Source organism: Citrobacter sp. Cpo089 (assembly GCF_030332695.1).
Lineage (GTDB): Bacteria > Pseudomonadota > Gammaproteobacteria > Enterobacterales > Enterobacteriaceae > Citrobacter > Citrobacter portucalensis.
In genome coordinates this window covers 28,980-78,084 of the sequence record NZ_JAOWHJ010000068.1, presented here as the reverse complement: position 1 = coordinate 78,084, position 49,105 = coordinate 28,980, and the positions used below count along the sequence as shown (strand labels likewise).

The window sequence follows — 49,105 nt, the reverse complement described above, 5'->3', positions numbered from 1 at the left end:
CGGAAGTGGTGGGCTATAAGGGCTGGACCCGGATGCACTGCGATATGGATGCAGGGAAATAATCTGCAATGGGATATGCCCAAACCGCTTAATGTTTAAGGATGAATTATGAATAAGGGAAGAGCGTTAAAAATAATAATCGGAACTATTTCGCTATGTGCTATCGCTGGCTGTACGAAAAAAACACCCTCACAAGTTATTTATCGCTATGATGATAGCCGGTATCTCGAACTAAAAGGTTTCGATTGTGAAGGTGCGCTTTGGTATCATGATACCAGGAGAAATATACATAAAGAATTAGTAAATGGCATTTATTCAACGTATCAGGTATTTTCCGGAGTATATATTCACCCGTCAGATAAGTATATTCTGATACCGCGATGGGAGCCAGATGCTTACAAGATATCTAAAGATTACGGTCAAACGTGGCAGCTCGCAATATATATGGCTTCTTTCCCGGCGCTGGAGAGAAACTCAGACGGTATTATGCGCGACTATCCTGAAGGAAAAGAAATAAAAAGAGTGGTGGTGGTTAATAATCAGGCATTTATTTCCACTGCACAAGGACATTTGTATATGAGCTCATACCCTTTTGACGACCCGCGTCTGGCGCCGGGTGGTCCAGGTATAGACTATCAATACTTTGATGACACCTATTATCTCTACAGACCTGGCAAGCATAAATCCGGTGGCGAGTATGTGGACGGCCATACCAGTCCTGAGTTTCCAGGTGCTGCGTGGGGAACGGTGGTATTTATGAAAGCATCTTTAGCCCATTTAACGGAAGGTTATAAGGCTAACTATCAAAACCTGCCGGACAAAGAGCCGGAGGTGGTGGGCTATAAGGGCTGGACCCGGATGCACTGCGATATGGATACAGGGAAATAATATGAAAGGTGTAATCAGGCTAAACGATCCGCTGGAAAATGGCGGATATGTCAATAAAGCTTCTGGTAGCAAGTTTATGGGAATTCCTGTCGCTTTACAGGGGGATACTGTGGTTTGTATTCTGCACAAAAGTACCTTCCCAATACTTGATTTTGAGCCAACCTGGACAATGGACGGCAAAGGCGTCGTTGTGGATGGCTGTAGGGCCGCATGTGGTTGTGCAATTAAAACCACACTACCAACGGCGGGGACAAGCAAATGAGGAAATGGAAGATACCAAACAAGAATCCCTATGAAGAACCAGAAAAATTCCCGCTTAATATTATGCTGATCATTAGCTGTGCTATCTTTCTGTTTTTTATAACGTACAATATATTCAGCTGGTTGCAGGACAAGAAAGTTCCTGATGATCTGATATGGAATGCAATAGGTATCCCGTCGCTAATAGTATTAGCAATCTGGTGTGTGGTGGTAATCACTTACGGTGTTATATCTTTTCCATGTTACTATGCGGGTTATCTTGAGCAGTATGGTATGAACCAGTGGAAAAACTGGGCAATACGGGCATTGCCTCTTTTAGACTATTCATCCATTCTCCCGGTGCCTGAACTGGCATTAAAAATTCAGAAACTAGAGGGTGAAGCGCCAGAAGGTTCTGCAACGCCGTTACGCATTGATATTGAAGTTGACTCAATGGATGACGCCAGAGTTGATAAAGTACTAAGGCAGTTGATAGAGCCCCTCAAATGTTCTCTTGTCAGGGATTATCGGCCTTTTACTACCTGGCTGTACGTTAAGGAAGCGGATGACACTATCGGCAATAGTTTCAAGGCGGTGCTGGCAAGTCTGAGCATCCCCAAAGGTAAGGTCGGAAAAATCAATATTCTTCACAAATGTCCTGATTATTTTTTAATAAATGAGTGGGTTGATTTAAATATTTCTGAAAATAACCTGGTTATTACCGTTGAATTGCATGATGAAAATAATGCTGATTTTTTTGAAAGTGCTAATGCCTTTATTTTTACCAATACACAACTGCTTAAAGATAAAGACACACCGTTATATTTATTACGCATGATGGACAGTACCCCTTACTATCTTGATGAAATCGTAAGTACATATCTTTCTGCACAGCAAGTTGATGTTAGTAAAATTAAAAAACTATGGTTCAACTCACTGGATAAGCAGTCAAAATTCGTATTGTTTAGTGGGTTAGAAAACGCAAAAACGAGCATTTTGGCCGATAGTCGATATGAACTGGAGGCCGTCACTGGGCAAAGCACAGAGGTTCAGCGCTGGGTTGTATTAGCGTTGGCTGCGGATGCTGCAAAATATGGTCAAGGCCATCAGTTATTCGCCAGTACATCCGCAGATACTATTCAATCCGGCATAATAGCTGCTAAATATCCAGGATGCTGGCCTGCACTTGATAAGCTGGATTTCCATGATTATTGGAGAGTCATAAAATTGTGCGCAATTATTTTATGGTGTATGGGATTTGTAAGTCTCGTACCACTAGAACTGTTCCAAAGTCACCCCTGGTATACGTTTGCACCTTTGGTTATTGGTATTCTGGTTATTTACACGGCGGTTATGATTTTTTCTTTTATACTGAGTCATAATATAGAAGAGGAAATGGATATTTATTACTCTCAGTTTTTATGAGGTAAGCGCCCTGACGGGCGCTCTTGCTTCTTTGACTCTCTTTGTGGCAGGAGCCTTAGTCGGTTCAGGATTTATTTCACCGTCCAACCCTTATAACTGCCGACGTTGTTTTTATCGATCATCGTCACCGGGATCAGCACGGGTTCTTTCGGGGCGGGTTTCCCCTGCAATATGTCATAGCCGATTTCGACCGCTTTGGCAGCCATCACCTGCGGATCTTGTGCCGGAGTCGCCACAAATAGTGAGTTTTCGCGCTTCAGCGCTTCTTCACCGTCCGGGGATCCATCTACGCCGACAATAAAGAATTCGCTACGCTGCGCCTGTTTTGCCGCCAGATCGGCACCGATCGCCGTCGGATCGTTAATGGCGAATACGCCGTCGATCTTCGGATTCGCCGCCAGCAGCGCGGTCATGATCTCCAGCCCGCCTTCGCGACTGCCTTTGGCGTTTTGGTTATGCGACAGCACCTTGATGTCAGGGTGGCGTTTAAACTCAGTCTGGCAGCCTTCCACGCGGTTCTGGACGGCGGAAACCGGCGGCCCGTTGATGATGACGACGTTGCCTTTGCCTTTCAGGCGGTCGGTAATGTATTTACAGGCCATTTCACCTGCCTGGGTGTTATCGGAGGTAATGGTCGCGTCTGCGCCTTCCGCTGCCACGTCAACGGCAACCACCACGATCCCGGCGTCTTTCGCGCGTTTTACCGCCGGGCCGATGCCCTTGGAGTCGGCGGCGTTAAGGATAATCATGTCGACTTTGGCGGCAATAAAGTTGTCGATCTGCGACACCTGTTGCCCCAAATCGTAACCGCTGGAAACCAGCGTTACTTTAACGCTATCACCTGCCAGCTTGCGTGCTTCCAGCTCCGCGCCTTTGGTGATCTGCACGAAGAACGGGTTGGCCAGATCGCCCACCGTAACGCCAATCGATTTCAGTTCTTTTGCCTGCACAAACGGAGCTGCAGCAAGCAGGGCGCCAGCACAGAGCGCGGTCACTAATGGCTTCAAACGCATACTCGTTTCCTCACGTAGGGTATTGTTGTTATACGCCTGATGGCGCTGCGCTTATCAGGCCTACGAATGAGCAGGCCAGTAAGCTTGTCTATGCACTTTGATGGTGTCGGGTACGGTATTTGTCGATTAGCACCGCTATGATGATCACCGCCCCTTTGATCACCAGTTGCCAGAAATAGGAGACGCCCATTAGCGTCATGCCGTTATTGAGCGTGGCGATTATCAACGCCCCCACCAGCGTGCCGGTGATGGTGCCGATCCCGCCAACAAAGCTGGTGCCGCCGAGGATCACCGCCGCGATGGCGTCCAGCTCGTAACCCATACCTAAGTTGCCGTTGGCGCTATACAGCCGCGAGGCGCTCATCACCCCGCCAAGACCTGAGAGCAAACCGCTCATGCCGTAGACGAACAGCAGCACCAGCCACACTTTGATCCCGGTTAAACGTGCGGCCTGCATATTGCCGCCGACCGCGTAGATATGAACGCCGAGCGTGGTGCGGCGCAGAATGAACCAGCACACCACCACCACCGCCAGCGCAATGACCACCAGCCACGGAACCGGGCCGAGATAGTTGTTACCGATCCACTCAAAGCTGATATTGGAGTTAATCACCGTTGTACCGTCGGCCAGCAGATAGGCCGCGCCGCGCAGCGCCGTATAGGTTCCAAGCGTGACGATAAACGGCGGTAGTCCGGCAAAAGCGACCAGCGCGCCGTTAAATAATCCCAGCACCAGGCCGAGCATCAGCGCCGCCGGAATTGACAGCATGGCAAGCTCAGGAATAAGAGAAACGACCATGGCTGCGACGGCGGTGGTGCCGAGAATCGAGCCAACCGAGAGGTCGATCCCGCCGGTCAAAATAATGAAGGTCATGCCAGCCGCCAGCACGATGTTGATCGACGCCTGACGGGTTATATTCAGCAGGTTGCTTTCGGTAAAAAAGTTAGGCGCGATAAAGCCAAATACCGCCACAATCAGGATGAGAATCGGTAAGATGCCGACCGTTTGCATCAGATCGCTCATCAGCATTTTTTTTGCGGAGGCGGATTTCACCACCTGCTGGGGAGGGGTTGGATTATTCATGGGGCACCGCCTGATGGTGGGAGTCGTTCACGCCGGTAGCCAGCGTCATAATATTTTCCTGGGTAATACTTTGTCCGTTCAGCTCGCCGGTAATGCTTCCTTCCCGCATGACGTACACGCGATCGCTCATGCCGACGACTTCCGGCAGTTCGCTGGAGATCATCAGGATCGCTACGCCTTTGCGCGCCATATCGTTCATGATCCGGTAGATCTCGCTTTTGGCGCCAACATCCACGCCGCGCGTGGGTTCATCGAGGATCAAAATACGTGGGCCGATCGCGACCCAGCGTGAAATCAGCAGTTTTTGCTGATTTCCGCCAGACAGCCCGCCCGCGCGTACCTGTGCGTGCGGCACGCGGATGTTGAGCAGCTTGATGGCGTCATCGGAAATAGCCTGCGCCTTTTTGCGATCGAGCATGCCCCAGTTGGCGTCACGCTCCAGCGTTGCCATGGTGATGTTTTCTGCCGCTGCCAGCTCTAAAAATAATCCCTGCTCTTTGCGGTTTTCCGTCAGAAAGCCAATGCCGTGGTCAATCGCCTCTCGCGGGGAGTGGATCACTACCGGTTCACCGTCTACTTCAATCATGCCGCCGATGGCTTTACGCACGCCAAAAATCAGCTGAGCCAGTTCAGAACGCCCGGCGCCGACTAACCCGGCCAGGCCGACGATCTCCCCGGAGCGTACCAGCAAGCTGCACGGCTGGACTTTATGGCCGTCGGTCAGGTGATGAACATTGAGGCGTGCTTTACCTAAGGGAATGTCGCGCTCTTTGTTGAACAGATCGCTTAACGGACGACCCACCATCATGCGCACCAGCTCCGAGGCGTTGAGCTTGTCGCGGGTCAGGCTGCCAACATATTGTCCGTCGCGCAGGACGCTGACGCGGTCCGAGAGTTCGTACACTTCCGCCATGCGGTGGCTGATGTAGATAATCGCCATCCCCTCATCGCGCAGGCGCATGATCAGTTCAAACAGGCGGTGGGTTTCACGTGAGGAGAGGGCGGCGGTGGGTTCATCCATTACCAGAATGCGGCTTTTACGGTGCAGGGCACGGGCAATTTCCACCTGCTGCTGTTCGGCGATGGTCAACGTCATCACGCGGTCGCTGGCCTTAAACTGGGCGCCGAGTCGGTCGATAACTTTCTGCGACTGCATGACCATCTCTTTACGCTGGACCAGACCGCCGCGCGACAGCTCGCTGCCAAGAAAGATATTTTCTGCCACTGTCAGGTTTGGCGCGAGCTGCATCTCCTGATAAATCAGCGTGATGCCTGCGCTAAGCGCGTCTTTTGGCCCGCGAATGTGGAACGGCTGACCGTCAATCAGGATCTCACCGCTGGTGGCGGTATAGGCCCCTGCGAGGATCTTCATCAGGGTACTCTTCCCCGCGCCATTCTCGCCCATCAGGGCATGAATCTCGCCCGGCCAGACCGTTAAATCGACCCCTTTCAGCGCGTAAAATTTGCCAAACGATTTAGCAATGTTGCGCATCTCCAGAACCGGTGTCCTGCTCATGGCGGATCTCCTGTGGGGTGGCCGATATCAGCAGTCCATCACAGGAATGTAAATGCAAAATGTCAGAAGCCGTTCATATTTGTCATATTGCGATTTTTCTTCACGGAGCGTGATATGCCGCAACCGGGACGTCACTTTTTCGCCAGTGCGCGCGGACGATTGCTGTTCTTCAATCTGCTGGTGGTGGCGGTCACGCTGATGGTGAGCGGCGTGGCGGTGCTGGGTTTTCAGCACGCAAGCCAGATTCAGGAGCAGGTGCAGCAGCAAACCGTTGACGACATGACCGGCAGCATGAACCTGGCGCGCGATACGGCGAACGTGGCGACGGCGGCAGTGCGGCTGTCGCAGGTGGTCGGGGCGCTGGAATACAAAGGGGAAGCGGAGCGGCTGCAGGAGACGCAAAAGGCGCTGAAGCAGTCGCTGGAACAACTGGCTACCGCGCCGCTGGCGCAGCAAGAGCCGGTGCTAGTCGAGCGTATTATCCAGCGCAGTAATGAACTACAAAGCAGCGTAGAAGGGATGTTGCAGCGCGGGCAGCGGCGACACCTGGAGCGTAACGCGTTGCTCAGTTCGCTGTATCAAAATCAAAGCTATTTACGTCATCTGCAAAAGTTGACCGGCGCGCAGGATGATGCGCTGCTGGGGCAGATGGACCGCTTAATTGTTGCCGCCATCGACACGCCCACGCCGCGTTCGGTGGTGAAACAACTGGATGCGGTGATGCCTGCGCTTCCCTTGCGCCATGCTAGTCCGCTGATTAGCGGTATCCTCAACGACTTCAACCAGGAGCTGCATAAGCTGGAGCCGCTCTCTTCCGCGCTGGAGCAGAGCGATTTGGCCATCAACTGGTATATGTTTCATATCAAAGCGCTGGTGGCGATCCTCAACAGCGATATCAATCAGTATGCCTCGCAGGTGGCGCTGATCTCAGAGCAGCGGGTGGCGCAAAGCCATCAGGAACTGCAATCCGGCGCGTTGTTTATTTTAGTGTTTGCGCTGCTGGCGGTGGTGATCACCGGTTTTGCCGGATGGTATATCTACCGTAATCTCGGCTCCAACCTGACGGCCATTTCACGGGCGATGACCCGGCTGGCGCACGGTGAATCAGACGTCAGCGTCCCGGCCCTGCAGCGGCGTGATGAGTTAGGCGAGCTGGCCCGCGCCTTTAGCGTCTTTGCCCGGAATACGGCGTCGCTGGAGCACACCACCCGATTGCTAAAAGAAAAAACCAGTCAGATGGAAATCGATCGCACCGAGCGTCAGGGGCTGGAAGAAGCGCTGTTGCACAGCCAAAAGCTGAAGGCGGTGGGGCAACTGACGGGTGGATTAGCACATGATTTCAATAACCTGCTGGCGGTTATTATTGGCAGTCTGGATCTGGTGAATCCGGAGTCGCCCGATGCGCCACGGGTCAATCGGGCGCTAAAAGCCGCCGAGCGCGGGGCGCTGCTTACCCAGCGACTGCTGGCCTTTTCGCGCAAACAGTCGTTGCACCCTCATGCGGTGGAGCTGAAAACGCTGCTGGAAAATCTGGGCGAACTGATGCGCCACTCTCTTCCGGCCACGTTGACGCTGGAGATTGAAGCCCAGTCTCCCGCCTGGCCCGCGTGGATTGACGTCAGCCAACTGGAAAACGCCATTATCAATCTGGTGATGAACGCCCGTGACGCCATGGACGGGCAGGCGGGCACGATTAAAATCCGTACCTGGAATCAGCGGGTCACGCGCAGCGATGGGCGCAAGCAGGATATGGTGATGCTGGAGGTTGCCGACCAGGGAAGCGGGATGTCACAGGAGGTGAAAGCCCAGGTCTTCGAGCCGTTTTTCACCACCAAACAGACCGGAAGCGGCAGCGGACTGGGGCTGTCGATGGTCTACGGTTTTGTGCGCCAGTCCGGTGGCCGGGTGGAGATTGAAAGCGCTCCCGGGCAGGGAACGACGGTCAGGCTACAACTGCCTCGCGCCGTTGTGCCAGTGCAGGCTCAGGCAGAACCGGTGGCGGTACATGCGGCGAACAGCAGTGAAAAACTGGTGTTGGTGCTCGAGGATGAGGACGATGTACGCCAGACGTTGTGCGAGCAATTACACCTGCTGGGCTACCTGACGTTAGAGGCCGCAAACGGGGAACAGGCGATGCATATGCTGGCGGCTTCATCCGAGATTGATATTTTTATCAGCGACTTAATGCTGCCAGGTGGTTTAAGCGGCGTGGATGTGGTTAACCATGCTCAGGCACATTATCCGCAGTTGTCCATCCTGCTGATAAGCGGTCAGGATTTACGTCCGGCGCATAACCCGGCGTTGCCGGATGTGGCGCTATTGCGTAAGCCTTTTACTCGGGGAGAGCTGGCGCAGGCGCTGCGGCATTCGCGTAATTGAGATTCCTCCGCTACCCGCGCAAATACGCTTTGATTACCGTGGAGCGAGTTTCTTGATGAGGCTGGTTTTATGCAACGCTCCGCGACATTCCTTCTTTTTAGTTTGCTAATGCTGACCACCGTATCGGCACAGGCGGATATTATCGATGACGCCATTGGTAATATTCAGCAGGCGATTAACGACGCATACAAACCGGACAACGGGCGGGATTATGATGACTCCCGTGATGAAAGCTGGCAGCGCCAGATGAGTGACGACCGGCGCAGGCAATATGACAATCGCCGCCGCCAGTTTGAAGATCGACGTCGCCAACTGGATGACCGTCAGCGTCAGCTCGATCAAGAACGGCGTCAGTTAGAAGACGAAGAACGCAGAATGGAAGAAGATTACGATCGTTAGCGTAATCTTTCGCTGGCAAGGTTATAGACTTCACTACGCTCGCGTTTACCGACGGCAACGACCGCGATGACCAGGGTGTCGTCAATGACTTGATAAACAAGACGAAACCCTGATGTTCGTAGTTTGATTTTGTAGCAATCTTTTATTCCCCTGAGCTTTGCTGAAGGGACATGTGGATTTTCACAGCATTTCTTTAGTTTTTTGGCAAATTGCTGCTGAATGGCTTTATCAAGTTTTTGCCATTCTTTCAGCGCATCTTCCCTGAACTTTACCGTATAACTCATAAGTAGCTGTCCAGATCCACATCCACCAGGGGTTGTTGGCTTCGTTCATGGACTAATTTAACCAGCTGTTGGTCATCCAGTGCATCGAGCATTTTTTCGTAAAGCTCTGCTGGCACACAATAAAAGGCGGGTTGGTTACGGTTCAGGATTGCGACCGGAAACCCATCCCCTGCGTTAACAGTTGCCATCGGGTTCTTTTTCAGCTCACTCACACTGGCGGTGGTATCGCTTAAAATGATATGCGGCATAATCGCTCCTAAAGACCATTTAACTGGTCTTAGTATAGGATTTAAGAGACCTGTTAACAAGTCTTATTGTCCGGGAAATTAATCCAGCACAATCTCCATTCCGTCATATCCTGCCTCAAACCCAGCGGGAAGCTGATTTTCCATCATCCACAGGTCGAACTGGTGGCTGATGTGCGTCAGGATCACTCGTGGGCAGCGGATGACGTCGTTCAATGCGATAACGGTGTTTAAATCACAATGATTGCGCGGTGGCTCGGCGCGCGGGGCATGGCTGCAGTCAATGATAATCACCTGAGGCTGGTTATTGTGGAGAAACTTCAACGTCTTGTCGGGAAGTCCGGCGGTATCGGAGAGCCACGCCACGCGGCTATGTGCGGTCTCCAGCAGATAACCAAACGTCAGCTTTGAATGGTTGAGCGGTAGCGGTGTTACCTGCAATCCTTGCAGGTCGAACACCACGAACGGTGCCACGGTATGGCTAAAATCGAGGATGCCGGGATGCTTAAACAGATCGTCGCAACCCTGTTCATCCGGCGGACCGTACACCGGGATGGTCGTCCCCACGCCCCAACGTAGCGGAAACAATCCCTGTACATGATCCATATGATAATGGGTCAGCAGAAACTGCTGGAAGCTGCCCGCCGGCCAGTCGTCCATCAGATGCGGGATCCCCGCGTCCAGCAGCGTCACCGCATTATTGAACTTGACCACCCCGCTACATGGGCGTCGACGGTATTGTGCCTGTAAGCGTGCTCGTTGGCAGGCCGCGCAGTCGCAGCCAAATGTCGGCACTAGCTGTGCGCCGCCCGTTCCCGTCAGCGTAATGGTCAGACTCATGGCTCCCCCTACAACGGTTTGGTGAAGCGAAAATGGCTCATGGTATAGCCTTCACGCTGGTAAAAACGGTGTGCGTCAAGGCGTTGGGTGCTGGTGGAAAGTTCGGTGACTTCTGCGCCCGCTTCGCGCGCGGTGGCTTCGGCCCAGGTCAGTAACTGACTGCCGACCCTTAACCCTCGTGCCTGTGGCATCACCACCAGTTCCTGAATCTCGCCAATCCAGTTGGCGTGGTGCAGATGAAACTGCAGGTGCAGGCCGATCAAGCCGACGACCTGTCCGTCGAGCAGCGCCAGCTGGTAGTGCATATTGGGATCTTGCAGATTTGCGGCGTAGCCAGCGCTAAAGGCCTGCAGATCGAATTGGCCCTGCTTCAACTCACAGACAAGCGCGTAAACCGCATCGGTATCGTATAGCGTGGCGCGGCGTAATTCACAGACAGACATGTTTCTTCTCCTTGCGTCCCATCAGTGTGAGTAGTGTATCGACAGACTGTAGCAAACTTCCATCGTTGTTCAGGACGTGGCAGTCATACGGGGCGTAGCGGGCTGCGCGTTCAAGGCGGGCGGCGATTTCCGTTTCGCTCTCCCGTCCACGCGCCTGCAGGCGCTGGCGTAGAATCGCCGGAGAAACCTGTAAGCAAATGGGGAGTAAAGATGTGCCGTAACGGGCCTGCGCCTGGGGCAGATGCGCGCGCGAGCCGTTGACCACCACATCAAAACCGGCGTGTAGCCAGAGGTCAATCTCCACGCCAACGCCGTAGTAGAAGCCATTGGCGTGCCAGCTCAGCGCCAGTAGGTTCTGCCCGGCGCGGGTAAAAAATTCTTGTTCGCTCAGCGCAATATGATTTTCATTCCCGGCGTTGGCGGCGCGGGTGATGTAACGGTGCGCCACCAGCAGTTGCGCCGGTTCCTGCTGGCGGAGTTCGGCCAGCAGACTGTCCTTACCGGAGCCGGATGGCCCCATCAGCCAGATCAATTTACCCATAGTCAGAATACCCTTTTGCCCTGACGCCAGACGTGATCGATATGGATGTTGCCGCCTTTGCGGTGCGCCAGCACCAGATCCGCGCGTTTGCCTTCGGCAACAACGCCACGATCGTCGAGATTTAATGCCCGTGCCGGATTGCGGGTCACCAGACGAATGGCCTGTGGCAGCGTAAAACGGTTGGCGTCGTCGTCCGCTACGCGAAACGCCGCATCGAGCAGGCTGGCGGGATAGTAGTCGGAGGAGAGAATATCCAAAAGCCCCAGCTCAGCCAGCTTATGCGCCGCTACGTTGCCGGAGTGAGAACCGCCGCGCACGATGTTGGGCGCGCCCATCAGCACGTTCATACCATGCTGGCGCGAGGCTTCAGCCGCTTCGAAGGTGGTGGGAAATTCGGCGATCACGCTGCCAAGCTGGTGCGATTCCAGCACATGATCATGGGTGGCATCATCATGGCTCGCCAGCGCAATCTGGCGCTCACGACACATCTGGGCAATCGCCGTGCGATTGGGCTGTGACCAACGCGCCGCCAGCGCTAACTGTTCTTCTTCATAGCGGGCCATCTGCTCGTCGGTGAGCGAATACTTGCCTTGATAATACTCGCGGTACTTCTCGCGATTGGCGAACTGACGCTGGCCTGGCGAGTGATCCATCAGCGACACCAGCGTTACCGGCTCGCGGCTGACTAGTTTTTCAAACAGCGGCAGGGTAGTGTGATGCGGCAGCTCACAGCGCAGGTGCAGGCGATGCTCGGCGCGATTGACCCCGCGCTTTTGCGTCTCTTCGACCGCATTGATCATCTTCTCCAGATTTTCCAGACGGTCGCCGCCGTCGCGCACATCGCCAATTGCCACCGCGTCCAGTACGGTGGTAATGCCGCTGGCGACCATTAGCGCGTCGTGGCTGCTCATCGCCGAGTGGGCAGGCCAGTCTACCTTTGGGCGCGGGGTGAAAAATTTGTCGAGATTATCGGTATGCAGCTCGATAAGCCCTGGTAGCAGCCAGCCGCCTTCGCCGTCCAGCGCCTCAGGTAGGCTGCTCGGACTTTCTGCAAAGGTGCGAATGACCCCGCCCTCGATTTCCAGCGATCCTTGCACCACTTCATCTTCCAGCACCAGCTTTACATTATTGATAATCATGCTGTTGTTCCCATCAGATGCAGACGATCCGCGACGCGGTCGCGCACGGTTTGATCGTGAAAAATGCCGACAATTGCTGTGCCGCGGGCTTTCGCCTCTTCAATTAATGCGACGACGGCGGCGCTATTTTTGGCGTCCAGCGAGGCGGTAGGCTCATCAAGTAGCAGAATTGGGTAATCGACGATAAACCCGCGAGCGATGTTGACGCGCTGCTGTTCGCCGCCGGAAAAGGTCGACGGCGCCAGGTGCCACAACCGCTCCGGCACGTTCAGGCGGGTAAGCAGGTTAGCTGCTTTGGCTGCACACTCCTCACGGGAGACCCCCAGATCCAGCAGCGGTTGCATCACCACATCCAGTGCGGAAATCCTTGGGATCACGCGCAGGAACTGGCTCACCCAGCCGATGGTTGAACGGCGAACCTCCAGTACTTTGCGCGCCGGGGCCTGCACCAGATCGACCCATTCATCGCTGTGGCGGATGTGGATGCGTCCTTCATCTGGCAGGTAGTTGGCGTACAGCGAACGTAGCAATGTGGATTTGCCGCTGCCCGAGTGACCGTGCAGCACCACGCATTCGCCGCTTTTAACGTCCAGAGTGGCGTTTTGCAGCACCGGTAGACGCACGCCGTTTTGCTGATGCAGGACAAAGGTTTTACTGACATTTTCAACGCGGATCGCGTTCATTTTTAGCCTCTTTAGACATTTTTGCGTTCGATTGCCTGATGCGCTTCGCTTATCAGGCCTACAACCAATGCCGCTCCGTAGGCCGGATAAGGCGTAGCCGCCATCCGGCACAAGCGATGCCGTTCCGTAGGCCGGATAAGGCGTAGCCCCCATCCGGCACAAGCGATGCCGCTCCGTAGGCCGGATAAGGCATAGCCGCCATCCGGCACAAGCGATGCCGCTCCGTAGGCCGGAAAAGGCGTAGCCGCCATCCGGCACAAGCGATGCCGTTCCGTAGGCCGGATAAGGCATAGCCGCCATCCGGCACAACAAAAAATCAGTTCTGCAAAACCGACGACACCAGCAACTGGGTATACGGATGATGCGGGTCGTCGAGCACGCGGTCGGTTAACCCACTTTCCACCACCTGACCTTGCTTCATCACCAGCAAACGGTCGGCCAGCAGGCGCGCGACGCCCAAATCGTGGGTGACAATAACTACCGCCAGATCCAGTTCCACCACCAGGCCGCGCAGCAGGTCCAGCAGTTTGGCCTGTACGGAAACGTCCAGCCCGCCGGTAGGTTCGTCCATAAACACCAGTTTGGGATGGGTGACGAGGTTGCGGGCAATCTGAAGGCGCTGCTGCATGCCGCCAGAAAAGGTGGTGGGCAGATCGTCGATACGCGAGGCAGGGATCTCTACCTCCTCCAGCCAGCGCTGAGCGGTGGCGCGGATGTCGCCGTAGTGACGCGCGCCGGTGGCCATCAGGCGTTCGCCGATATTGCCGCCTGCGGAGACCTGACGGCGCAGGCCATCCAGCGGATGCTGATGCACCACGCCCCATTCGGTGCGCAGCAGACGGCGACGGTCGGCCTCGTTCATGTCGTACAGCGAACGGTTCTGATACAAAATCTCACCGCTCTGCGGCGTCAGCCGTGAAGAGATCGATTTCAGCAGCGTGGTTTTGCCGGAACCGGACTCGCCGACGATGCCCAGCACTTCGCCTGGCCACAGGTCAAAAGAGACATCGCTGAAGCCCTTGCCCGGCGCGTAGAGATGGGTCAGGTTGTTGACTGAAAGCAGCGGTTGCGTCATTTGCTGAGGGCCTCGCTCTGTTGGCGGCAGTAGTCGGTGTCGGAGCAGACAAACATGCGTTTGCCGGTGTCATCGAGCACCACTTCATCGAGATAGCTGTAGGTTGAGCCGCAGATGGCACAAGGCTCATCCCAGCTCTGCACGGTAAACGGGTGATCGTCGAAATCGAGGCTTTCCACGCGGGTGTAAGGTGGAACGGCATAGATACGCTTTTCGCGGCCAGCGCCAAACAGTTGCAGGGCCGGCATCATGTCCATCTTTGGATTGTCGAATTTCGGGATGGGCGACGGGTCCATGACGTAGCGGTCATTGACCTTCACCGGATAGGCGTAAGTGGTGGCGATATGGCCGAAGCGGGCGATATCTTCATACAGTTTCACCTGCATGATGCCGTACTCTTCCAGCGCGTGCATGGTGCGAGTTTCCGTTTCACGCGGTTCGATAAAGCGCAGCGGCTCAGGGATCGGTACCTGGAAGATGATTATCTGATCTTCCACCAGCGGTGTTTCCGGGATGCGGTGGCGGGTCTGGATCAGCGTTGCATCTTCCGTACGCTCAGTGGTATTCACTCCGGTCACACGCTTGAAGAAATTACGAATCGACACGGCGTTAGTGGTGTCGTCTGCGCCCTGGTCAATCACCTTCAGCACGTCCGGCTCGCCAATCACGCTGGCGGTAAGCTGAATACCGCCGGTTCCCCAGCCGTAGGGCATCGGCATTTCACGTCCGCCAAACGGGACCTGGTAACCCGGGATTGCCACCGCTTTCAGAATTGCGCGGCGGATCATGCGTTTGGTCTGCTCATCAAGATAGGCAAAGTTGTAGCCGGAGAGGTTAGTGGTCACGGGTGGCCTCCTGTTGCAGGCGTTTGAGCAGTTCCAGTTCGGCCTGGAAATCGACGTAATGGGGAAGTTTGAGGTGCGAAACAAAACCCGCCGCCTCGACGTTATCCGCATGCGCCAGCACGAACTCTTCGTCCTGCGCCGGTCCTGTGACCGTTTCATCGTATTCGGCTGCCTGTAGGGCGCGGTCCACCAGCGCCATCGCCATCGCTTTACGTTCGCTCATACCGAACACCAGCCCGTAGCCGCGGGTAAAATGGGGGGATTCATTTTCTGGCGCGACAAACCCGTTAACCATTTCGCATTCGGTCATCAGCAGTTCGCCGACGTTCACCGCAAATCCCAGCTCTTCTGGTACGGTTTCCAGTGCCACATAGCCACTGCGGATTTCGGCGGCAAACGGGTGGTTGCGCCCGTAACCACGCTGAGTGGAGTAGGCCAGCGCCAGCAGATAGCCTTCGTCGCCGCGCATCAGCTGTTGCAGACGTGAAGCACGTGAGCAGGGGTAAACCGGCGGCGTGCGGGTGATGTCGTCGGGTGTCGCGCCATCATCCTCTTCACGCTTTGCCAGTCCCTGGTTGGCCAGAAGGGAAAAGACGTGTGGGGAGGCATCCTGCGCGCCGTCTGCGCTGCGCAGAGACGGCGTTTCGCCATTGGCCAGCAGGGTAAAATCCAGCAGGCGATGGGTGTAATCATAGGTTGGTCCCAACAGTTGCCCGCCGGGAATATCTTTGTAGACCGCCGAGATTCGGCGCTCAAGGCGCATTTCTGCACTGTTAACCGGTTCACTGACCGCCACTTTTGCCAGCGTAGTGCGGTAGGCGCGGAGCAAGAAGATGGCTTCGACGTTATCACCGCTGGCCTGCTTCAGCGCCAGCGCCGCCAGTTCGCGGTCGGCGATGCCGCCTTCGGTCATCACCCGGTCAACGGCCAGGTTCATCTGCTGTTCGATTTGTGCCACGCTCAGTTCAGCAATGGTCTCATCGCCCCGGCGTCGGTTTTCCTGTAGGGCGTGGGCGTTGGCTATCGCCTTTTCGCCCCCTTTGACGGCGACGTACATCAGCACACCTCCACATGGGTGGTTCGCGGAATAGCCAGCAGGCGTTCGCCGCAGGTGAGGATCAGATCGACCCCCAGTGGGAACGGGTGCGGGCGTTCGGTGAGTTCGTGAATCAGGCATTCCGGCAGCTGTGGCGCGATCATGCGCTCTTCGGCAATGCCCGCACCGGTCAGACGCAGCATACGTCCGCCGCTTAAGCCTGCGACCTGCACAATCAGCGTGGCGCTGGTCTCTGGCGCGACGGCTGAACCGGCGGAGAGGGCGTTAAGCTGTTCGCTGCTGATGCGCTCGTCGGCGACGGCAAAGGCCGCCAGCTGCGGCTGATCCACCAGCGGCGCGTTGGTATGAAAACGCAGGTTCTGGCGGGCAATATCGTTATCCATCGACGGCGCCAGCCAGACCGGCGTGTCGCCATCGACCAGGGTCAGCAGCACGCTGGTGGTCGCCAGACCCAGCGGCTGCCAGCCGTGTTTCAGTTGATGCAGGGCGACGATTACGCCCGGTTCGCTCATGGCTTTCAGCAGGCGACGAAAGCTCTGCTGAGCATCCTGAACGGGTAAATTAAAAGCGGTCTGTAAAGTCATGCGTTATCTCCGCGTACCAGCGTGAAGAAGTCGACCCGGCTGGCGTTGACTTCGGCACGGCGTGCGTTAATCAGCGCATCGCGTTCCGCTTCCAGCGGGGCAATTAAGGTTTCCATTAGGTTCTGGAAATGCGTTTGTTCCTGCAGCAGTGCGTCAATCACCGCGCACTGCTCGGCATGTTGTTTATTGCGTCCCAGCAGGTAGCTGTAACCCAGCGTGCCGCTCTTCAGGCGTACCACTGCGCGGGTAAGGGTGGTGTCACCGGCAAAGAAGCGGTTGCCGGTACCGCCCATACGGGCCTGGATCTGCATCAGTCCGCTTTCCGGAGCGCGGATAAGTTCATAGTCCGGCGTCAGCTTGAGCGCGGTGATGCGGGCGTTCAGGGCATCGGCATTGCTGTATGCCAGCGCGCGCATCCAGCGCTGGCGGGTGGCGGTATCGAAATGCATTCAGTGCTCCATAGTGAATTCGATCATGTCGGCGCGGGTCAGGCTGACGGAGTATTCCGCCGCGTGTTCTTCGCCTTCACGGTGGTTCAGGGTGCGCACGCACAGCAGCGGCGCCATATTGGGGATTTCCAGCACCTTGCTCTCTTTGGCCTGCGCGCGGCGGGCGCTGATGCGCGTTTGCGTGCGTAGCAGCCTCAGACCGGACTGTTCGCGCAGGTAGTCATGCAGCGAACCGCTGTTGAAGCCTTGCAGCAGCGGCCACAGCGAGAGGTCGGAAAAATAGTGGTCGATCTGGCACAGTGCGATGCCGTTAACCCGGCGCAGGGTGCGCAGGTGAATCACGTTATCGCCCTCGTTTATGCTGAGCGCATCGGCAATGTGGCTGGAGGCCGGACGCAGCACCGCCAGCAGTTTTTCGCTGGTGGGATGGCTGCCCTGGTCCAGCAGATTCTGACTAAAGCGCGCCTGGGCATTAAGCGGGTAATCGAACGGGCGCATCAGCACCAGCACGCCGACGCCCTGACGACGCTGAACCCAACCGCGTTCAACCAACTGGTCAATGGCGCGGCGCAGGGTGTGGCGGTTTACCTCGTAGCGCGCGGCAAGCTGATGCTCGGCGGGCAGATAGTCACCGCAGCGATAATGTTGACGTAGCTCCTGCTCAAGTCTCGCGGCAATTTCCTGATAACGCGTTGGATAACTGGTCGGATGTGTAGACAAGTGCATAGCAATCAATGCCTCGCTAATCAGATAAAGTGCTTACGCAAACGCTGGGAAAGAAAATCCAGCAGGCTGACGGTGACGATGATTAACACCATCAGGGCGCAGGTTTGCTGGAACTGAAAGCCGCGAATCGCTTCCCATAAGGTCACGCCAATACCGCCTGCACCCACCATTCCGACCACCGTGGCCGAGCGAACGTTGGATTCAAAGCGATACAGCGAGTAGGAGATAAGCAGCGGCATGACCTGTGGCAGAACGCCGTACAGAATCTCTTCAATTTTGTTGGCACCGGTGGCGCGAATGCCTTCTACCGGACCTGGCTCAATAGCTTCTACTGCTTCGGAAAGCAGCTTGGAGAGTACCCCGGTAGTGTGGATAAACAGTGCCATCACCCCGGCGAATGGGCCTAACCCGACGGCGACCACGAACAGCATGGCGAAGACCATTTCATTGATGGCGCGGCAGGCGTCCATCAGGCGACGCATCGGCTGGTAAATCCACCACGGGACCAGGTTATCGGCGCACATCAGGCCGAAGGGGATCGACAGCACAACGGCGAGGGCGGTACCCCAGACGGCAATTTGCAGAGTGACGGCCATTTCACCGAGATAGTCCTGCCACTGGCTGAAGTCCGGCGGGAAGAAGTCGGCGGCGAAGGTCGCCATATTGCCTGAATCCTGGATTAGCGTGAGCGGAGCCATTTCGGCACCTTTCCACGAGACTACCAGTACGGCGAGAAGAATGGCCCAGCTCAGCAACGAGAACCAGCTACGTTTGGGCGGGGCGACGGTGATGGTTTGCATGTTTAGCTCCTGGGTGTCGATGTTTCGGGTCTGTTGTAGGCCGGATAAGGTGCTGGCACCGCCATCCGGCATGTAATCCTTTGCATTGCCTGATGGCGCTGCGCTTATCAGGCCTACAATTTGGGCACCAGGGTTACTGCACCGCTTTGGTGACGCTGGTCATAGCGCCCAGTGCGGCGGTCAGACGGTCAAGGTCATCGAGCTGCGCTTTCAGCACCGAGGTTTTGCTGGTTTTCTCTTCCTCGTTCAGCCCTTTGTTGTCCTTCACACCCTGCATCTCTTTAAACAGCGCCAGCTGGCGAATCGGCACCAGTTGCAGATCGCTGGAGGCGCGGAACGGTGCCCATCCCAGGCGTTCCAGTACGGTTTTCTGTTCCGGTGTTTTTCCGTAATTCATAAAGAAGTCGTACACCTTGTCCTTGGTGGTTTCGGAAAGGTTTTTACGCCAGACGATCGGATCGCCCGGGATCAGCGGTGACTTCCAGATAACCTTCAGCTCTTTCAGTTTTTCCGGCGCGGAAGTTTTCAGCTTGTCGAGGTTTTCGGTGTTGTTGGTGGCGACATCGACCTGCTTGTTGGCGACGGCCAGCGCGTTGGTTTCGTGTCCGGCGTTAACGGTGCGTTTGAAGTCACTGGCGGAGATGTTGTTTTTGGCGAAGACGTAGTAACCGGGGACGAGGAAGCCTGACGTTGAGTTAGGATCGCCGTTGCCGAAGGTCAGATCCTTACGTTTAGCGATCAGATCGTTCAGGTTATTGATCGGACTGTCTTTGTTAACGATCAACACGCTCCAGTAACCCGGGGATCCGTCGGCGGCGACGGTCTGAGCAAACACTTGCCCGTTAGCGCGATCCACCGCTTCCATTGCCGAGAGATTGCCGTACCAGGCGATATCAACTTTGTTAAAGCGCATTCCCTGGATGATCCCGGCGTAGTCCGGGGCGAAGAAGGCGTTCACTTTCACGCCCAGTGATTTTTCCATGTCCTTCAGGAACGGTTCCCACTGCGGCTTCAGGTTTTGCTGTGATTCGGTCGAAATAATGCCAAAGTTCAGCGCTTTTTCTTGCTCTTCGGCATGGGCCGGGGTGAGCAGTGTGCTGAGACTAAACATGCTGGTGAAGGCCAGCGCGGCAATTGTTCTATAACTCATTTCCATTCCTCATTGTGGGGATGTCAGGCAGCCTGCGCGTTCTGTTCGACGCGGTTCATGCTGCGGTAGAGATGGTCAAAACGATCGTTATCAAAATGCTGGCTGCTGCCATCAAAGAAGACGTTGCCCTGGCGCAGCGCGACGATGCGTTCGCAGTAGCGCAGGGCGTAATCCACCTGATGCAGCGTGACGACCACGGTGATGCCGTCGGTCTGGTTTATGTCGCGTAGGGTGTCCATCACGATGCGGGCGGATTCCGGGTCCAGCGAGGCTATCGGCTCGTCGGCGAGGATCACTTTGGCCTGCTGCATCAGTGCGCGGGCGATTGCGACACGCTGCTGCTGACCGCCCGAAAGCGTGGAAACGCGCTGGTATGCAAAGTGCGCCATGCCCACGCGGGTCAACGCCTGTAATGCACGCTGTTTTTGTTCCTGGCTAAACCAGCTAAAACAGGTACGCCAGAATGGCGTGCTGCCGAGCGCGCCAATCAGGACGTTCTCCAGCACCGTCAGGCGGTTCACCAGATTGAACTGCTGGAAGATGTAGCCGGTGTGGGCGCGGCTTTTGCGGATATCGCGCGCCAGGCGGCCTTCATGTTGAACGGTGCGGCCCAGCAGCTCGACGCGGCTACCGGGGGATTTATCACCGGTGATCAAACCGCTTAAATGACGTAAAAGGGTGGATTTGCCGGAGCCAGACGGCCCAAGCAGAGCCACCATCTCACCGGAACAGATGTTCAGATCAACCGCATTGAGCGCCTGATGTTGATTGAAGGACTTGGAGAGTTTCTCGACGCGAATAATCGTTTGCATGATGCGGCCTCCCTAAAAAAGTGGCCCCATCGTGGCGGATTAATGTGACGTTTTCGTTAAGGGATGGTTACTCGACGATGAAGAGTTGAGCGATATTTGATGACAGTACGGGAGGGCTGGCCTCCCGTTGGATTACTCTGTAGGGGGTTGCTGTTGTTTGACGACGTTGATCATCCACGGCACGCCATACTGGTCGCTCACTTTACCGAAACCGTGGGCCCAGAAGGTTTCCTGCCAGTCCATTTCGATTTTTCCGTTTGCTGCCAGGTTATCAAACCAGCGTTTGCCTTCATCGACGTTTTGCGTGTCGAGCACCAGCGTAAAGCCAGAGTAGTGAGCATTTCCGTCCGGGGCGCTATCGCTCATCATGATGTCACTACCCGCAACGCGCAGGTTGGCGTGGGCGATGGCGGTATCGGGGAATTTCATGCCTGAAGGGCAACCATCTTCGCTATCCTGCGCCGATTTGGGCATTTCACCGAAGTTGATTTTGTAGAGTAGCTCAGCGCCTAACGTTTTTTGATAGTAGGCGATAGCGTCAGCGCAGTTGCCTGTAAAGGAGATATAGGGACTTAACGGCATAATCTTTACCTCAGGTAAAAGAAGCCAATTAAGTGTAGTTAGCGTCTGCAAAAATAAACCAGGCGGGAAGTATGAGCTTCCCGCCTGGCAGAAGAGCTGGTGTTGACCTGATTAGCGTCGCGCTATCAGGCAAATTGCATCAGTTCTTTTTCACAAACTCAGATTTCAGCTTCATTGGGCCAAAGCCATCGATTTTGCAATCGATGTTGTGGTCGCCTTCAACCAGACGAATGTTTTTCACTTTGGTACCGATCTTCAGCATGGAAGAGCTACCTTTTACTTTCAGATCTTTCACGACGGTAACGCTGTCGCCGTCAGCCAGCAGGTTGCCGTTGGCATCTTTAACGATCAGTTCGTCGCTGTCCTGCGCCGGTTCAGCATCGTTCCATTCGTGAGCGCATTCCGGGCAGATGAACATGCCGTTATCTTCGTAAGTGTATTCGGAGTTGCATTGCGGGCAGTGTGGTAATGACATGTGGATTTCCTCAAAAGTCAGCAGGGGCAAATGCGCCCAAAAAATGGCAGATTGCCGAAAAAGGCCGCAATTATACATAAAATCCCTGCTTTTGTCGGGACTACTGCGTGATTACGCAAAATGATCTGCTGTAAAGACCCTCTGCTTTCACCTCAATGAAAGTATGGCGGAATATTTTTTAAGGGAAATTGCTACGCTTAGATATTTAAGATAAGGTGAGGCGAAATATCTGATATTCATAGGTAACATTGCTTAGAAATGCCTAAGTCATTGTGATTGAATATCATTGAACCCCTTAAATTTAGTAGGGGGATTCCGCTGGCATTTTTTAAAACTGAACTACGCTGTTTATCTTTCTTACTTATTTTCATAAGTGAGAGGCATCAGACCAGCGGTTATACACCAAATTTATTTTAATAATATCAATTGGTTGTTTTGATTTTAATTATTTCTATACGTAATTATAAAAGCCAAAAAATCTATAAATAAAACGATTGGGCTAAATAAAAGCAATGCCATTTGCGTTAAGGAAAAATTTTCCATGCACACACAGACAATATATGAATTAAGTCAGGAAGCGGAACGCTTGCTGATGCTCTCGCTTGAACATCTCAGGCAATTGCAAAAATTGCCCGTGACCTCGTTGGATGATGTCGCGCTAAAACAAGGAGAGCAGAGCAGTCAGGTTGTTCAGCCCCTGCATTTCAGCGCGCGTGGCATGGATGTCCAGCAAGCAACGCTCAATAATGAGCTGCGCAAGATTACGCGTCTGGAAATGGTGCTGGCGATTGTTGGCACGATGAAAGCGGGAAAATCGACGACGATTAACGCGATTGTAGGTACAGAAGTTTTACCTAATCGTAATCGCCCCATGACGGCGTTACCAACGCTAATACGCCATACGCCGGGGCAGAAAGAGCCGGTGCTGCATTTTTCACATGTCGCGCCGATCGATGCCTTAATGAAGGTTTTGCAGCAGCGCGTGCGCGAGTGCGATCGCCTGCGTCTTACGCAGACCCTGGAAATTGACAAGGATATGAATGTTCTGCTGCAACATATTGAAAATGGTGTGGCATTTGAACGGTATTATCTTGGCGCACAGCCTATTTTCCATTGCCTCAAAAGCCTGAACGACCTGGTGCGCCTGTCAAAAGCATTGGACGTTGATTTTCCTTTTGCTGCTTATGCCGCGATTGAGCATATTCCGGTTATTGAGGTTGAGTTTGTCCATTTGGCCGGACAGGCAAGCTACCCAGGGCAATTAACGCTGCTGGATACCCCGGGGCCGAACGAGGCGGGACAACCGCACTTACAAAAAATGCTCAATGAACAGCTGGTGCGGGCCTCTGCGGTGCTGGCGGTGTTGGATTACACCCAACTGAAATCGATTTCCGATGAGGAAGTGCGTCAGGCGATTATGGCGGTCGGCAAGTCAGTGCCGTTATATGCGCTGGTCAATAAATTCGATCAGAAAGACCGCAACAGTGATGATGAAGAACAGGTGCGGGCGTTGATTTCCGGCACGTTGATGCAAGGCGGAATCTCCCCTGAGAGAATTTATCCGGTTTCCTCAATGTGGGGCTATCTGGCGAACAGGGCGCGTCATGAGCTGACGATGCGCGGGCGACTGCCGGATCATCAGGAGCAACGTTGGGTGCAGGATTTTGCCGAAGCGGCGCTTGGCAGACGCTGGCGCACCACCGATCTTGACGATACGGAACACATCCGCCATGCCGCCGACCTGTTGTGGGAAGACTCGCTGTTTGAACAGCCGATCCAGAAAGTGATCCATGCCGCTTATGCTAATGCTTCGCTGTATGCGCTTCGCTCAGCGTCACATAAGTTATTGAACTATGCACAAAGCGTGCACGAATATCTGGAATTTCGCGCCCATGGGTTAACGGTCGCCTATGACAAACTGCGGCTGAACATCACGCATATTGAAGAGGATATGCAGCAGTTAGAAGTGAGCCAGGGGCGGGTGAGCGATGAAGTCAGCCATGAAGTAGAACTGGCGCTGGAGGCTGCTGCTGCCTATCTCAGTGAGCAACAAACCGAGATTCTTTGCGGTATCAACACGTTCTTTGTCAAAGAAAACGTCCTGATGATGTCACAACACGGTCTGGGGAATGCTGTGAATACGGCAGAAATGGCCGGAGAGATGTTGGTGTTGCATGATGAAGGGCAGGCGAAAATTGTGTTAGATAAAATTCGCTCGTCCTGTGAGGGGGTATTGCTGGCGGCGCAGGAAAGCATCAGCCGGGACTTAGCCCTGCGTTTTGAACAGCTTGAGTCGACGCTCTCCCGGGCGCTAAATGACGCGATGCGGCCAATTGAGCAAAGGGTGAAAGAGGAGCTAAACCACGCCGGTTTTCGTGCGCGGATCCGTTTTCCAGCGTTCCATACGGCGATGTTTAATTTCAATACCCGCCAATTGTTTAACGAGGCCATTGAGCAGGATATTCCGGCAGAAAATGCGCCGTCTACTGGCGGTGTGGTGCGTGACACTTTCTCTCGTTGGCTAAATCAACCCAACTGGGGATGGAATGATTACGTCGAAACAAAAACGCGTTATCTCATTGATATGGGCGCATTGCATAAAAACCTTGTGCAGTACGTCTCCCAGTTTTGCCAACAAATTCGTAAAGCTTTAGCTGCTCAGGTCGATATCTCCGTTACGGCTGGCATGGCCACATTTTTTGCTGATTTCTCTCTGTGTCTGGCGCAATTGCAGGCGAGTCTGAGTGAGAGTCTGACGCTACGCCAACAAAATGAATCTGCGGTGAATGCAATGAATGAGCAATTGCAACAGCGCATTACGATTGCGGCATGGCTTTATGAAGATTCCCGATTGCTGCGTGACGATATCAATACCCTTTTTGCAACCGAGCACACATGACTAACGTTTTACTGGAAGGCCCCGGGAGGACGCTGGAGTGTGTCTACCCGAAGTTTATGGTCGATCTGGTTCAGGGAGATGAAACCAAACGTTCCGGCGGTTTTCTGCAGCAGCAGCAGCGGCTGCGCGCGCGTCTGACGCAGGAAGTGTTATCCCAGACGCAACTGCGTGCGTGGGTGATGGCAGGAGTGTCCAGCGAACATCTGGTGATGCGCCTTAAGCTGGTGGAGAAGCTGGCAGGCATGATTGACCCGGGTCATCTGGCGCTGGTACGGATCGCCGAAGGGCTAATGTTTTTGCAACAAACAGAACACCCGCGTGGGCTTTCAACCCCCGGTCTTTTACAGCAAATAAATTCACTGACTGATTGGTTTACCCAACGCGCGGCGTATAAAGAGAAGGCGCTGACCCAGCGCGGCCTGACGGTTCAGGCGGGCGAGCATAGCGAACAAATTTTTACCCGCTGGCGGGCTGGCGCGTATGACGGCTGGTCGTTACCAGGACGCTGTTTTGTCGCGCTGGAGGAGCTACGTTGGGGAGCTTTTGGTGATGCCTGCCGGTTAGCGAATGCCGATGTGGTGTTAATGCTAAAAGACAACCTGCGAACCATGGCTGCTCAGGCATTGGCGGACAGCGTGAATGCAGCGCCCGCTACGCGTCATTACTATCATCATTGGCTCAGCACGCCAGCTGTCGGCGGATCGGGCGAGTATAACGATATGCTGAGCTGGCTGGGGAGCTGGTGCGATGCGCAACGTCATCCTGTGAGCTGGTCGGTGACGCAGCGTTGGCAAAATGTGGCGCTGGGAATGCCGCGATTGTGTTCGGCAAAGCGGCTGGTCGATGCGATGGTTGAGGAGATTTTTGCACCGACCCTGCTCGTCAATTGAGCAGGGCTGGTGAGTAGGATAAAGGCAGGTTTAGTGGTGCAGAGAGTCTGCCGGGGTGGCCACTGCTTCGTTGGCGACCAGGTTTTTATTAAAACGTTTGGCGTACAGCGCGGTGATAATCGGCACCAGAATGGCGGTGACAATTACGCTGGCGGCAACCAGCGCCGTAGCGGATGCGGCAACCGGTTCGAACGCCGGGTTAATCTGGGCGATAATCACCGGGTTTGCTACCGCAGCACCTGCTGCTGAGGAGGCTGCGACGCCTGCCGTACCGTTCCCGCCACCAATAACACGGTCAGCAATAATCAGCGGGATACCGGTGATGACGATAACCGCGACGCCCAGCAGGATACCCAGCAGACCGGTATCAACGATCACGCTCAGGTTAATAGTGTTACCCAACGCGAAGCCGAAGAACGGGATCAGCACCGGTGTGGCTTTGCTGAAGAAAGAACGCAGGTCGTGATCCAGGTTGCCCAACGTAAAACCAATCAGGAACGGTAATACCGCGCCGATGAAATGGTGTGGCTCGAAGGAGGCCAGACCCGCGGAGCCGAGGATCACCATGGTCATTAACGGACCGGATTCCAGAGACATCAACACAAATGCGCCGGACTCTTCTTTGGTGCCGTACTGGTTCATCAGGCTGGCGTACAAACCACCGTTGGTCATGTCCATTGCGGAGACAATTGCCAAAACTGAGAGGCCTGCAAAGAACCCGGTTTGAATACCGGTATCAGGAATAAATGAAGCAGCAATCATTGCCACTACCCACGCAACGGCTATTTTGGTTATTACCAGCGTACCGGACTTGCGTAATACCGTACCGGTCGCCCGTAAATCAATAGATGCGCCGATACAAAAAAACCACACTGCCAGAATCGGTACCGTTCCGCTGATCATTCCTTTGGTAAACGAACCGAAATACGCACCGGTATCCGGGGCTAACGTATTTAACACTGCGCCTAATAACAGAGGAATCAACATCATTCCGCCGGGGATGCGTTCAATCGTGGCTTTAATTTTCATAAACGTCCTCATGTCTTGTCTCTGCTAAAACTCGCGCAAGAGGGTAAAAATTAATAAATTCAAATGGTTACTGGTGTCTCTTAACAAAGAAAATCGCTATCTCTTTGTTTTATAAAATCTAACGCGGCATACGTTGAGCGTGTTGCTGCTCCCAGGGATATTGCGTCTGGAATTAGTTTGCATTCATGGGAACATTGATTCAATCAAAATAAAACGATGTTTTAGTTATCTTCATCACATATTCCGAGCAAAAGTTCTCGGTCGCTCTGATTATTAAAAAAGCTGTGATCTTTTTGTGAAGGGATTAGGTGGTTTTTTTGCTAGCAGAATAATAGTGACCGCTGTGATTGTTGGTGCAATAAAGCGATTTATTTTTGTATTTAATTGTCATTAAATCGCAAGCATTACATGTAAAAAAGCTGACTAAGAATGACCTAATTTACGCATGTTGACGAAATGAAAAACTATATGTGAAGTTGATCACAAATTTAAACGCTGTTAGGGTAAAGAGGTCATTAACCGCCCAATCAGGCGTCAACAGGTTCGGTTGTACTGTGCGTTTCTCGTCAGTGTAAGTAAACCTGCTACGCTTGTTACAGGGAATGCGCCTGTGCGTTCCCCGCTCGGTGATGACCCTGACGCATGGGCGTTGGGGGACTCGAACTGGAGCGTGACAGGGCTAAGTCTATGAGGACGAGTATGCTAAAAAGGAAAAAAATAAAACCAATAACGCTGCGCGACGTTACCATCATTGATGACGGTAAATTGCGAAAAGCCATTACCGCAGCGTCGTTAGGTAATGCGATGGAGTGGTTCGATTTTGGTGTTTATGGATTTGTTGCTTACGCATTAGGTAAAGTGTTTTTCCCGGGGGCTGACCCCAGCGTGCAGATGGTTGCCGCACTCGCCACCTTCTCTGTTCCCTTTCTGATTCGACCGCTTGGCGGATTGTTCTTCGGTATGCTTGGCGATAAATATGGTCGCCAGAAGATACTCGCTATCACCATTGTGATTATGTCGATCAGTACCTTCTGTATCGGTCTTATTCCCTCGTATGCCTCAATTGGTATCTGGGCACCGATTCTGCTGTTGCTGTGTAAGATGGCGCAGGGGTTCTCGGTCGGCGGAGAGTATACCGGGGCATCGATTTTTGTCGCAGAGTACTCGCCAGACCGTAAGCGCGGATTTATGGGCAGTTGGCTGGACTTCGGCTCGATTGCCGGGTTTGTGCTGGGCGCGGGCGTGGTGGTCCTGATCTCAACTATCGTCGGCGAGGATAACTTCCTTGAGTGGGGCTGGCGTATTCCGTTCTTCCTGGCGCTACCGTTAGGGCTGATTGGTCTGTACCTGCGCCATGCGCTGGAAGAGACGCCGGCGTTCCAGCAGCACGTGGATAAACTGGAGCAGGGCGATCGTCAGGGTCTGCAGGAAGGTCCTAAGGTCTCGTTTAAAGAGATTGCAACTAAGCACTGGCGCAGCCTGTTGGCATGTGTTGGTCTGGTGATTGCCACCAACGTCACCTACTACATGCTGCTCACCTATATGCCGAGCTATCTGTCGCATAACCTGCATTACTCTGAAGACCACGGCGTGTTGATTATTATCGCCATCATGATTGGTATGCTGTTTGTGCAGCCGATTATGGGGTTGCTCAGCGACCGTTTCGGGCGTCGTCCGTTTGTGATCATGGGCAGTATTGCGCTGTTTGTGCTGGCGATTCCGGCATTTATTCTGATTAACAGTAACGTCATCGGCCTGATTTTCGCCGGATTGTTGATGTTGGCGGTGATCCTCAACTGCTTTACCGGGGTGATGGCGTCAACGTTACCAGCGATGTTCCCGACGCATATTCGCTACAGTGCGCTGGCCGCCGCGTTTAATATCTCGGTATTAATCGCCGGTCTGACTCCGACATTGGCCGCATGGCTGGTGGAAAGCTCGCAGAATCTGATGATGCCTGCTTATTATCTGATGGTGATTGCGGTAGTAGGTTTGATTACCGGCGTGACCATGAAAGAGACGGCTAATCAGCCGCTGAAAGGCGCGACACCTGCTGCTTCGGATATTCAGGAAGCGAAAGAGATCCTCGGCGAACACTACGATAACATTGAACAGAAAATCGAAGATATCGATCAGGAAATTGCTGAGCTACAGGTTAAGCGCACGCGTCTGGTGCAGCAGCATCCGCGTATTGAAGAGTAACGGTGTTATTGCCTGATGGCACTACGTTTATCAGGCCTACGGGCAGCGTAGTACTCAGTAGGCCGGATAAGGTGTCTTATGATATCAACTTAAGGTTGGCTTAATCTGTGTCAGGCAAACTCTCCTCCATAGTTTCGGAGGAGAGTGTCATGAAAACCCGTATTTATGAAAGTTTGACCACCGTATGCAGTGTGCTGATTGTTAGCAGCTTTTTGTATGTGTGGGTGAGCTCTTACTGATCTTTCGCCAATTCCACCCATGCGCGAGTGCCGCTGGCTCCCTGGCGATTTTGCAGATAGAAATGCCCTTGATGTAACTGGGTGATACGACTGACAATGCTCAGCCCCAGCCCAATCCCACCAAAACGGCTGTCCATTCGGACGAATGCTTTACTTAACTCCCCGCATTTACTTTCATCAATGCCCGGCCCTTCATCTTCGACGGCCAGGACGGCATCATGCTCGGTGTTCAGGATAATCGTAATATGGGTGCCTTCCGGGCTGTAACGATGCGCGTTTTCCACCAGATTTCGTAGCAGCATCCGCAACAGCGTAGCATCGCCACGCACGACAACGTCCGCCGCGCTTTGTGGCAGGAGCAGCGTCTGTTTACGTTGGTCCAGCATGGTGTTGAGTTCATCGTAGGAGGGCAGAATAACGTCCTCCAGCAGTTTGACATTCTGGTAACTCCCGGCTGAAAACGACTGTCCGACGCGGGCGAGTTGCAGCAGTTGCGATACGCTGTCCATCATCTGGTCAAGGCGGGCAATTAACGGCGTAACGTCGACCTTATGGGTTTTGGATAATAATTCCAGATGCAGGCGAACGCCTGACAGCGGTGTACGCAGTTCGTGGGCGACATCGGCGGTAAATAAGCGTTCGTTTTCAATAGTGCTGGTCAGCCGTGTCACTAGCTCGTTGAGCGCTGAGACAACGGCCTGAATCTCAACGGTTGAGCTGTGAATTTCAATTGGGGCCAGGTTATCGGCTGCTCGCGCTTCTAACTCTTTTTGCAGATCTGCCAACGGGCGGGTTATTCGTCGCACCGCCTGATAGCAAATCAGCAACGTCAGGCTGACCATAAAGATGCCGGGGACGATCAGGCTGGCGATAGCCTCGCGGATCTCATGCATGATGTGGCGATCGTTATTACGATTTTCGCGTAGCGCCTGTTCGAATAACTGTATTTGTTCGGTACTTTCGTGCCACAACCAGAAGGTACTAATCAACTGAAAGACCAGCAGAATAAGACCAATCGTCAACATCAGGCGATGACGAAGCGGGAGCGGTTGTTTTAGATATTGCAGCGGTTTCACTTAGCTTTCCTCAGTGGCGACCAGCATATAGCCAAATCCCCTGACCGTGCGGATGCGTGATTTACCGACTTTATCGCGCAGATTGTGAATATGCACTTCCAGCGTATTGGTCGACGGTTCGTTATCCCAGCTGTAGATGTCGTTATACAAAATTTCCCGGTGTACCGGGCTGCCCGCTTTGAGCATCAGGCGTGACAGGAGTGCGTATTCTTTCGGCGTCAAGATAACCTCTTGTCCGTCCATCCACACCTGGCGACGACCGATATTCAGCGTCAGATTGCTGACAATTAATTCACTTTCACCCTGATTGTTGTGGCGACGCAGAAGTGCCCGGATGCGGGCGTGCAGTTCTTCCAGTGCGAACGGTTTGACCAGATAGTCATCGGCGCCCACGTCCAACCCGCTGACCCGATCTTTGAGCGTGTCACGGGCGGTGAGAATAAGCACCGGCACGGTGTATTTTTTCTGCCTGATCCGGTTCAGGAAATGCAGGCCGTCTTCATCCGGTAAACCCAGGTCCAGAACAACCAGACTGTAATGTCCGGTTTCCAGACATTGCTCCGCTGCACGGGCCGTTGATACGCCGTCGCAGGCATAGCCTTCTGTTTGCGCGGCGAGTATCAGTCCCTGTAATAACAACGTATCGTCTTCAACAATCAGAATTTTCATTCGTTTAGCCTCCCCGGCAGGGTTGCAGAATATCATCTGCCGCCTGATATTTCTGTGTTTGCACGCCCGTTAATCCCAGCAGAGTTGAGAAGAGATTATCCTGCGAGAAGTCTTCTGAGCTTGCCCGTTTTTGCAAACATGTCTGAGAGACCTGATAGCGTTGCTGATAATCCTCGGAGAGCCACAGCAGCATCGGCACATGTTTTTGCGTATCTGGTGCAATCGAATACGGCAGGCCGTGCAAATAGACGCCATTTTCCCCTAAGGATTCGCCGTGATCGGAAAGATAGACCAGGCTGGTGGTGAAATTATCCTGGTGTTCTTTCAGTATATTGATTGCTTTATCAACAATATAGTCAACGTAAAGAATGGTGTTGTCGTAAGTATTCACCAACTGTTGCTGCGAACAGGTCTGGATTTCGTTGGTATCGCAGGTTGGCGTAAATTTCTTAAACTGCGCAGGATAGCGGTTGTAATAGGTCGGACCGTGGCTGCCGATGGTATGCAGCACAATCACGCCGTCGCCTTGCAGGTTATTAATGTACTCTTCCAGCCCGTGGAACAGGACTTCATCGTAGCATTCACCGTCAATACACTGCCCTGGCAGGTTCAGCTTAGTCATATTCTGGTGTGGAACCCGGTCGCAAGCCCCTTTGCAGCCGCCGTCGTTATCGTTCCACAGAACGTTAATTCCCGCCCGCTGAATGATGTCGAGTACGCCTTCCTGATGCTGTGCCAGTTCTTCGTCGTAGTGCGCGCGTGGCATGTCCGAGAACATGCAGGGTACTGATACTGCCGTTGCCGTTCCGCAGGATGTGGTGCGGGGGAAATAGACCACATCATCTTTTTCCAGCAGCGGGTTGGTCTGGCGCGAGTAGCCTGACAGCGAGAAGTTATCGCCGCGCGAGGTCTCGCCGAGAACCACAATCGTCAGGTTTTTACGCTTTTCTTTTACCATCAATGGATTGCGATGTGCATCCTCGCCAATGCGCACCAGCGGCAGGTGGGCCAGTCGCTGGTGTGAATACCAGGATGACGTCGCCACAATGCTGTTGGATGGACTGAGGGATTTCACCAGTTCTTTGTTGTTACGAAACAGTGAGGCGTAATCTTTATAGAAGAACGCAGCGACCAGCACGATCAGCAGCGCGGAGATCAGAATGTTCGCGCCACGAAACAGTATGCTGCGCATGACTGGCGTGATCGGTTTGATTTTTACCCAGCAGGCAATGAGCGCGGCCAGAATACCGCTGATCCCAAGTGTAAGCACCATTCGTGGCGTCATGAGGGCGAAGGTTTCAGCGGGCGTAGTATCCATCATATTGGCGATCATCGAGCGGTCGATGATGATGCCGTAGGTCATGATGAAATATTGGGCCGATGCACCAACCAGAATGAAAATGCACGCCACAAGGCGATTAAGCCACAGGAATGAGGCCAGCGTCAGCACGATGTTCATGACGCTGAACGCGACCACCGGCATTGATAAAAACACCAGCACGTTACGCACAGAGTCCAGAGGCAGGTCTTGCAGCACTTGTTTATAGAACGCAATGTTCAGGAAGGTCGCAAGATAAAATGAGATCAGCAGGAGCCAGCTGATTAGCCCGAGAGTGGGCCTTTTAAACAAGAGCTTTAACATTAAGGGGGTTCCATCGACTATGTGGCGCAAATCCTCTCAAAGTAAAATTAAGCCAACCTTAAGTTCTTAATGTTGATTTTTCGAATATCAGCGAGGCAGCGTAGGCCCGATGAACTGACGCCATCGGGCAATGACGATTGCTTAAGTTAGTTATTGTTTACCGGGGCATCCAGTGGATACGGGTTTTTATGGATCCGGTTGTAGTTCAGTGCGTACAGCGCGGTGATGATCATCAGCGTGACGAACGACCACATCACTTCTTTGGCGCCGGAACCGACAACCGCCCAGATGCAGTAGACAAAGGCGATAAAGGTCACCAGTAAGTACATCGGGCGTGCTTTACCAAAGTGGCCATGGCCGAGCAGCAGCAGCGCGGCGCAGGTGTACAGATACGGCACCAGGGTGAAAATAACGGAAACCGAAGAGACCAGACCAAACTCTTTCGCTGCGTTCGGCGACATACTGCTGAACTGGAAGATGGTCATCAGGATGCCGACAATAATTAACCCGGCCACTGGCGTACCGGCTTTGTTCACGCGGGCAAAAATCGGTGGGAACAGGCCGTCATCGGCTGCGGCTTTGGCGGTTTGCCCGGCAAGCAGCGTCCAGCCGCCCAGAGAACCAAGACACCCGGCAGCAGCACAGAAGGAAACAATCGCCCCAGCGGTGTCACCCAGCGCCATACGTGCGGCATCACCGAACGGAGAGGCTGATACACGCAGCGCCGCATTAGGGATCATACCCATGATTGCGGTGGTGGAGAGCACGTAGCAAACAGCGGCAATCAGCACGCCGCCCATGGTGGCGATAGGTACGTTACGTTTGGGATTTTTAACCACGCCAGCCGCAACGGAGGCGCTTTCCACCCCGATAAATGACCACAAGGTGACGTTCAGAGTGCTTTGAATCGCGCCAAAGGTGTTCATCCCGCTGACGTTCCAGGCTGCCATATAGGTTTCACCGCGGAACCAGAACCAGCCGAAGACGGCAATCCCGACAATTGGCACCAGTGCCAGTACCGTTGCGACGGCCTGCACGCGGGTGATCATTTTCGGTCCGACAATGTTCAGTAATACGAAGATCCACAGCACTACGACGCAGGTTAGCGTCAGGACCAGCGGATCTTTTAAGATGGGGAAGAAGTAGCTCAGGTAACCGACGCCAATGACCACCATGGCGATGTTACCAATCCAGCAGGCCAGCCAGTACAGCACGTTGGTCTGGTAGCCCAAAAAAGGACCGAAGCAGCGGCGGGCGTAAGCATAAGAACCACCGGGACTGGAGTCTAAGGACGACATTTTGGCGTACACCATCGACAGTGCCAGAGCACCGATAATCGTGACCAACCATCCGTAGATTGCAATCCCGCCAGTTGACGCAAGGTTTGCGGGTAGCAGGAATACACCGGAACCCATAATATTCCCCGACACCATAAGGGTGACGGGGATTAAGCCCACTTTGTGAGCATCAGCATCCGTCGACATATTTTTTAACTCCTGATAAGGATAAATGACGCCTTATCATACCTCGTCAAAAGTCTGTTTAATGATGACGGAGCTGGGGTATCGCTAATGCTGATATTATTATGGCTTATCGCTAACTGATTAAAAATCAGGCGGCGGATGGCTCCCTGTGTTGGCTAACATAATGCAGAGGCGTCATCCCATAGAACTCTTTGAATACGGAGATAAAGTATGAGGTACTGTTATATCCACACAGTTGAGAGACCTGAGAAATGTTTTTGCCGTCCATCAGTAATTGATTGACAGCATATCGCATGCGACATGTGGTAATTATTTGGCTGTAACTTGTATTTTCACTTTTGAGCTTTTTCTTTAACAAACTGGGACTCAGACATAAGCAACTGGCAACCATGCTTAAATTCCAGTCTTTATGTATATCGCTCTCAATAATGTGATAAACGCTATCGCTGATACAGTTGCGTAGCATATACATGAGCAAAGAAATAAACTTTTTGCTGTCGAGAAAGCGTGATAACACCGTGAACAGTAGCGAGCGTGTACGCTCTCTTTCAGCTTCGTTCACTGTGTCCATTACGCTATGTTGGGCAGCCACCCTGAAGACATCCGGCGTCAGACACGCGGCGGTCATCACTGGGCTGGCACTGCGTTGCCAGAGTGGGATCTGTGAAAGGTCTTTATTTAAAAAGCGCAGATAATCTTTAATGATATCGCGGCTGATATGTACGACCAATGCGTTATTAAGTGATGAGAAATCGATAATATTATTATCGCATGCCACCAGTGCCATATGATTAGCTTTTAAACTGATGGCTTCTTTACCGTTAATCCTTAACCAAACATCCTTCTCCGTTAATACAACAACACAAGCTTCTTTGCTGCAAAGCCTCATACCCAACTCCAGGAATATGAACATAAAACACCGTAGCTCAACATCGGATGAGCCAAATCGGCTAAATTGAAATTGTATGATGAAACCAGGACTGCAATAAAATAACGTGTCTGAAATTAATTACAATGTTTGGCGGGATTTTTCTTATGTACACATTTTTGTACGCAAGTGGAAAGGCGCTATTTGCGTATAAAAAAAGCGCGGGGTGGTCCCGCGCAAAAAGGTATGACAATGTTATTGTTTTGCAGCAATACTCAGGAATTACTCAAGCATGACATGTCTACCTTAAACATCGGACTATCTATAAAACGACATTATGCTTTCACGCACATAACGTGGTACACACCGTCAATAATTTCCGTTCCTTCGGTTTCATGTTCAAATCCAGGGAAGTGGTGGTCCCAGGACTGCAACGAACGTAGATAACTAATCTGCGGGCTATTGGCGTCGCCAAAGTTTTCCCCGGACAGCAGCATCGGAATTCCTGGTGGGTAAGGAATAACGGAATTCGCGGCTATACGACCCGGCAGATTTTCAATGGCCACCATCTCAACGTTATCGCTGACTATCGCGTTATAGGCTTCACGCGGGGTGATTTCAGCAACAGGCAGGCCGGAGTAGGCCGCGTTAAGACGTGCGCCAGGGTTGTTCTCTTTCAGCCAGGCGAACATGGTGTCGCCCAGATCGTGAATGCCCATGTTGGCGTAAGTGTCTGGATGTTCCTCAACCAGTTCTGGCATCACCTGTGCCAGCGGGGTATTGGCATCGTAATGGTGTTTGAAAGAGCACAACGTGTTGATCAGTGTGCCCCATTTCCCGCGGGTAATACCCATGGAGAACAGGAACATAATCTGGAAATCGGTGGTACGGGTCGGCACGATGCCGTGACGGCCAAGCCAGGCGGTGACCAGTGCGGCCGGTACGCCGTTCTCTTCCAGTTCGCCATCGTCGCCCATCCCCGGTGCCAGAATGCTGACTTTGATCGGGTCCAGCATGCTCCAGTTATCCGGCAGGTCTTTAAATCCGTGCCAGGATTCACCCGGGCGCATAACCCAGCAGTTCTGGTCGGTGGTCAGGAGTTGGGTTGGCGCATCGGCAAAGTCATAGGTTTTGCCGGTCAGCGGATCGGTCACAATCTCTTTGTTCCACGGTTTGAAGAACCAGTCGCCTTCGGCGGTGAATTCTTTGTACAACCGTGCCATGGCCTGACGGAAATCGACCGCTTCGTCGATCACTTCCTGGGTGAGTGACAGGCCGCTGTTACCATCCATCATGGAGACCGCCACGTCGTTTGAGGCGCAGATGGCATACAGCGGAGAGGTAGTGGCGTGCATCATGTACGCCTGGTTAAAGCGGGAGAAGTTCACGGCCCCACGACCTTCACGAACGTGAATGTAAGATGCCTGAGAAAGCGCATTCAGCAGTTTGTGGGTTGAGTGGGTGGCAAAAACGGTAGGACCGTTATGATCGCCCGGCGCGCCACGCATGGCGTAGTGATCGGCATAAATTGGGTTGAAGCGAGCATAGCCGTACCAGGCCTCATCGAAGTGGATGCGATCGCTGGTTTGCGCGAGCAGGTCCTGGGCCTCTTTGGCGTTGTAGCAAACACCGTCGTAGGTACAGTTGGTCACAACGCTGTAAGACGGTTTTTGCCCGGCTTTACCTTTGGTCAGCGGGCTTTCGCTGATCTTTTTCTGCAATGTTTCAGGCTGCATTTCCTGCGGGTAGATAGGCCCGATAATGCCGTACCGGTTGCGGCTTGGCACCATATACACCGGTTTTGCCCCGGTGAGGATAAGCCCCTGCTCGATGGATTTATGGCAGTTACGATCCAGCACTACGACGTCGTTGTCGGTCATACAAGCTTGCATGATGGTGCGGTTAGAGCCGGAAGTCCCGACCACTACAGACCAGGAGCGGTCAGCGCCAAACACGCGGGCGGCATATTTTTCGCTCTCGCCAAACGCGCCGGTATGATCCAGCAGCGAGCCGAGCGATGCACGTTCAATACCCATGTCGCTACGGAATAAGTTTTCACCATAGTAATCATGGTAGAAACGACCGGCCGGCGTTTTGGTGAATCCGACGCCGCCCTGGTGACCCGGTGCTGCCCAGGAGTACTCATGGATGTCGCCGTACTTCATCAGCGCGCTGAACAGCGGTGGCAGAAGCTGTTGGCGGTAGCGGGTCATTGCCGCAACGGCGCGCCCGGCGATAAAGTCTGCGGTGTCTTCCAGAATCCAGGCAAATTCATCGACAAGCTCCAGCAGGTAGCGATCCAGCGATGCGGTGGCTTTTTCGCGATCGCCCAGCAGGAAAACGGGAACGTTTTGCTGGCGCTCGTGGAGCTTGCCGATCAATTGCCTGACGTTCAGGTGCTCGTCTTGTTGTTCCATTTGATAGCTGAACATCAGACAATCAATGGCTTCATTGGCGGCGAGGATTGCATAACCATCGTCGAATGAGGTGGACTTAATGACGGTAACATTTTGGCGGCTTAATGCGTCAGCCAGACGTTCGACAGCGCTACCGACCCAGGTGTCCTGATGCAGAAACTCACTTTCAACAATTAATACTTTCATCATCTTTTACCCGGTTGTGGAAAGGTTGCAATCTATGAATTGCAGACACACCGTATGAATGTGACGCAGGCAAGTATTATCCTGTCAAAATGGGCTGTAAAGCGGGTAAAAAGTAGCCTGATTTGTGTTTAATTTGTTTTTAAACAGTGTGTTATGTTTGCTTGTTGGCGGTTTTTCACCGCCGTTTATCGACAGGGGGAATATTTTTTTGGCTGATACTGATATTGCCGAATGATATCAACCTGCGATTGTTTGCCGATGCTGCTGGCTTAGTTTGCGGTACTGCTGCGGCGACATGCCGACAAACTTGCTAAAGGTGTCATAAAAACGGCTGCTGGATCGGAATCCGGCGGTCAACGCAACGTCGAGAATGGTTTTATCGGTATCGCTGAGCAATGCGCGGACGTGATTGATCCGCATTGCCGTAATGTACTGCTTCAGGGTGAGTTGCATTACGCGTTGGAAAATCCCCATCGCGTAGTTGGCGTTGAGCTTCACGTGTTCCGCGACGTCGTTGATGGTGAGCGCCTGATCGTAGTTGTCGGCAATAAAGCTCAGCATTTGGCTGACGTAAAACTGGGCGTGCCGCGACACGCTGTTTTTGTGGGTCCGCGAGGTTTTATTGACCAGGATAGGCTGCCAACCGGAAAGGCTAAACCGTTTGAGCATCAGACCAATTTCATCAATGGCGAGCTGGCGAATTTGTTCGTTCGGGTTGCTCAGTTCCTGTTGCCAGCGCTGAACCTCAAAGGTGCTCAACTGCTGCGACGCCAGCGATTTGATGACCATTCCATGGGTAACATGGTTGATCAGCTCGCGATCCAGCGGCCAGGAGAGGAAAAGGTGCATCGGTAAATTGAAGATAGCCATACTTTGGCAGCTGCCCGGACGCGTGAGTTGATGCGGTGTACAGGCCCAGAATAGCGTGATGTGTCCCTGTTTTATCTGCACGACTTCATTGTTGATAAGGTACTCGACGTCACCATCAAACGGAACATTGATCTCCACCTGCCCATGCCAGTGGCTGGCAGGCATAGCATGCGGTGAGCGCAACTCGATATCCATCCGTTGATATTCTGAGTACAGCGATAGCGGGCTGCGGGTTTGTTCTTCATCGCTACTGCACATGTGCGGATCGGGAGGGAGAGGCGATGTCGGTAATGTACTCATGGTTGCTCCATTTCCTGAATTATCAGAATCATGTCATTTAACACGTATTAAGGCTGAGAATCAGGACACAAATTGGACCGTTACCATTGAGCATAGCGACATTTTGCGGCCGCATACTCTGCTTTTTGGGTAATTTTGTCCCATAAACTCAGATCCAATAGGGCGCAGAGTGATGATCTGAGTTTATGGGAATGCTCGGCAGGGAAGTCGGAGGTTTTCATCTATGCGCTGTGCCACCATGACTGTGTTCACTAATGTTCTGGAGAGTCATGATGTCTGCACCCAAAATTACCTTTATCGGCGCCGGTTCCACGATTTTCGTCAAAAATATTCTTGGGGATGTCTTTCACCGCGATGCGCTTAAATCTGCGCATATCGCCTTGATGGATCTCGATCCTACGCGTCTGGAAGAATCACACGTTGTTGTGCGCAAGTTGATGGATTCTGCGGGCGCGTCTGGACGAATCACCTGCTATACCGATCAAAAAGCAGCATTACAGGATGCTGATTTTGTAGTGGTCGCTTTCCAGATTGGCGGCTATGAACCTTGTACCGTCACCGATTTTACGGTGTGTAAACGCCATGGTCTGGAGCAGACGATTGCCGACACGCTGGGGCCGGGCGGCATCATGCGCGCGCTGCGTACCATCCCGCATTTATGGCAGATTTGTGAGGATATGACCGAAGTCTGTCCGCAGGCCACGATGCTTAACTACGTTAACCCGATGGCAATGAACACCTGGGCAATGTATGCACGTTATCCGCATATTAAGCAGGTTGGGTTGTGTCATTCGGTGCAGGGGACGGCGGAGGAGTTGGCCCGCGATCTGAACATCGACCCTGCTTCTTTGCGCTATCGCAGTGCCGGGATCAACCATATGGCGTTTTATCTGGAGCTGGAGCGCAAAACGGCGGACGGTGCCTATGTGAATCTCTACCCGGAGCTGCTGACGGCCTATGAATCCGGTCAGGCGCCGAAACCAAATATTCACGGAAATACCCGTTGCCAGAACATTGTGCGCTATGAAATGTTCAAAAAACTGGGGTATTTCGTCACCGAATCGTCGGAGCACTTCGCTGAATATACGCCGTGGTTTATCAAACCGGGGCGTGAAGATCTGATTGAGCGCTATAAGGTGCCATTGGATGAATATCCGAAACGTTGTGTGGAACAGTTGGCGAACTGGAAAAAAGAGCTGGAAGAGTACAAAACGGCTGAGCGGATCGACATTAAACCGTCGCGCGAATATGCCAGCACTATCATGAACGCTATCTGGACCGGTGAACCGAGCGTCGTGTATGGCAACGTTCGCAATGACAATCTGATCGATAACCTGCCGCAAGGCTGCTGCGTTGAAGTCGCTTGTCTGGTCGATGCGAATGGTATTCAGCCAACGAAAGTCGGGACTCTCCCGTCACATTTGGCGGCCATGATGCAAACCAATATCAATGTTCAGACCCTGCTAACGGAAGCCATCCTGATGGAGAATCGCGATCGCGTTTATCACGCGGCGATGATGGATCCGCATACCGCCGCTGTACTGGGGATTGAAGAGATTTATGCGCTGGTGGACGACCTGATCGCGTCTCACGGCGACTGGCTGCCGGCCTGGCTGCACCGTTAATACACAATCACGCCGGGCATTGTATCCGGCGTTTAACCTCTGACGTTTCCTCTTACAGAAGGCGGGCGCTGGTAACAGCGACCCGATACCCTATGAGCATATCTCTGACAACAAAACTCAGTTATGGATTTGGAGCGTTTGGTAAGGATTTCGCCATCGGAATTGTGTACATGTACCTGATGTATTACTACACCGACGTGGTGGGATTATCGGTGGGGCTGGTCGGAACGTTGTTCCTGGCGGCAAGGATCTGGGATGCGGTAAACGATCCCATCATGGGCTGGATTGTGAACGCCACCCGATCTCGCTGGGGAAAATTTAAACCCTGGATCTTGCTCGGTACGCTGGCGAACTCATTGGTGCTGTTTTTGCTTTTTAGCGCACATCTTTTTGAGGGTACTGCGCAGGTCGTATTTGTTTGCGTGACGTATATATTATGGGGAATGACCTACACCATTATGGATATTCCATTCTGGTCACTGGTGCCAACCATTACACTGGATAAACGCGAGCGTGAACAACTGGTGCCGTATCCGCGTTTCTTCGCCAGCCTTGCCGGGTTTGTTACCGCAGGCGTGACGCTACCCTTTGTGAGCTATGTTGGCGGAGCCGATCGTGGTTTTGGTTTTCAGATGTTTACGCTCATTCTCATCGCGTTCTTTATCGTTTCCACCGTTGTGACGCTACGGAATGTGCATGAGGTTTTTTCGTCAGACAGTGAGGCCACGGCAGACAGCAGTCGTCTTGGGTTGAAAGCGATCGTTGGGCTCATTTATAAAAATGACCAGCTAACCTGCCTGTTAGGTATGGCACTGGCTTACAATATTGCATCCAATATCATTGCTGGCTTTGCCATTTACTATTTTACCTACGTGATTGGCGATGCAAGTCTCTTCCCGTACTACATGTCTTACGCAGGTGCGGCAAACCTGCTGACGCTGATTTTCTTTCCTCGGTTGGTAAGCGCGTTGTCACGACGGATCTTGTGGGCTGGGGCATCGGTGCTGCCGGTGCTTAGCTGTAGCGTACTACTGGTGATGGCGCTGGCAGATTTCCATAATATCTTACTGATTGTTATTGCTGGTGTTTTACTAAATATTGGATCTGCGCTTTTCTGGGTGTTGCAGGTCATTATGGTGGCGGATACCGTTGATTACGGTGAATACAAACTTAATGTTCGTTGTGAAAGTATCGCTTATTCGGTGCAGACAATGGTGGTAAAAGGTGGGTCAGCATTTGCCGCTTTCTTTATCGCGTTGATACTCGGGGTGATTAATTACGCGCCAAATGTCGCGCAGTCTGCCGAAACCATCATTGGCATGCAGTTTATTATGATAGCGCTACCCGCACTCTTTTTTGTGGTGACCTTAGTCCTGTATTTCCGCTTTTATCGACTGAATGGCGACACCCTGCGCAGGATCCAGATCCATTTACTGGATAAGTATCGCAAGGTGCCGCAGCACCATGAGCAACCGGATATCCCGGCTATTGCGGTAGTGGCTCCAGGCGATGTGAAGGCATAGCGATGGAATGGCAATCGTTGATTGGATATTTGGCGGCCAGCCTGACGACGCTCTCTTTCTTGCCGCAAGCCATTAAGGTTATTACCACCCGCAATACGCAAGGTATCTCCGGTTTGATGTATGTGATGTTTGTGTGCGGGCTGGTTTTGTGGCTGATTTACGGATTATTGATTGAAGATACTGCCGTCAGCATGGCGAACTTTCTGACACTGTTGTTCGCCTTGCCGATTCTGGTTATCAAGTATCGTAGTAGGTAGCGTAGATTGCCGGAGAAGCGTTAGCGCTCTCCGGCCGTTTTCAACTGCCGATTGTGCCAGCCCGCCAACGCGAGGACCGTTGTTAACGCACCGAGCAGGGCGCAGAACATGTCCGACTGGGTATCCCACGGGTCACCCTGCGTGCCAAGGAAGTCATCCGCACCTTGTCCCATTGCCAGCGCCGCCCACCATTCGATCAGTTCATACATTGCGCTAATCGCCAGCGCTACGCAGCAGACCAGAAATGACAGCATCTTACGACCACGGACAATATTGCCGCGCACTAAAATCTCTCTTGCCGTCAGGGCTGGTACCAGCCCCTGGAAGAAATGGCCCAGCTTGTCATAGGGGTTACGGCTGAGATCCAGCCATTCCTGAACCTGAAAACCAATGGGAACTTTGGCGTAGGTATACATCCCACCTACCATCAGAATGATGGCGTGCAAGAAAATCAACGTATAAAGCAGCGGCGTCAATGGGTACTGCTTCATGGTAGCCAGCAACAGCGGGACGACAATAATGACTGGCGTGACTTCCATCAGCCAGGTGATTTTCTCAGAGGCAGAGATACCGGTGTAGATAAGAATCAGCGCCAGGATCAATGCGCCAGTGCGCAAGATTGTGGGGTTCAGAGTGCGGAGCATTGCGAATTCACACGTAATGGAAAAGGTCACTATTCCCTGTGAACGGCAAAAATTCAATACCAGTAAATGGGGGGATAAAGTTGGCCCGGGGGGATCGCTGGACTGACGCCAAAAATTTAGTGCCAGTCCAGTGCCGGGCCGAATGGGTTACTTCGCGCAGTTAGCGCATTGTTTGCTGACGATTTGCTGGAAGAAATCGTTGCCTTTGTCATCGACCAGGATGAAAGCCGGGAAATCTTCTACTTCGATTTTCCAGATAGCTTCCATTCCCAGCTCCGGGTATTCCACGCATTCCAGATGCTTAATGCTCTGCTGCGCCAGTACCGCTGCCGGTCCACCGATGCTGCCCAAGTAGAAGCCGCCGTGTTTGTGGCAGGCGTCAGTCACCTGCTGGCTACGGTTACCTTTTGCCAGCATGATCATGCTGCCGCCGTGAGACTGCAACAGGTCAACGTAGGAGTCCATACGACCCGCGGTGGTTGGACCTAAAGAACCGGACGGGTAGCCTGCAGGCGTTTTGGCCGGACCCGCGTAGTAGATCGGATGATCTTTCACGTACTGCGGCAGACCTTCGCCGGACTCAATACGTTCTTTTAACTTCGCGTGGGCAATGTCACGACCAACAATGATAGTACCGCTCAGTGACAGACGAGTAGAAACCGGGTACTGAGAGAGCTGGGCGAGGATCTCTTTCATTGGGCGGTTAAGGTCAACTTTAACCACTTCGCCTTCGCCCGCCTGGCGCAGAGATTCTGGAATGTACTGACCTGGGTTATGTTCCAGTTTTTCAATCCAGATCCCTTCGCGGTTGATCTTGGCCTTGATGTTACGGTCTGCGGAGCAAGAAACGCCCATACCAACCGGGCAGGACGCGCCGTGGCGAGGCAGGCGGATCACGCGGATATCGTGTGCGAAGTATTTTCCGCCAAACTGAGCGCCAAGGCCGAGTTTTTGCGCTTCTTCCAGTAGTTCCTGTTCCAGTTGCAGATCGCGGAACGCCTGGCCGTGAGCATTGCCTTCAGTCGGCAGCGCGTCATAGTAGTGTGTGCTGGCCAGCTTCACCGTTTTAAGGGTGCTTTCCGCTGACGTGCCGCCAATGACGAATGCGATGTGGTACGGCGGGCAAGCTGCGGTACCCAGCGTACGCATTTTCTCAACCAGGAAGTTTTTCAGTTTGCCGGGAGTCAGCAGCGCTTTGGTTTCCTGATACAGATAGGTTTTGTTGGCTGAGCCGCCGCCTTTGGCCACGCACAGGAATTTGTATTCGTCACCGTCCACGCTGTACAGATCGATCTGTGCGGGCAGGTTGGTGCCGGTATTCACTTCTTTGTACATATCCAGCGCCGCGTTTTGCGAGTAGCGCAGGTTATCTTCGATATAGGTATTAAATACGCCTTTGGAGAGCGCCGCTTCATCGCCGCCGCCGGTCCAAACACGCTGACCTTTTTTACCCATGATGATTGCCGTACCGGTGTCCTGGCAGGTTGGCAACACGCCTTTGGCGGCGATTTCGGAGTTTCTCAGGAACTGCAGTGCCACGTACTTATCGTTTTCGCTGGCTTCGGGATCATGGAGAATTGAGGCGACTTGCTGTTGGTGTTCTGGGCGGAGCATGAAGGAGGCATCGTGGAAGGCTTGCTGGGCCAGTAGCGTAAGTGCTTCAGGGGCTACTTTCAGGATTGTTTCGCCTTCAAACTCGCCGACGCTGACGTGTTCGGATGTCAGCAGGTAGTACTCAGTTTTGTCTTCCCCCAGTGGGAAAGCCGCCTGGTAAGTGAATTCAACTTTTGACATTTGCTTCCAGCCTTTTCATTTTTCTCAGGAATTTTAAAATTCTCTGTGTCTTCATGGTGGCGTGCCGTACCAACGTGGACGGCACGCGAACTGTGATTACAGGAAACCGTACATTGCGGCGAAGATCCAACCAAAGACACAGGATACGCTTACGCCGATCAAGCCAGGCAGAATGAAGCTGTGGTTGATAACGAAGCGGCCGATGTGGGTGGTGCCGGAACGGTCAAACTGGATAGCAGCCAGATCGCTCGGGTAGGTCGGTAGAATGTAGTAACCGTAACATGCCGGAGCAGAAGCCACGATGTACGCGGGATCAACTCCGATTGCCAGCGCGACCGGAACAATCGCTGCCAGCGCCGCTGCCTGGGAGTTTACAAATTTGGATACCAGCAGCAGAACAATTGCATAGGCCCACGGATACTCTTTCACCATATTGCCCAGCACACCTTCGATTTCTGTCATGTGCGCGCCGAACATTGTTTCGGCCATCCAGGCAATACCGTACACCGCCACAATCGCGATCATACCGGAACGGAAGACTTCGTTTTTAGATATTGAAGCGGGATTGGTCTTCGTCAGGATAATAATCAGCGCACCAGTCAGCAGCATGAACATCTGGATAACCAGCACCATTGACAGCGGTTTGCCGCTAAAGGTAGGACGCAGCTCAGAGAACGCGCCAAGCACGGCAACAACGGCGATAGCGGCCAGGAAGATCCACATGGCCAGCCAGTTGCTTTTCGGCAGCTTTTTGTCTAACAGCGTGGCGGTATCGCCATACACATAGTTGTGGTTTTCAGGTACGGAAATGAACTTCTGGAACTCTTCATCTTTATCCAGATCCTTACCACGGAACCAGCTGAAGATACCGATCGCCAGGATACCCAACAGGGTAGACGGGATGGTGATGCTGAGCAGGTCGAGGAATTCGAGATGCTTGCCTTCAAACGTTACGTTACCCAGCATTGCCACCAGTGACACAACAGCTACAGAAACCGGGCTGGCGATAATCCCCATCTGCGCGCCGATAGAACTCGCCGCCATCGGACGTTCCGGGCGAATATTGTTCTTAATGGCAACGTCATAAATGATTGGCAGGATGGTGTATACCACGTGCCCTGTACCGCAGAGAATCGTCAGGGTGCAGGTAACGAAAGGTGCGACGATGGAAACGTATTTTGGGTTACGGCGCAGCAGCTTTTCAGCGATTTGCAGCATAACGTCAAGGCCGCCGGAGGCTTGCAAGGTTGCCGATGCGGCCACCACGGCAATAATAACCAGCATTACATCTACAGGTGGTTTACCCGGCTGGAGATGGAAAACGAAAACCAGAATGACCAGGCCGATACCGCCTAATAAACCCAGCGCGATACCGCCCTTTCTGGCACCATAAAACAAACATATTAATATTATGAGAAGTTGTATACTAAATAACATTTTATTTACCCTCGCGAAAAACCCAGTCAATTTTTGAAAAATGGATCTGTGCCACATTCTTTTTTGCCAGAATAAGCATCAAAAAATGGTCAGTATTCGATATATCCGTATTTGCGATTAATGTTCAAATGTCTTGCTAGAATGTTTTTTTAAAGTTATGGCGATATTTGGTTTTTTCTGTGGCTTTGATCAGAGGAGAGAATCCTCAGGCGATGGGAAGCAGAGCTGAACATGGAAAGCTGCGGTTGACGCTGTAATTTATCTGTTTTGCGTTTTCCGCTATTACGTGAACCACCGACAGAATGGGTGAGTAGATTATTTATGTGATCGCAGTCACGCCATCTCATAATGTGATGAGGTCGGCGTGCGGATACTTTTATTTGCTCACAAAAATGTACGGTGTCCATGGTACGTAGCATGGTCTCCATTGCTACCAGTCTAGATTTTGTATGTCTGGTTAATTTCAGACTAATCCTTTATGGGTAAAAATACACACTCTGCGAGTTAGATAATACTTAATTAACTTTTGTTAGCGATTTTGAAATTAAAAACAGTGTGATGTTTGTCAATATTAAAATAATGCATTTAACATGTCGGATACAAATATATTTGATCTAACGCAAATTTATAATTTTACAGTTCCAGCTGGTGAAATTGGGATTTTTCATTATTTTAATAATTGTTACTTTCAAATAACAAATAATCCCAAGTGTATTTATTGGCAATATTGTTTAAGCAATGAGTAGTGTTCAGCCTGCACGCGATAACGATAAACAGGTCTGCCGGTCACGCCATAATGGATGCTGGTAAATAAGATGTGACAATTGACGAGCCAGATAAGGTATTTACGGCAAGAGACGCGCGAGATATTGACCTCGTTGGCCAGCTCATCTGTGGAGAACTCTTGATCCTGGTGCTCATCAATCCACTGACACAGCGTGCGTAACGTTTGTGGCGTTAACCCTTTGGGTAAGCGCCGTGCTTCCTGTTCATTGGAAGAGCTGCCGTGAATCAGCTGGTCAAGCTCAGACTGTTCATAATACTGATGCTTGTCCATCTCATTTTTCTTGTGCAGCCAGCCGGTGAGCGCCTCTTCAAATCGGGAAGCCTGGAAAGGTTTGATCAGGTAGTCAACAACACCGTAGTGAAGTGAATCTTTGATGGTGGTGGCATCAGCGGCGGAAGAGATGACGATGACATCACACTTGCAACCTTCGCTGTGCAGAACCGGTAGCAGGTCCAGACCGTTTTCTTTTTGCATATAAATATCTAGCAAAATCAGATCAATATGATGACCGCTATGAAAGATTATCTCTTTTGCTTTCTCCAGCGTGGAGGCTGTGCCGCAGCAGTGAAAACCGGAGAGTTGCGCGACATAACGGCGGTTTAATTCCGCTACCATTGCATCGTCATCGACAATTAAGACATTGATCATCTGCTGGCCCTCTCACCATTCCACGGTAACTGTACAAAAAATTGGGTGAAGATCCCAGGTTCAGACTCGACGGATATATTGCCGCCAACGTTTTCAACCTGTTGTTTAACAAGCGCTAAACCTACGCCCCGTTCGGTTCCTTTTGACGAAACGCCCTTCTCAAAGATGTGCTCAATGTTTTCGGGGGCAATCCCCGGACCATCGTCATTCACTTCGCAATGCAACCAGCCGTGTCGATAATGCAAGGATACGCTGATCTCACCACCAGGTTCTTGACCTAGCGCTTCCAGGGCGTTTTCAATCAGATTCCCCAGAACGGTAATCAGCACCGCCACCTGATCTTCGTTGCTATTTTCCGGTAACTGGCTTTCATTGCTAATGACCAGACTATGGCCTAAATCAGATGTGCGATTAATCTTACTGAGTAAAAATCCTGCGATCACCGGTGATTTTATTTTTCCTAACAGCGAGCCAATTTCTTCCTGATAATTGTTTGCTGTCTTCAGGATGTAATTTTCAAGCTGCTTATAACTTTTCAGATGCAATAATCCCAGAATCACGTGCAATTTATTCATGAATTCGTGGGATCGTTCACGAAGTGCGTCGGCATAGTTGACCATACCATCCAGACGTTGCATTAGTTTTCGGACTTCAGTCTTATCTCTGAAGGTTGAAATGGCACCGATGATTTTACCGTTGCTGAGTACCGGGACCGTGTTAATTAAGAGTAGCCGATCCTTCACCATGATCTCTTCATCGCGGCGCGGCGTTCCGTCATGTAGTACCTGTGAAAAATCGACCACCTGTGACCACGCATGGCTGAGTGTGGAGAGCTGGGCATCATCTTGTGATTTGTGATAATCCAGCAGCTCCTGCGCCGCTTGGTTAATCAGCGTCACCTCACCGCATTCGTCAACGGCAATGACACCTTCCTTTATAGAGTGCAGCATCGCCTGGCGTTGTTCGAACAGATTGGAGATTTCATAAGGCTCCAGACCAAACAGAATGCGCTTGAGAACTTTGACAAATACCCATGTACCGAGCAGTCCAACCAGCACGCCAAATAAGATGGACCAGATGATGCTGCCGCGGCTGTTATTGATCTGCTCAGTCACCCGGCTTAGCTCAAGGCCGATCGACACGACGCCAATCTGCCGGTGATGTTCGTCATAGATAGGAGTAAATACACGTAGAGCTTTAGCCAGGAATCCGCGATTAATGGCGACATTCTCTTTACCCTGCAGGGCCAGCAATATGTCATCGCCTTTAAATGGCTGACCGATTCTCTGCGCTTCGGGATGGGAGTAACGAATGCTTTGCATATCAGTGACGACGATGAACAAAAAGTCGTTGCTCTTATTCACCGCCTGGGCAATCGCCTGAATGCCGCTTTCCTCGGGCTTTTTCATTAGTCCCTGGCGGATCTCCGGAGAGTTGGCTAGCGTTCGCGCGACCGCAAGCGCTTTACTCGCTAATGCATCGCGCGTCATGTTGCTGATCTGCGAGAAATAAATCAGATGAACGACAAGCAGCACGGAGAAGAGTACTGCACTAACCATGAGGATCACGGTGGTGCCAAGCTTCATCGGGCGTTTACGTATAGCAGTACGTTGCAGGGAGTATCTCATCACGGTCCTGAAATCACGGTTTGTACGGGTATTATTGCCTGATGGGGTGCGTAATTCAAAGGTGGTAGGGATTATGGCGCTTAAGTTGTCAGTCCTTCTTCTTTATATAGCGTAGAGTGAATTTCTTTCTATATAGAGGTTTTCATACCGATTCTCTCCCTTTTTAGGGACGCTTACAGATAATTTCCTTACGATTGTGGATAACTCTGTGCGTAAATGGGTATAAGGCGGGGTTTTGCTGTGGAATGCAGCAGTCAGTCATTTTTCTGTCATTTAAGGGTTGCGGGCCGCAGGAAACTCCCTATAATGCGCCTCCA

47 protein-coding genes are annotated in these 49,105 nt (G+C 52.6%); 12 read left to right on the top strand and 35 right to left on the bottom strand.

What is annotated here, in order from left to right; genetic code table 11:
* Positions 1–108 precede the first annotated feature (108 nt).
* Genes OGX92_RS17945 through OGX92_RS17935 form a run of 3 tightly spaced genes read left to right on the top strand, consistent with a single transcriptional unit; the run spans position 109 to position 2,553 of the window.
* Entirely contained in the window at positions 109–888 is a 780-nt protein-coding gene (locus OGX92_RS17945; protein WP_286586897.1) for a T6SS immunity protein Tli3 family protein, read from the top strand.
* 1 nt (position 889) lies between these two features.
* Positions 890–1,150, top strand: coding sequence for a PAAR domain-containing protein (locus OGX92_RS17940; protein WP_286586896.1), 261 nt, complete (start codon positions 890–892; stop codon positions 1,148–1,150).
* Entirely contained in the window at positions 1,147–2,553 is a 1,407-nt protein-coding gene (locus tag OGX92_RS17935) for a KPHS_23130 family T6SS system protein (RefSeq protein ID WP_286586895.1), read from the top strand. Before OGX92_RS17940 ends, OGX92_RS17935 begins: the two co-directional genes overlap by 4 nt.
* A 71-nt stretch (positions 2,554–2,624) precedes the next feature.
* On the opposite strand, the gene OGX92_RS17930 is transcribed toward OGX92_RS17935, so the two are convergent.
* The 3 genes from OGX92_RS17930 to OGX92_RS17920 all read right to left on the bottom strand — a co-directional run bounded on the left by OGX92_RS17930 (position 2,625) and on the right by OGX92_RS17920 (position 6,166).
* Positions 2,625–3,566, bottom strand: a complete 942-nt coding sequence (locus tag OGX92_RS17930) for an ABC transporter substrate-binding protein (RefSeq protein WP_003826688.1) — start codon at positions 3,564–3,566, stop codon at positions 2,625–2,627.
* 88 nt (positions 3,567–3,654) lie between these two features.
* Positions 3,655–4,650 carry an ABC transporter permease subunit gene (locus OGX92_RS17925; protein ID WP_286586894.1) on the bottom strand — a complete coding sequence of 332 codons (996 nt, stop codon included), beginning with the start codon at positions 4,648–4,650 and terminating at the stop codon, positions 3,655–3,657.
* On the bottom strand, positions 4,643–6,166 hold the full coding sequence (locus OGX92_RS17920) for a sugar ABC transporter ATP-binding protein (protein ID WP_286586893.1): 1,524 nt from the start codon (positions 6,164–6,166) through the stop codon (positions 4,643–4,645). The genes OGX92_RS17925 and OGX92_RS17920 overlap by 8 nt, the downstream gene beginning before the upstream one ends.
* Before the next feature lie 114 nt (positions 6,167–6,280).
* Between OGX92_RS17920 and OGX92_RS17915 the strand changes: the two genes are divergently transcribed.
* Together OGX92_RS17915 and yjdP are read left to right on the top strand one after the other, a co-directional pair.
* On the top strand, positions 6,281–8,545 hold the full coding sequence (locus tag OGX92_RS17915) for a hybrid sensor histidine kinase/response regulator (protein WP_267440986.1): 2,265 nt from the start codon (positions 6,281–6,283) through the stop codon (positions 8,543–8,545).
* 69 nt (positions 8,546–8,614) lie between these two features.
* Positions 8,615–8,944, top strand: a complete 330-nt coding sequence (gene yjdP, locus OGX92_RS17910; RefSeq protein ID WP_003031807.1) for a DDRRRQL repeat protein YjdP — start codon at positions 8,615–8,617, stop codon at positions 8,942–8,944.
* Here the strand turns inward: yjdP and OGX92_RS17905 are convergent.
* The 19 genes from OGX92_RS17905 to OGX92_RS17815 form a co-directional block, all read right to left on the bottom strand.
* Positions 8,941–9,228 (bottom strand): type II toxin-antitoxin system RelE family toxin, encoded by a 288-nt coding sequence (locus tag OGX92_RS17905; RefSeq protein WP_085049650.1) that lies wholly within the window; start codon positions 9,226–9,228, stop codon positions 8,941–8,943. The two genes, yjdP and OGX92_RS17905, sit on opposite strands and share 4 nt — an antisense overlap.
* Positions 9,225–9,476 carry a type II toxin-antitoxin system Phd/YefM family antitoxin gene (locus OGX92_RS17900; RefSeq protein WP_149281894.1) on the bottom strand — a complete coding sequence of 84 codons (252 nt, stop codon included), beginning with the start codon at positions 9,474–9,476 and terminating at the stop codon, positions 9,225–9,227. Before OGX92_RS17900 ends, OGX92_RS17905 begins: the two co-directional genes overlap by 4 nt.
* 78 nt (positions 9,477–9,554) lie before the next feature.
* The gene (gene phnP, locus OGX92_RS17895) at positions 9,555–10,313 is read right to left on the bottom strand and encodes a phosphonate metabolism protein PhnP (protein WP_284962490.1); all 759 of its coding nucleotides are present in this window, start codon (positions 10,311–10,313) and stop codon (positions 9,555–9,557) included.
* An 8-nt stretch (positions 10,314–10,321) separates the two neighbouring features.
* A complete protein-coding gene (gene phnO / locus OGX92_RS17890) occupies positions 10,322–10,756 on the bottom strand; it encodes an aminoalkylphosphonate N-acetyltransferase (protein WP_126957335.1) in 435 nt (144 codons plus the stop codon).
* Positions 10,743–11,297 (bottom strand): ribose 1,5-bisphosphokinase, encoded by a 555-nt coding sequence (gene phnN / locus OGX92_RS17885; protein ID WP_008786953.1) that lies wholly within the window; start codon positions 11,295–11,297, stop codon positions 10,743–10,745. Before phnN ends, phnO begins: the two co-directional genes overlap by 14 nt.
* A 2-nt stretch (positions 11,298–11,299) precedes the next feature.
* Positions 11,300–12,436, bottom strand: a complete 1,137-nt coding sequence (gene phnM, locus OGX92_RS17880) for an alpha-D-ribose 1-methylphosphonate 5-triphosphate diphosphatase (RefSeq protein WP_126319496.1) — start codon at positions 12,434–12,436, stop codon at positions 11,300–11,302.
* Positions 12,433–13,119, bottom strand: coding sequence for a phosphonate C-P lyase system protein PhnL (gene phnL, locus OGX92_RS17875; RefSeq protein ID WP_286586892.1), 687 nt, complete (start codon positions 13,117–13,119; stop codon positions 12,433–12,435). The genes phnM and phnL overlap by 4 nt, the downstream gene beginning before the upstream one ends.
* Before the next feature lie 11 nt (positions 13,120–13,130).
* Positions 13,131–13,370, bottom strand: coding sequence for a hypothetical protein (locus tag OGX92_RS17870; RefSeq protein ID WP_286586891.1), 240 nt, complete (start codon positions 13,368–13,370; stop codon positions 13,131–13,133).
* 65 nt (positions 13,371–13,435) lie between these two features.
* Positions 13,436–14,194, bottom strand: coding sequence for a phosphonate C-P lyase system protein PhnK (gene phnK, locus OGX92_RS17865; RefSeq protein WP_126319494.1), 759 nt, complete (start codon positions 14,192–14,194; stop codon positions 13,436–13,438).
* Positions 14,191–14,982 carry an alpha-D-ribose 1-methylphosphonate 5-phosphate C-P-lyase PhnJ gene (gene phnJ, locus OGX92_RS17860; protein ID WP_232079158.1) on the bottom strand — a complete coding sequence of 264 codons (792 nt, stop codon included), beginning with the start codon at positions 14,980–14,982 and terminating at the stop codon, positions 14,191–14,193. The genes phnK and phnJ overlap by 4 nt, the downstream gene beginning before the upstream one ends.
* Before the next feature lie 46 nt (positions 14,983–15,028).
* The gene (locus tag OGX92_RS17855) at positions 15,029–16,096 is read right to left on the bottom strand and encodes a carbon-phosphorus lyase complex subunit (protein WP_003826713.1); all 1,068 of its coding nucleotides are present in this window, start codon (positions 16,094–16,096) and stop codon (positions 15,029–15,031) included.
* On the bottom strand, positions 16,096–16,680 hold the full coding sequence (phnH, locus tag OGX92_RS17850; RefSeq protein ID WP_003826715.1) for a phosphonate C-P lyase system protein PhnH: 585 nt from the start codon (positions 16,678–16,680) through the stop codon (positions 16,096–16,098). The genes OGX92_RS17855 and phnH overlap by 1 nt, the downstream gene beginning before the upstream one ends.
* The gene (phnG, locus tag OGX92_RS17845) at positions 16,677–17,129 is read right to left on the bottom strand and encodes a phosphonate C-P lyase system protein PhnG (RefSeq protein ID WP_008786958.1); all 453 of its coding nucleotides are present in this window, start codon (positions 17,127–17,129) and stop codon (positions 16,677–16,679) included. The genes phnH and phnG overlap by 4 nt, the downstream gene beginning before the upstream one ends.
* Positions 17,130–17,855 (bottom strand): phosphonate metabolism transcriptional regulator PhnF, encoded by a 726-nt coding sequence (gene phnF, locus OGX92_RS17840; RefSeq protein ID WP_063941252.1) that lies wholly within the window; start codon positions 17,853–17,855, stop codon positions 17,130–17,132. It abuts the gene before it with no gap.
* A 20-nt stretch (positions 17,856–17,875) separates the two neighbouring features.
* Positions 17,876–18,655: a phosphonate ABC transporter, permease protein PhnE gene (gene phnE, locus OGX92_RS17835; protein WP_016155398.1), complete on the bottom strand. Its 780-nt coding sequence runs from the start codon at positions 18,653–18,655 to the stop codon at positions 17,876–17,878.
* A gap of 133 nt (positions 18,656–18,788) precedes the next feature.
* Positions 18,789–19,805, bottom strand: a complete 1,017-nt coding sequence (gene phnD, locus OGX92_RS17830; protein WP_003826724.1) for a phosphonate ABC transporter substrate-binding protein — start codon at positions 19,803–19,805, stop codon at positions 18,789–18,791.
* Positions 19,806–19,828: 23 nt separating this feature from the next.
* Positions 19,829–20,617 carry a phosphonate ABC transporter ATP-binding protein gene (phnC, locus tag OGX92_RS17825; protein WP_003826726.1) on the bottom strand — a complete coding sequence of 263 codons (789 nt, stop codon included), beginning with the start codon at positions 20,615–20,617 and terminating at the stop codon, positions 19,829–19,831.
* 132 nt (positions 20,618–20,749) lie between these two features.
* Positions 20,750–21,199: a VOC family metalloprotein YjdN gene (gene yjdN / locus OGX92_RS17820; protein ID WP_286586890.1), complete on the bottom strand. Its 450-nt coding sequence runs from the start codon at positions 21,197–21,199 to the stop codon at positions 20,750–20,752.
* A 139-nt stretch (positions 21,200–21,338) separates the two neighbouring features.
* On the bottom strand, positions 21,339–21,674 hold the full coding sequence (locus OGX92_RS17815) for a zinc ribbon domain-containing protein YjdM (RefSeq protein WP_003031835.1): 336 nt from the start codon (positions 21,672–21,674) through the stop codon (positions 21,339–21,341).
* A gap of 541 nt (positions 21,675–22,215) precedes the next feature.
* Here OGX92_RS17815 and crfC point away from each other — a divergent pair.
* Both crfC and OGX92_RS17805 read left to right on the top strand, forming a co-directional pair.
* Positions 22,216–24,573: a clamp-binding protein CrfC gene (gene crfC / locus OGX92_RS17810; protein ID WP_286586889.1), complete on the top strand. Its 2,358-nt coding sequence runs from the start codon at positions 22,216–22,218 to the stop codon at positions 24,571–24,573.
* Entirely contained in the window at positions 24,570–25,463 is an 894-nt protein-coding gene (locus OGX92_RS17805; protein ID WP_003826733.1) for a diguanylate cyclase regulator RdcB family protein, read from the top strand. The genes crfC and OGX92_RS17805 overlap by 4 nt, the downstream gene beginning before the upstream one ends.
* 30 nt (positions 25,464–25,493) lie before the next feature.
* On the opposite strand, the gene kdgT is transcribed toward OGX92_RS17805, so the two are convergent.
* Positions 25,494–26,492: a 2-keto-3-deoxygluconate transporter gene (gene kdgT, locus OGX92_RS17800; protein ID WP_003826735.1), complete on the bottom strand. Its 999-nt coding sequence runs from the start codon at positions 26,490–26,492 to the stop codon at positions 25,494–25,496.
* A 699-nt stretch (positions 26,493–27,191) separates the two neighbouring features.
* Between kdgT and proP the strand changes: the two genes are divergently transcribed.
* On the top strand, positions 27,192–28,694 hold the full coding sequence (gene proP / locus OGX92_RS17795; RefSeq protein ID WP_003826737.1) for a glycine betaine/L-proline transporter ProP: 1,503 nt from the start codon (positions 27,192–27,194) through the stop codon (positions 28,692–28,694).
* Positions 28,695–28,843: 149 nt separating this feature from the next.
* Complete coding sequence (pmrR, locus tag OGX92_RS23490; RefSeq protein WP_003826741.1) at positions 28,844–28,933, top strand: LpxT activity modulator PmrR; 90 nt, start codon at positions 28,844–28,846, stop codon at positions 28,931–28,933.
* Here pmrR and pmrB read toward each other — a convergent pair.
* The 7 genes from pmrB to melR all read right to left on the bottom strand — a co-directional run bounded on the left by pmrB (position 28,927) and on the right by melR (position 38,445).
* Positions 28,927–30,000, bottom strand: coding sequence for a two-component system sensor histidine kinase PmrB (pmrB, locus tag OGX92_RS17790; RefSeq protein WP_122973900.1), 1,074 nt, complete (start codon positions 29,998–30,000; stop codon positions 28,927–28,929). The genes pmrR and pmrB overlap by 7 nt on opposite strands.
* A gap of 9 nt (positions 30,001–30,009) precedes the next feature.
* The gene (gene pmrA / locus OGX92_RS17785; protein WP_003826748.1) at positions 30,010–30,678 is read right to left on the bottom strand and encodes a two-component system response regulator PmrA; all 669 of its coding nucleotides are present in this window, start codon (positions 30,676–30,678) and stop codon (positions 30,010–30,012) included.
* A 4-nt stretch (positions 30,679–30,682) separates the two neighbouring features.
* The gene (gene eptA / locus OGX92_RS17780; protein WP_003826749.1) at positions 30,683–32,320 is read right to left on the bottom strand and encodes a phosphoethanolamine transferase EptA; all 1,638 of its coding nucleotides are present in this window, start codon (positions 32,318–32,320) and stop codon (positions 30,683–30,685) included.
* Positions 32,321–32,466: 146 nt separating this feature from the next.
* A complete protein-coding gene (gene adiC / locus OGX92_RS17775) occupies positions 32,467–33,804 on the bottom strand; it encodes an arginine/agmatine antiporter (RefSeq protein ID WP_003031853.1) in 1,338 nt (445 codons plus the stop codon).
* A gap of 127 nt (positions 33,805–33,931) precedes the next feature.
* Positions 33,932–34,693, bottom strand: a complete 762-nt coding sequence (locus OGX92_RS17770) for an AraC family transcriptional regulator (protein WP_008786968.1) — start codon at positions 34,691–34,693, stop codon at positions 33,932–33,934.
* Between the two features lie 314 nt (positions 34,694–35,007).
* Complete coding sequence (gene adiA / locus OGX92_RS17765; protein ID WP_286586905.1) at positions 35,008–37,275, bottom strand: arginine decarboxylase; 2,268 nt, start codon at positions 37,273–37,275, stop codon at positions 35,008–35,010.
* A gap of 237 nt (positions 37,276–37,512) precedes the next feature.
* The gene (gene melR, locus OGX92_RS17760; RefSeq protein ID WP_003826756.1) at positions 37,513–38,445 is read right to left on the bottom strand and encodes a transcriptional regulator MelR; all 933 of its coding nucleotides are present in this window, start codon (positions 38,443–38,445) and stop codon (positions 37,513–37,515) included.
* 269 nt (positions 38,446–38,714) lie between these two features.
* Here melR and melA point away from each other — a divergent pair, with 269 nt between their 5' ends.
* The 3 genes from melA to OGX92_RS17745 all read left to right on the top strand — a co-directional run bounded on the left by melA (position 38,715) and on the right by OGX92_RS17745 (position 41,850).
* Positions 38,715–40,070, top strand: coding sequence for an alpha-galactosidase (melA, locus tag OGX92_RS17755; protein ID WP_154816719.1), 1,356 nt, complete (start codon positions 38,715–38,717; stop codon positions 40,068–40,070).
* Between the two features lie 92 nt (positions 40,071–40,162).
* Positions 40,163–41,593 carry a melibiose:sodium transporter MelB gene (melB, locus tag OGX92_RS17750; RefSeq protein ID WP_286586888.1) on the top strand — a complete coding sequence of 477 codons (1,431 nt, stop codon included), beginning with the start codon at positions 40,163–40,165 and terminating at the stop codon, positions 41,591–41,593.
* 2 nt (positions 41,594–41,595) lie between these two features.
* Complete coding sequence (locus OGX92_RS17745; RefSeq protein ID WP_003826761.1) at positions 41,596–41,850, top strand: SemiSWEET transporter; 255 nt, start codon at positions 41,596–41,598, stop codon at positions 41,848–41,850.
* A gap of 20 nt (positions 41,851–41,870) precedes the next feature.
* Here the strand turns inward: OGX92_RS17745 and OGX92_RS17740 are convergent, their stop codons facing one another.
* The 5 genes from OGX92_RS17740 to OGX92_RS17720 form a co-directional block, all read right to left on the bottom strand.
* Entirely contained in the window at positions 41,871–42,494 is a 624-nt protein-coding gene (locus OGX92_RS17740; RefSeq protein WP_032934135.1) for a DUF2238 domain-containing protein, read from the bottom strand.
* A gap of 147 nt (positions 42,495–42,641) precedes the next feature.
* Positions 42,642–44,288, bottom strand: a complete 1,647-nt coding sequence (gene fumA, locus OGX92_RS17735) for a class I fumarate hydratase FumA (RefSeq protein ID WP_057068411.1) — start codon at positions 44,286–44,288, stop codon at positions 42,642–42,644.
* A gap of 96 nt (positions 44,289–44,384) precedes the next feature.
* Entirely contained in the window at positions 44,385–45,725 is a 1,341-nt protein-coding gene (dcuB, locus tag OGX92_RS17730; RefSeq protein ID WP_003031873.1) for an anaerobic C4-dicarboxylate transporter DcuB, read from the bottom strand.
* A 715-nt stretch (positions 45,726–46,440) separates the two neighbouring features.
* On the bottom strand, positions 46,441–47,160 hold the full coding sequence (gene dcuR, locus OGX92_RS17725; RefSeq protein WP_008786975.1) for a two-component system response regulator DcuR: 720 nt from the start codon (positions 47,158–47,160) through the stop codon (positions 46,441–46,443).
* The gene (locus tag OGX92_RS17720; protein WP_003826772.1) at positions 47,157–48,788 is read right to left on the bottom strand and encodes a sensor histidine kinase; all 1,632 of its coding nucleotides are present in this window, start codon (positions 48,786–48,788) and stop codon (positions 47,157–47,159) included. The genes dcuR and OGX92_RS17720 overlap by 4 nt, the downstream gene beginning before the upstream one ends.
* Positions 48,789–49,105: the final 317 nt, after the last annotated feature.

Excerpts from the sequence above, each read along its gene's own strand:
- OGX92_RS17945 (WP_286586897.1), top strand. The coding sequence starts at position 109 with ATGAATAAGGGAAGAGCGTTAAAAATAATAATCGGAACTATTTCGCTA.
- OGX92_RS17940 (WP_286586896.1), top strand. The coding sequence starts at position 890 with ATGAAAGGTGTAATCAGGCTAAACGATCCGCTGGAAAATGGCGGATAT.
- OGX92_RS17935 (WP_286586895.1), top strand. The coding sequence starts at position 1,147 with ATGAGGAAATGGAAGATACCAAACAAGAATCCCTATGAAGAACCAGAA.
- OGX92_RS17930 (WP_003826688.1), bottom strand. The coding sequence starts at position 3,566 with ATGCGTTTGAAGCCATTAGTGACCGCGCTCTGTGCTGGCGCCCTGCTT.
- OGX92_RS17925 (WP_286586894.1), bottom strand. The coding sequence starts at position 4,650 with ATGAATAATCCAACCCCTCCCCAGCAGGTGGTGAAATCCGCCTCCGCA.
- OGX92_RS17920 (WP_286586893.1), bottom strand. The coding sequence starts at position 6,166 with ATGAGCAGGACACCGGTTCTGGAGATGCGCAACATTGCTAAATCGTTT.
- OGX92_RS17915 (WP_267440986.1), top strand. The coding sequence starts at position 6,281 with ATGCCGCAACCGGGACGTCACTTTTTCGCCAGTGCGCGCGGACGATTG.
- yjdP (WP_003031807.1), top strand. The coding sequence starts at position 8,615 with ATGCAACGCTCCGCGACATTCCTTCTTTTTAGTTTGCTAATGCTGACC.
- OGX92_RS17905 (WP_085049650.1), bottom strand. The coding sequence starts at position 9,228 with ATGAGTTATACGGTAAAGTTCAGGGAAGATGCGCTGAAAGAATGGCAA.
- OGX92_RS17900 (WP_149281894.1), bottom strand. The coding sequence starts at position 9,476 with ATGCCGCATATCATTTTAAGCGATACCACCGCCAGTGTGAGTGAGCTG.
- phnP (WP_284962490.1), bottom strand. The coding sequence starts at position 10,313 with ATGAGTCTGACCATTACGCTGACGGGAACGGGCGGCGCACAGCTAGTG.
- phnO (WP_126957335.1), bottom strand. The coding sequence starts at position 10,756 with ATGTCTGTCTGTGAATTACGCCGCGCCACGCTATACGATACCGATGCG.
- phnN (WP_008786953.1), bottom strand. The coding sequence starts at position 11,297 with ATGGGTAAATTGATCTGGCTGATGGGGCCATCCGGCTCCGGTAAGGAC.
- phnM (WP_126319496.1), bottom strand. The coding sequence starts at position 12,436 with ATGATTATCAATAATGTAAAGCTGGTGCTGGAAGATGAAGTGGTGCAA.
- phnL (WP_286586892.1), bottom strand. The coding sequence starts at position 13,119 with ATGAACGCGATCCGCGTTGAAAATGTCAGTAAAACCTTTGTCCTGCAT.
- OGX92_RS17870 (WP_286586891.1), bottom strand. The coding sequence starts at position 13,370 with ATGGCGGCTACGCCTTTTCCGGCCTACGGAGCGGCATCGCTTGTGCCG.
- phnK (WP_126319494.1), bottom strand. The coding sequence starts at position 14,194 with ATGACGCAACCGCTGCTTTCAGTCAACAACCTGACCCATCTCTACGCG.
- phnJ (WP_232079158.1), bottom strand. The coding sequence starts at position 14,982 with ATGATCCGCCGCGCAATTCTGAAAGCGGTGGCAATCCCGGGTTACCAG.
- OGX92_RS17855 (WP_003826713.1), bottom strand. The coding sequence starts at position 16,096 with ATGTACGTCGCCGTCAAAGGGGGCGAAAAGGCGATAGCCAACGCCCAC.
- phnH (WP_003826715.1), bottom strand. The coding sequence starts at position 16,680 with ATGACTTTACAGACCGCTTTTAATTTACCCGTTCAGGATGCTCAGCAG.
- phnG (WP_008786958.1), bottom strand. The coding sequence starts at position 17,129 with ATGCATTTCGATACCGCCACCCGCCAGCGCTGGATGCGCGCGCTGGCA.
- phnF (WP_063941252.1), bottom strand. The coding sequence starts at position 17,855 with ATGCACTTGTCTACACATCCGACCAGTTATCCAACGCGTTATCAGGAA.
- phnE (WP_016155398.1), bottom strand. The coding sequence starts at position 18,655 with ATGCAAACCATCACCGTCGCCCCGCCCAAACGTAGCTGGTTCTCGTTG.
- phnD (WP_003826724.1), bottom strand. The coding sequence starts at position 19,805 with ATGAGTTATAGAACAATTGCCGCGCTGGCCTTCACCAGCATGTTTAGT.
- phnC (WP_003826726.1), bottom strand. The coding sequence starts at position 20,617 with ATGCAAACGATTATTCGCGTCGAGAAACTCTCCAAGTCCTTCAATCAA.
- yjdN (WP_286586890.1), bottom strand. The coding sequence starts at position 21,199 with ATGCCGTTAAGTCCCTATATCTCCTTTACAGGCAACTGCGCTGACGCT.
- OGX92_RS17815 (WP_003031835.1), bottom strand. The coding sequence starts at position 21,674 with ATGTCATTACCACACTGCCCGCAATGCAACTCCGAATACACTTACGAA.
- crfC (WP_286586889.1), top strand. The coding sequence starts at position 22,216 with ATGCACACACAGACAATATATGAATTAAGTCAGGAAGCGGAACGCTTG.
- OGX92_RS17805 (WP_003826733.1), top strand. The coding sequence starts at position 24,570 with ATGACTAACGTTTTACTGGAAGGCCCCGGGAGGACGCTGGAGTGTGTC.
- kdgT (WP_003826735.1), bottom strand. The coding sequence starts at position 26,492 with ATGAAAATTAAAGCCACGATTGAACGCATCCCCGGCGGAATGATGTTG.
- proP (WP_003826737.1), top strand. The coding sequence starts at position 27,192 with ATGCTAAAAAGGAAAAAAATAAAACCAATAACGCTGCGCGACGTTACC.
- pmrR (WP_003826741.1), top strand. The coding sequence starts at position 28,844 with ATGAAAACCCGTATTTATGAAAGTTTGACCACCGTATGCAGTGTGCTG.
- pmrA (WP_003826748.1), bottom strand. The coding sequence starts at position 30,678 with ATGAAAATTCTGATTGTTGAAGACGATACGTTGTTATTACAGGGACTG.
- eptA (WP_003826749.1), bottom strand. The coding sequence starts at position 32,320 with ATGTTAAAGCTCTTGTTTAAAAGGCCCACTCTCGGGCTAATCAGCTGG.
- adiC (WP_003031853.1), bottom strand. The coding sequence starts at position 33,804 with ATGTCGACGGATGCTGATGCTCACAAAGTGGGCTTAATCCCCGTCACC.
- OGX92_RS17770 (WP_008786968.1), bottom strand. The coding sequence starts at position 34,693 with ATGAGGCTTTGCAGCAAAGAAGCTTGTGTTGTTGTATTAACGGAGAAG.
- adiA (WP_286586905.1), bottom strand. The coding sequence starts at position 37,275 with ATGAAAGTATTAATTGTTGAAAGTGAGTTTCTGCATCAGGACACCTGG.
- melR (WP_003826756.1), bottom strand. The coding sequence starts at position 38,445 with ATGAGTACATTACCGACATCGCCTCTCCCTCCCGATCCGCACATGTGC.
- melA (WP_154816719.1), top strand. The coding sequence starts at position 38,715 with ATGATGTCTGCACCCAAAATTACCTTTATCGGCGCCGGTTCCACGATT.
- melB (WP_286586888.1), top strand. The coding sequence starts at position 40,163 with ATGAGCATATCTCTGACAACAAAACTCAGTTATGGATTTGGAGCGTTT.
- OGX92_RS17745 (WP_003826761.1), top strand. The coding sequence starts at position 41,596 with ATGGAATGGCAATCGTTGATTGGATATTTGGCGGCCAGCCTGACGACG.
- OGX92_RS17740 (WP_032934135.1), bottom strand. The coding sequence starts at position 42,494 with ATGCTCCGCACTCTGAACCCCACAATCTTGCGCACTGGCGCATTGATC.
- fumA (WP_057068411.1), bottom strand. The coding sequence starts at position 44,288 with ATGTCAAAAGTTGAATTCACTTACCAGGCGGCTTTCCCACTGGGGGAA.
- dcuB (WP_003031873.1), bottom strand. The coding sequence starts at position 45,725 with ATGTTATTTAGTATACAACTTCTCATAATATTAATATGTTTGTTTTAT.
- dcuR (WP_008786975.1), bottom strand. The coding sequence starts at position 47,160 with ATGATCAATGTCTTAATTGTCGATGACGATGCAATGGTAGCGGAATTA.
- OGX92_RS17720 (WP_003826772.1), bottom strand. The coding sequence starts at position 48,788 with ATGAGATACTCCCTGCAACGTACTGCTATACGTAAACGCCCGATGAAG.